At 55.3% G+C, this 54,723-nt stretch carries 59 protein-coding genes, 1 tRNA gene and 1 pseudogene (1 of these 61 cut by a window edge); 30 read left to right on the top strand and 31 right to left on the bottom strand.

The features are described from left to right. Together ACR3EP_RS10655 and ACR3EP_RS10650 are read right to left on the bottom strand one after the other, a co-directional pair. A protein-coding gene (locus ACR3EP_RS10655; RefSeq protein WP_480637707.1) for a DUF1214 domain-containing protein crosses the window boundary here: on the bottom strand, nt 1-948 show its 5' portion. It extends 537 nt beyond the left edge of the window; only the first 948 of its 1,485 coding nucleotides appear in the window; it begins with the start codon at nt 946-948; the stop codon falls past the left edge of the window. Between the two features lie 482 nt (nt 949-1,430). Beyond that, a complete protein-coding gene (locus ACR3EP_RS10650; protein WP_480637705.1) occupies nt 1,431-2,087 on the bottom strand; it encodes a GntR family transcriptional regulator in 657 nt (218 codons plus the stop codon). A 212-nt stretch (nt 2,088-2,299) separates the two neighbouring features. Between ACR3EP_RS10650 and ACR3EP_RS10645 the strand changes: the two genes are divergently transcribed. Then, complete coding sequence (locus ACR3EP_RS10645; RefSeq protein WP_437436678.1) at nt 2,300-3,700, top strand: NCS1 family nucleobase:cation symporter-1; 1,401 nt, start codon at nt 2,300-2,302, stop codon at nt 3,698-3,700. A gap of 592 nt (nt 3,701-4,292) precedes the next feature. Here the strand turns inward: ACR3EP_RS10645 and ACR3EP_RS10640 are convergent. Beyond that, the gene (locus ACR3EP_RS10640) at nt 4,293-5,189 is read right to left on the bottom strand and encodes a LysR family transcriptional regulator (RefSeq protein WP_480637703.1); all 897 of its coding nucleotides are present in this window, start codon (nt 5,187-5,189) and stop codon (nt 4,293-4,295) included. A gap of 96 nt (nt 5,190-5,285) precedes the next feature. On the opposite strand from ACR3EP_RS10640, the gene ACR3EP_RS10635 reads away from it, so the two are divergent. Together ACR3EP_RS10635 and ACR3EP_RS10630 are read left to right on the top strand one after the other, a co-directional pair. Continuing rightward, nucleotides 5,286-5,933, top strand: coding sequence for a class I SAM-dependent methyltransferase (locus tag ACR3EP_RS10635; RefSeq protein ID WP_480637701.1), 648 nt, complete (start codon nt 5,286-5,288; stop codon nt 5,931-5,933). 66 nt (nt 5,934-5,999) lie between these two features. Next, the gene (locus ACR3EP_RS10630) at nt 6,000-6,473 is read left to right on the top strand and encodes a GNAT family N-acetyltransferase (RefSeq protein WP_480639013.1); all 474 of its coding nucleotides are present in this window, start codon (nt 6,000-6,002) and stop codon (nt 6,471-6,473) included. On the opposite strand, the gene ACR3EP_RS10625 is transcribed toward ACR3EP_RS10630, so the two are convergent. Further along, a complete protein-coding gene (locus tag ACR3EP_RS10625) occupies nt 6,440-7,471 on the bottom strand; it encodes an AraC family transcriptional regulator (protein WP_480637699.1) in 1,032 nt (343 codons plus the stop codon). The genes ACR3EP_RS10630 and ACR3EP_RS10625 overlap by 34 nt on opposite strands. Nucleotides 7,472-7,584: 113 nt before the next feature. Here ACR3EP_RS10625 and ACR3EP_RS10620 point away from each other — a divergent pair, with 113 nt between their 5' ends. The 3 genes from ACR3EP_RS10620 (at nt 7,585) to ACR3EP_RS10610 (ending at nt 9,427) form a co-directional block, all read left to right on the top strand. Then, on the top strand, nt 7,585-8,412 hold the full coding sequence (locus tag ACR3EP_RS10620) for an NmrA family NAD(P)-binding protein (RefSeq protein WP_480637697.1): 828 nt from the start codon (nt 7,585-7,587) through the stop codon (nt 8,410-8,412). Nucleotides 8,413-8,440: 28 nt separating this feature from the next. Continuing rightward, nucleotides 8,441-8,845 (top strand): DUF4345 domain-containing protein, encoded by a 405-nt coding sequence (locus ACR3EP_RS10615; RefSeq protein WP_170350245.1) that lies wholly within the window; start codon nt 8,441-8,443, stop codon nt 8,843-8,845. Between the two features lie 174 nt (nt 8,846-9,019). Further along, on the top strand, nt 9,020-9,427 hold the full coding sequence (locus tag ACR3EP_RS10610) for a (R)-mandelonitrile lyase (protein ID WP_480637695.1): 408 nt from the start codon (nt 9,020-9,022) through the stop codon (nt 9,425-9,427). A 173-nt stretch (nt 9,428-9,600) separates the two neighbouring features. Here the strand turns inward: ACR3EP_RS10610 and ACR3EP_RS10605 are convergent, their stop codons facing one another. The 3 genes from ACR3EP_RS10605 to ACR3EP_RS10595 form a co-directional block, all read right to left on the bottom strand. After that, nucleotides 9,601-9,813, bottom strand: a complete 213-nt coding sequence (locus ACR3EP_RS10605; protein ID WP_480637693.1) for a hypothetical protein — start codon at nt 9,811-9,813, stop codon at nt 9,601-9,603. A 506-nt stretch (nt 9,814-10,319) separates the two neighbouring features. Further along, entirely contained in the window at nt 10,320-10,673 is a 354-nt protein-coding gene (locus ACR3EP_RS10600) for a putative quinol monooxygenase (RefSeq protein ID WP_010437910.1), read from the bottom strand. 96 nt (nt 10,674-10,769) lie between these two features. Continuing rightward, nucleotides 10,770-11,531 (bottom strand): IclR family transcriptional regulator, encoded by a 762-nt coding sequence (locus ACR3EP_RS10595; protein WP_480637691.1) that lies wholly within the window; start codon nt 11,529-11,531, stop codon nt 10,770-10,772. Between the two features lie 70 nt (nt 11,532-11,601). Between ACR3EP_RS10595 and ACR3EP_RS10590 the strand changes: the two genes are divergently transcribed. From ACR3EP_RS10590 to ACR3EP_RS10570, 5 genes and pseudogenes are all read left to right on the top strand, one after another. After that, nucleotides 11,602-12,957, top strand: a complete 1,356-nt coding sequence (locus ACR3EP_RS10590) for a selenium-binding family protein (protein WP_170377337.1) — start codon at nt 11,602-11,604, stop codon at nt 12,955-12,957. Continuing rightward, a complete protein-coding gene (locus tag ACR3EP_RS10585) occupies nt 12,954-13,319 on the top strand; it encodes a 2Fe-2S iron-sulfur cluster-binding protein (RefSeq protein ID WP_170377340.1) in 366 nt (121 codons plus the stop codon). Before ACR3EP_RS10590 ends, ACR3EP_RS10585 begins: the two co-directional genes overlap by 4 nt. A 3-nt stretch (nt 13,320-13,322) precedes the next feature. Then, entirely contained in the window at nt 13,323-13,787 is a 465-nt protein-coding gene (locus ACR3EP_RS10580; RefSeq protein ID WP_170350251.1) for a CoA-binding protein, read from the top strand. Between the two features lie 196 nt (nt 13,788-13,983). Further along, nucleotides 13,984-14,178: pseudogene (locus ACR3EP_RS10575) on the top strand (integrase); the annotation flags it as partial. After that, on the top strand, nt 14,160-14,732 hold the full coding sequence (locus ACR3EP_RS10570; RefSeq protein ID WP_480637688.1) for an adenylate/guanylate cyclase domain-containing protein: 573 nt from the start codon (nt 14,160-14,162) through the stop codon (nt 14,730-14,732). The pseudogene ACR3EP_RS10575 and the gene ACR3EP_RS10570, both read left to right, overlap by 19 nt. A 199-nt stretch (nt 14,733-14,931) precedes the next feature. Here ACR3EP_RS10570 and ACR3EP_RS10565 read toward each other — a convergent pair whose 3' ends face one another. The 3 genes from ACR3EP_RS10565 to ACR3EP_RS10555 form a co-directional block, all read right to left on the bottom strand. Beyond that, on the bottom strand, nt 14,932-15,339 hold the full coding sequence (locus ACR3EP_RS10565) for a universal stress protein (RefSeq protein ID WP_170397468.1): 408 nt from the start codon (nt 15,337-15,339) through the stop codon (nt 14,932-14,934). A gap of 60 nt (nt 15,340-15,399) precedes the next feature. Further along, the gene (locus ACR3EP_RS10560) at nt 15,400-15,849 is read right to left on the bottom strand and encodes a phasin family protein (protein ID WP_480637686.1); all 450 of its coding nucleotides are present in this window, start codon (nt 15,847-15,849) and stop codon (nt 15,400-15,402) included. 131 nt (nt 15,850-15,980) lie between these two features. Then, nucleotides 15,981-16,451: a c-type cytochrome gene (locus tag ACR3EP_RS10555; RefSeq protein WP_170359671.1), complete on the bottom strand. Its 471-nt coding sequence runs from the start codon at nt 16,449-16,451 to the stop codon at nt 15,981-15,983. Between the two features lie 263 nt (nt 16,452-16,714). Between ACR3EP_RS10555 and ACR3EP_RS10550 the strand changes: the two genes are divergently transcribed. Together ACR3EP_RS10550 and ACR3EP_RS10545 are read left to right on the top strand one after the other, a co-directional pair. After that, nucleotides 16,715-17,935 carry an APC family permease gene (locus ACR3EP_RS10550; RefSeq protein ID WP_480637684.1) on the top strand — a complete coding sequence of 407 codons (1,221 nt, stop codon included), beginning with the start codon at nt 16,715-16,717 and terminating at the stop codon, nt 17,933-17,935. A gap of 48 nt (nt 17,936-17,983) precedes the next feature. Further along, nucleotides 17,984-19,600: an MFS transporter gene (locus tag ACR3EP_RS10545; RefSeq protein ID WP_480637682.1), complete on the top strand. Its 1,617-nt coding sequence runs from the start codon at nt 17,984-17,986 to the stop codon at nt 19,598-19,600. Nucleotides 19,601-19,609: 9 nt separating this feature from the next. On the opposite strand, the gene ACR3EP_RS10540 is transcribed toward ACR3EP_RS10545, so the two are convergent. The 8 genes from ACR3EP_RS10540 to ACR3EP_RS10505 all read right to left on the bottom strand — a co-directional run bounded on the left by ACR3EP_RS10540 (nt 19,610) and on the right by ACR3EP_RS10505 (nt 29,606). Then, a complete protein-coding gene (locus tag ACR3EP_RS10540; protein WP_480637680.1) occupies nt 19,610-21,184 on the bottom strand; it encodes a trypsin-like peptidase domain-containing protein in 1,575 nt (524 codons plus the stop codon). 149 nt (nt 21,185-21,333) lie between these two features. Beyond that, nucleotides 21,334-21,837, bottom strand: coding sequence for an Hsp20/alpha crystallin family protein (locus ACR3EP_RS10535; RefSeq protein WP_480637678.1), 504 nt, complete (start codon nt 21,835-21,837; stop codon nt 21,334-21,336). 196 nt (nt 21,838-22,033) lie between these two features. Next, nucleotides 22,034-23,152 (bottom strand): ABC transporter permease, encoded by a 1,119-nt coding sequence (locus ACR3EP_RS10530; RefSeq protein WP_480637676.1) that lies wholly within the window; start codon nt 23,150-23,152, stop codon nt 22,034-22,036. Further along, nucleotides 23,153-25,849 (bottom strand): ribosome-associated ATPase/putative transporter RbbA, encoded by a 2,697-nt coding sequence (gene rbbA / locus ACR3EP_RS10525; RefSeq protein WP_480637674.1) that lies wholly within the window; start codon nt 25,847-25,849, stop codon nt 23,153-23,155. Continuing rightward, nucleotides 25,846-26,841 carry an HlyD family secretion protein gene (locus ACR3EP_RS10520; RefSeq protein WP_480637672.1) on the bottom strand — a complete coding sequence of 332 codons (996 nt, stop codon included), beginning with the start codon at nt 26,839-26,841 and terminating at the stop codon, nt 25,846-25,848. The genes rbbA and ACR3EP_RS10520 overlap by 4 nt, the downstream gene beginning before the upstream one ends. 347 nt (nt 26,842-27,188) lie before the next feature. Next, entirely contained in the window at nt 27,189-27,728 is a 540-nt protein-coding gene (locus ACR3EP_RS10515; RefSeq protein WP_480637670.1) for a SnoaL-like domain-containing protein, read from the bottom strand. Between the two features lie 296 nt (nt 27,729-28,024). Next, nucleotides 28,025-28,810 (bottom strand): formate/nitrite transporter family protein, encoded by a 786-nt coding sequence (locus tag ACR3EP_RS10510; protein ID WP_480637668.1) that lies wholly within the window; start codon nt 28,808-28,810, stop codon nt 28,025-28,027. Nucleotides 28,811-29,159: 349 nt separating this feature from the next. After that, nucleotides 29,160-29,606 carry a universal stress protein gene (locus ACR3EP_RS10505; protein ID WP_170359691.1) on the bottom strand — a complete coding sequence of 149 codons (447 nt, stop codon included), beginning with the start codon at nt 29,604-29,606 and terminating at the stop codon, nt 29,160-29,162. A gap of 375 nt (nt 29,607-29,981) precedes the next feature. On the opposite strand from ACR3EP_RS10505, the gene ACR3EP_RS10500 reads away from it, so the two are divergent. Beyond that, complete coding sequence (locus ACR3EP_RS10500) at nt 29,982-30,362, top strand: hypothetical protein (protein ID WP_480637666.1); 381 nt, start codon at nt 29,982-29,984, stop codon at nt 30,360-30,362. A 133-nt stretch (nt 30,363-30,495) separates the two neighbouring features. Continuing rightward, nucleotides 30,496-31,020, top strand: coding sequence for a flavodoxin domain-containing protein (locus ACR3EP_RS10495; RefSeq protein WP_480637664.1), 525 nt, complete (start codon nt 30,496-30,498; stop codon nt 31,018-31,020). Between the two features lie 682 nt (nt 31,021-31,702). Here the strand turns inward: ACR3EP_RS10495 and ACR3EP_RS10490 are convergent. Together ACR3EP_RS10490 and ACR3EP_RS10485 are read right to left on the bottom strand one after the other, a co-directional pair. Next, nucleotides 31,703-31,778: transfer RNA gene (locus ACR3EP_RS10490), tRNA-Ala, on the bottom strand. Between the two features lie 142 nt (nt 31,779-31,920). After that, nucleotides 31,921-32,247, bottom strand: coding sequence for a TIGR02300 family protein (locus ACR3EP_RS10485; protein ID WP_170350278.1), 327 nt, complete (start codon nt 32,245-32,247; stop codon nt 31,921-31,923). A gap of 100 nt (nt 32,248-32,347) precedes the next feature. Between ACR3EP_RS10485 and ACR3EP_RS10480 the strand changes: the two genes are divergently transcribed. The 3 genes from ACR3EP_RS10480 to ACR3EP_RS10470 all read left to right on the top strand — a co-directional run bounded on the left by ACR3EP_RS10480 (nt 32,348) and on the right by ACR3EP_RS10470 (nt 34,960). Beyond that, nucleotides 32,348-33,043: a M48 family metallopeptidase gene (locus ACR3EP_RS10480; protein ID WP_480637662.1), complete on the top strand. Its 696-nt coding sequence runs from the start codon at nt 32,348-32,350 to the stop codon at nt 33,041-33,043. Nucleotides 33,044-33,073: 30 nt separating this feature from the next. Continuing rightward, nucleotides 33,074-33,721, top strand: coding sequence for a GntR family transcriptional regulator (locus ACR3EP_RS10475; protein ID WP_170350280.1), 648 nt, complete (start codon nt 33,074-33,076; stop codon nt 33,719-33,721). Nucleotides 33,722-33,832: 111 nt separating this feature from the next. Next, complete coding sequence (locus tag ACR3EP_RS10470) at nt 33,833-34,960, top strand: lytic murein transglycosylase (protein ID WP_480637660.1); 1,128 nt, start codon at nt 33,833-33,835, stop codon at nt 34,958-34,960. Between the two features lie 4 nt (nt 34,961-34,964). Here the strand turns inward: ACR3EP_RS10470 and ACR3EP_RS10465 are convergent, their stop codons facing one another. After that, nucleotides 34,965-35,927, bottom strand: coding sequence for an acetyl-CoA carboxylase carboxyltransferase subunit alpha (locus tag ACR3EP_RS10465; RefSeq protein ID WP_170350282.1), 963 nt, complete (start codon nt 35,925-35,927; stop codon nt 34,965-34,967). Nucleotides 35,928-36,048: 121 nt separating this feature from the next. On the opposite strand from ACR3EP_RS10465, the gene ACR3EP_RS10460 reads away from it, so the two are divergent. After that, nucleotides 36,049-36,882 carry an AraC family transcriptional regulator gene (locus ACR3EP_RS10460; RefSeq protein ID WP_480637658.1) on the top strand — a complete coding sequence of 278 codons (834 nt, stop codon included), beginning with the start codon at nt 36,049-36,051 and terminating at the stop codon, nt 36,880-36,882. A gap of 1 nt (nt 36,883) precedes the next feature. Here the strand turns inward: ACR3EP_RS10460 and ACR3EP_RS10455 are convergent, their stop codons facing one another. After that, nucleotides 36,884-37,480 carry a LysE family translocator gene (locus tag ACR3EP_RS10455; RefSeq protein ID WP_480637656.1) on the bottom strand — a complete coding sequence of 199 codons (597 nt, stop codon included), beginning with the start codon at nt 37,478-37,480 and terminating at the stop codon, nt 36,884-36,886. A 73-nt stretch (nt 37,481-37,553) separates the two neighbouring features. Here ACR3EP_RS10455 and ACR3EP_RS10450 point away from each other — a divergent pair, with 73 nt between their 5' ends. Together ACR3EP_RS10450 and ACR3EP_RS10445 are read left to right on the top strand one after the other, a co-directional pair. After that, nucleotides 37,554-38,006, top strand: a complete 453-nt coding sequence (locus ACR3EP_RS10450) for an Lrp/AsnC family transcriptional regulator (RefSeq protein ID WP_480637654.1) — start codon at nt 37,554-37,556, stop codon at nt 38,004-38,006. A gap of 117 nt (nt 38,007-38,123) precedes the next feature. Then, nucleotides 38,124-38,702 carry a PA14 domain-containing protein gene (locus ACR3EP_RS10445; protein WP_480637652.1) on the top strand — a complete coding sequence of 193 codons (579 nt, stop codon included), beginning with the start codon at nt 38,124-38,126 and terminating at the stop codon, nt 38,700-38,702. Nucleotides 38,703-38,738: 36 nt separating this feature from the next. On the opposite strand, the gene ACR3EP_RS10440 is transcribed toward ACR3EP_RS10445, so the two are convergent. Continuing rightward, nucleotides 38,739-39,698 carry an L-malyl-CoA/beta-methylmalyl-CoA lyase gene (locus ACR3EP_RS10440; RefSeq protein ID WP_480637650.1) on the bottom strand — a complete coding sequence of 320 codons (960 nt, stop codon included), beginning with the start codon at nt 39,696-39,698 and terminating at the stop codon, nt 38,739-38,741. 295 nt (nt 39,699-39,993) lie between these two features. Between ACR3EP_RS10440 and dgcN the strand changes: the two genes are divergently transcribed. The 3 genes from dgcN to ACR3EP_RS10425 all read left to right on the top strand — a co-directional run bounded on the left by dgcN (nt 39,994) and on the right by ACR3EP_RS10425 (nt 42,961). Then, complete coding sequence (gene dgcN / locus ACR3EP_RS10435; protein ID WP_480637648.1) at nt 39,994-40,995, top strand: N-acetyltransferase DgcN; 1,002 nt, start codon at nt 39,994-39,996, stop codon at nt 40,993-40,995. A 63-nt stretch (nt 40,996-41,058) separates the two neighbouring features. Continuing rightward, the gene (gene dgcA / locus ACR3EP_RS10430) at nt 41,059-42,024 is read left to right on the top strand and encodes an N-acetyl-D-Glu racemase DgcA (RefSeq protein WP_480637646.1); all 966 of its coding nucleotides are present in this window, start codon (nt 41,059-41,061) and stop codon (nt 42,022-42,024) included. 76 nt (nt 42,025-42,100) lie between these two features. After that, complete coding sequence (locus ACR3EP_RS10425; protein WP_170411451.1) at nt 42,101-42,961, top strand: D-amino-acid transaminase; 861 nt, start codon at nt 42,101-42,103, stop codon at nt 42,959-42,961. Between the two features lie 44 nt (nt 42,962-43,005). Here ACR3EP_RS10425 and ACR3EP_RS10420 read toward each other — a convergent pair whose 3' ends face one another. The 3 genes from ACR3EP_RS10420 to ACR3EP_RS10410 all read right to left on the bottom strand — a co-directional run bounded on the left by ACR3EP_RS10420 (nt 43,006) and on the right by ACR3EP_RS10410 (nt 44,489). Further along, nucleotides 43,006-43,320, bottom strand: coding sequence for a DUF1244 domain-containing protein (locus tag ACR3EP_RS10420; RefSeq protein WP_170377405.1), 315 nt, complete (start codon nt 43,318-43,320; stop codon nt 43,006-43,008). Nucleotides 43,321-43,425: 105 nt separating this feature from the next. After that, nucleotides 43,426-43,665, bottom strand: coding sequence for a DUF6868 family protein (locus tag ACR3EP_RS10415; protein ID WP_480637644.1), 240 nt, complete (start codon nt 43,663-43,665; stop codon nt 43,426-43,428). Nucleotides 43,666-43,751: 86 nt separating this feature from the next. Continuing rightward, on the bottom strand, nt 43,752-44,489 hold the full coding sequence (locus ACR3EP_RS10410; RefSeq protein ID WP_480637643.1) for an N-formylglutamate amidohydrolase: 738 nt from the start codon (nt 44,487-44,489) through the stop codon (nt 43,752-43,754). Nucleotides 44,490-44,622: 133 nt separating this feature from the next. Between ACR3EP_RS10410 and pyk the strand changes: the two genes are divergently transcribed. Further along, entirely contained in the window at nt 44,623-46,068 is a 1,446-nt protein-coding gene (pyk, locus tag ACR3EP_RS10405) for a pyruvate kinase (RefSeq protein WP_480637642.1), read from the top strand. A 48-nt stretch (nt 46,069-46,116) separates the two neighbouring features. Here the strand turns inward: pyk and ACR3EP_RS10400 are convergent, their stop codons facing one another. After that, nucleotides 46,117-46,560 (bottom strand): Lrp/AsnC family transcriptional regulator, encoded by a 444-nt coding sequence (locus ACR3EP_RS10400; RefSeq protein WP_174818870.1) that lies wholly within the window; start codon nt 46,558-46,560, stop codon nt 46,117-46,119. 199 nt (nt 46,561-46,759) lie between these two features. Here ACR3EP_RS10400 and ACR3EP_RS10395 point away from each other — a divergent pair, with 199 nt between their 5' ends. From ACR3EP_RS10395 to rplT, 4 genes are all read left to right on the top strand, one after another. Then, nucleotides 46,760-47,197, top strand: coding sequence for a universal stress protein (locus ACR3EP_RS10395; protein WP_170359925.1), 438 nt, complete (start codon nt 46,760-46,762; stop codon nt 47,195-47,197). A gap of 14 nt (nt 47,198-47,211) precedes the next feature. Next, nucleotides 47,212-48,762, top strand: a complete 1,551-nt coding sequence (locus ACR3EP_RS10390; protein ID WP_170350296.1) for an alanine/glycine:cation symporter family protein — start codon at nt 47,212-47,214, stop codon at nt 48,760-48,762. Between the two features lie 182 nt (nt 48,763-48,944). Then, nucleotides 48,945-49,145 (top strand): 50S ribosomal protein L35, encoded by a 201-nt coding sequence (rpmI, locus tag ACR3EP_RS10385; protein ID WP_010443552.1) that lies wholly within the window; start codon nt 48,945-48,947, stop codon nt 49,143-49,145. 14 nt (nt 49,146-49,159) lie between these two features. Beyond that, complete coding sequence (rplT, locus tag ACR3EP_RS10380) at nt 49,160-49,525, top strand: 50S ribosomal protein L20 (RefSeq protein WP_152457001.1); 366 nt, start codon at nt 49,160-49,162, stop codon at nt 49,523-49,525. 118 nt (nt 49,526-49,643) lie between these two features. On the opposite strand, the gene ACR3EP_RS10375 is transcribed toward rplT, so the two are convergent. From ACR3EP_RS10375 to ACR3EP_RS10365, 3 genes are all read right to left on the bottom strand, one after another. Then, entirely contained in the window at nt 49,644-50,273 is a 630-nt protein-coding gene (locus ACR3EP_RS10375; RefSeq protein ID WP_480637639.1) for a C39 family peptidase, read from the bottom strand. Nucleotides 50,274-50,505: 232 nt separating this feature from the next. Further along, a complete protein-coding gene (locus tag ACR3EP_RS10370) occupies nt 50,506-50,967 on the bottom strand; it encodes a hypothetical protein (protein WP_480637637.1) in 462 nt (153 codons plus the stop codon). A 122-nt stretch (nt 50,968-51,089) separates the two neighbouring features. Then, nucleotides 51,090-52,481 (bottom strand): aminotransferase family protein, encoded by a 1,392-nt coding sequence (locus ACR3EP_RS10365; RefSeq protein WP_170398558.1) that lies wholly within the window; start codon nt 52,479-52,481, stop codon nt 51,090-51,092. A 221-nt stretch (nt 52,482-52,702) separates the two neighbouring features. Between ACR3EP_RS10365 and ACR3EP_RS10360 the strand changes: the two genes are divergently transcribed. After that, on the top strand, nt 52,703-54,331 hold the full coding sequence (locus tag ACR3EP_RS10360; RefSeq protein WP_480637636.1) for an acyl-CoA synthetase: 1,629 nt from the start codon (nt 52,703-52,705) through the stop codon (nt 54,329-54,331). Here the strand turns inward: ACR3EP_RS10360 and ACR3EP_RS10355 are convergent. Continuing rightward, complete coding sequence (locus ACR3EP_RS10355; protein WP_480637634.1) at nt 54,328-54,669, bottom strand: DOPA 4,5-dioxygenase family protein; 342 nt, start codon at nt 54,667-54,669, stop codon at nt 54,328-54,330. The genes ACR3EP_RS10360 and ACR3EP_RS10355 overlap by 4 nt on opposite strands. Between the last annotated feature and the right edge of the window lie 54 nt (nt 54,670-54,723).

The following is a 54,723-nucleotide window of genomic DNA, read 5'->3' as shown; positions in this document are numbered from 1 at the left end:
AAGCGGAACGGTCGCTAAACCAGGCTCAACGAAGTATCGCTGCATGGCGGCATAGGCCAATAGAAGCCCCTCGTTCATAGCATCGATTTGGCGTTTCGTCGGTTCGAAGGGTTTGCCTTTTTCGATCCCAAGATCCTTCAGGAAATTGACCATGATCTTGTCTTGCGGACGGATCGGGTTGTTTTGAATGTAGTCGTTCAGGTCCTGAAAGTAGGTATGATTGTAGTAGGGCAGCGAGTCATACGGAACCTCGGAGGCTTCGTGGTAGGTGTTCGGCGGCGGGTTATCCGCTTCCGATAAGTAATAGACCTTGATCGTCTGCGCATAGTCCGCAGCGTCGGCATCCGTCGCTCCGTTGTATAGCCTCGGGCGGAAAGAGAAGCCGTACTCGTATGTATCAGTTTCGAAGGGCATATAGCCCGCATCCGTCAGTTCCTGGACCGACATCTCTCCTTCGTAGCCGGGCGGGAGCATCAGGTACTTGCCCCCTTCTCCCTTGTCATGGCCGTCCGGCCCAACATCGACAATTGGCACGTCCCAGGCGTTCACAATCGTTCCGAAGTAGCTGACGTTGTCTGTTGCCGCCGGCACCTCGATCACAAGTGGACCGGGTTCAGATGTCATCGACGACCATGCATAGGCGGTCACGTCGTTCGCTGTCAAAAAGCCATGCTTAGAGTCGAAGGGTTTATTCAGGTAAACGACATCGTTGTAGTCGCCACCGAGGTCACGCCGAATGCCTTTCAGGAAGTCCACCATACCAGCCGCAGGCATTCCCCAGATTGCGGCCTGCGTCGCGCGTTGAACCATGATCGTGTATTCAATGTCCTCGATCTCGGCGGATCTCGCCAGAATATCGCCTGTGTCGTTGAAAGACTGCGAAACGGCTTGTTGACCAGACAGTAGGATTGCGGAAGCTACCGTCAAACAGGGCAGTAAAGCTTTCATATTGATACCTCGGCGTTTAATTGAAACCCCTGCAGTCTATGTACGAATTACTCAAAAGTGCAGTGGCAAACGTCGCCCAAAAAACGTAAAGATTTCTTGCGTCGGCTTCGGGCTCAGACCGGTCATCTGACGGTATCAGTAGGTCATTGAGTCGGTTCGATCGGCATCAAGGTCAGCAACGCGGACTTTGCCGACATTGATGTTTTGCTATGCCGCTGACGCAGCATTTCCTCGCACTCGCGGCAGCACCTTTTCGGTGGCGCAGCGAAATTTCACCGAACCGGACCTTCACTGGTGACAATTCTGGTAAATTCAAACCGCCTTTTCGCCGCAAGCGGGATCGACCATTGTGGAGCGGGACAAAGCGCCCTTTGCAAGTTCAGCCATAAAGGTCTGCTTTAACAATCCTGCGATCAGGTCATGGAGGATTATTCCACGATCAAACCGCTTCGCGGGGTCGAATGGCGCAACAAATACGGATGTCAGGCAACGCCCCACCACCGTAGGGTTTGCTCGCAGTGATACCGGATAGCTTGCACAGCGGCTTCAACGTCACGGCTTTCCAGGGCGTCAATGATCGAAATATGCTCTTTCATCGCAGAGACGATCCGGTCCTGAATAAACGGGCGCACATTCTGGATAATTGCGATCCGCATCCGGTTGGCGTCATAAGCGGCCGCTAGTTGAGGATTGTTCAGCCCCTCGGCCAGAAAATCGTGCAACGTCAAGTCGACTTCGACGGCTTTTGGCGAAAGATTATTTCCCGCACCGCTGCGGGCCGCGAGACGCATCTCATCGTGCTGCTTCCGCAAGGCTTTCAATTCCGAGATCGCGCCGCCAGCAATTCTCCGCCGCGCGCCTTCCTGGTCCAGTACCTTGCGAAAATCAAGACACTCCCGGATGGTTTCAGGCCGCGCTTCCATAACTTTTACACCGCGCTTTGGCAATGTGGACACCAATCCAAGTGCGCTGGCCTGTTTCACCGCTTCGCGGATGGCTGCAATCGGGCAATCAAGTATACCGACAAGTTGCGACATTGAGACGAACTGACCGTCCCGCAACTCCCCGGATCGAAGTGCGGACCAAAGGGCGCGCTGGGCTTTATCCGCTGACAATGTGCCTTCGGTAAAATGGCTCATCGATTTCCTCGTCTGCGCTATTGTCAACCAGAACAGTAAAGTGTTGGCTGAAGTATTTGATAGTCGACTACATGATATATCTTCTAAAATGTTACTTGCAAGTTCAATTTCGCGCGAAGATTCGCCGAGATTCAAATTTCCGCTCGGATCTCGGGCACAGGGAGGAAAAAATGGCTTCAATTGACAACACACCCGTCGTGCATGGCGGCACGATGGATCCGGAAGGAAACACTCTCAACCCAGTCGGTGCCGATGAAAAATCCTGGGGGCCGTTCGCGATCTTCAATATTTGGGCAAATGACGTACAGTCTCTCTTTGGGTATTCCCTTGTGGCATCGCTGTTCATTTCGTTTGGTGTCGGAGGCTGGACTGCTTTCGCGGCTTTGATCACGGCCGGGCTTTTTGTAATGTGGATGGTCAACCTGTCTGGGGCCGCAGGTGAAAAATACGGCATCCCCTATCCGGTCTTGGCCCGCGCCAGCCTAGGAACCCAGGGCGCCAAGCTTCCGGCCGTTCTACGCGCGATAGTCGCGGTGTTCTGGTACGGGGTGCAGGTCTATTTTGCCTCAACGGCTGTAGCCCTGCTGATCCGTTCGATCACGGGTGTGAGTGGCGGGGAAGAAATTCTTGGCCTGACTGGCATTGACTGGATTTCCTTCCTTATTGTCTGGGGCTTCCACATCGTTATCTTCTGGCGTGGCATGAACTGGGTTGAAACTTTCCTGAACATTGCTGGTCCCTTCGTCTATTTGGTGATGATCGGTCTTGTGATAGTGCTTTGGCAGCGTTCTGACGGTCAGCTTCTCTCGGCCACAGCGACGATCTTCGCCAATCCCGAAGGTACTGCTTGGACCGAATTCAAAGGGTTCGTCGCCATCGTCGGTACAATGGTTGCGTATTTCGCGGCCGTGATGATTAATTTCAGCGACTTCTCTCGCTATGCCAAAGACAAGCGGGCGATGAAATTGGGTAACCTTGCCGGCCTGCCTTTCAACATGATCCTGTTTTCGGCACTGGCGCTTTTGACAACTGGCGGTGCTGCAGTGGTCTATGGCGAGGCAATTATCAACCCGACCGAGATTGTCGAACGTACCGACAGCGTACTTCTGGGAATCATAGCGGCGATGACTTTTTTTGCCGCAACTGTTGGGATCAACCTAGTGGCTAACTTCATCCCGGCGGTCAACGGCATCGCCAACTTGTCGCCTGAGAAGATCAGCTTCCGTAAAGCCGGCTTGATTACATCGATCTTTGCCTTGGTGATTGGCGGGTTCTGGAACAGCTTCATCAGCCAGTTCGGGATCAGCGGTTTCGTAAACACGCTTGGCGCGGTGCTCGCTCCGATTTTTGGCATCATGATTGTTGACTACTATGCCCACCGCAAGGAACAACTTAGTGAAGCCGATCTCTACAACATGAGCGGCGGTATCTATCACTATGACAACGGCTGGAACAACGCCGCGGTCAAAGCCTTCGGTATTGCTGCGGTCTTCTCGGTTGCGACAGTCTGGGTTCCATGGTTCTCGGTCCTGTCCGGCTTCAACTGGGTGATTGGCGCGCTCCTTGGCGGTGCAGTTTACAACGCCATCGCCAAGGACCATGTGAAGGTCTGACAATGGCTTGGCCGGTGGAGCGTTGTACTTCGCTGGCCATCCATTTTTTCAGCAGGAGTTCTTCTTTTCGCTCGTTGACGCAGCAGTTATTTTGATTCACCTACTACAACAAAGCCGTCATTCGCTGCAGCGCAGGAGTCTTGCAATTAGGGCTTAAGAGACGCCGTTCTCTGCTCTTCCCGCTAAGGTCGACTGCCAGCAAAGCTGACTTTCGCCGCCAAGATTGAGTGTTGCAAAGGCAACAGGCAGTTTCACCCCGTCGCATCTGCGCAACGTGCTATCGATTGCCATGTTGAATTGTGCAAGGTCGCGATGGTTCTGGGCCAATCCAAGTCGCACTCGGATTACCCAGACGTGCTTTGGTTTCAATTGTCGCTTCTGGCCGACGCTCCGGCCGTTGTTCCAGGCCGGGCAAAGAGCGCGAATGGCAGGTAAATCTGGGTTTCCATGACTGATCCTCCGCTCCGCTATGCACGCCCACAACGACAACCCGACGATGACGAGGGACGAAAACAGGATGCTGCACCGCCTCCAAGGTCGGCTTGGAGCCCTGAGCAGACTCCAGTTCACACACCAGACCAACTCACGTTCATTAATTTGTCCGCGAGCCGAGATGGTCTGCAAGCTGATCAAAAACTAACCTAATCCTTCGCGCTGTTTGTAATTCAGAGTGTGTGGCCAACCAGATAGGAAACTTGAATGGCTCGCGTTCGGGCAGAACACGCTCCACACCGGGTGTCAGGGCCGCCACATCGTCTGACATAACACTAATGCCGAAGCCTTGGCGCACAAGCTCCCATGACACTATCCCGCTCTGCGACCCAATCCGAAAACTCTTGCGGGTTACTTCGATGCCAGCCGGGTTGAGAAATCCAATCATCGTGTCAATGTCTCCGAAGCCGACGAAATCCAACTTGGCAATTTCTTCTTCATTTCTTGGTCGTCCAACCTGTTCGAGGTACGAAGGGGCGGCGTAAAAATGTGCCGTCGCTTCTGCCACGAGCTTTGCAATCAGGTCCGGCTGTGTTGGGCGAACATGCCGAATTGCAATATCTGCCTCGCGCCGCTGTATGTCTCGTATATCATTTGCCGCAACGACGTCGATCTCAAGCCGCGGTGCCGCGAGCCTGATCTGCTTAAGAATAGGCGGCAGCTGATAGGCTGACATCACGTCGGACGCAGTGATCCTGACTTGCCCTTCAATGGCTTGTGACTGGCTTGTTGCGGTCAGAGAAATCCTATTCGCAACATTTGCCATTTCACTGACATGCACCAAAAGCTCAGCACCGGCTGTTGTCAGATTAAGCGACTTGCCAACCCTTTCAAACAAGGTGACGCCAAGCGCCTGTTCCAGCGCGGCGACCTGACGACCGACGGTTGGCTGGGTCTGCTCAAGCACGCGCGCCGCGGCGGAAAACGATCCTTCTTCTGCCGTTGCAAGAAAGGACCGAGCCTGGTTCCAATCGAAATTGATAGCCTTCCAATTCATGCATTAATGCATAACAGTTCTGCAATATCCGGCAATTTAATAAATCGGCGTTTTAAGATATTGGCTGCGGTGACACCAAAGGAATAGAGAAACGATATGGATGCATTGTCCAAAGATGCCGCATTTTGGAGCAAGATTTCGCGCAAATATGCGGCTGATCCTATCCGGAACATGGAAGGGTATCTGAACACGCTCGAACGTACAAAGTCCTACCTGCAAGCCGAAGACAGCGTGCTGGAAATCGGGTGTGGGACGGGGTCAACCGCGTTGCTACTGGCACCACATGTGGCTCAAGTCACTGCCTCCGATCTCGCACCGGGGATGATCGAAATCGCCAACGAGAAACTCGCTGAAGAAGAGCTGGAGAATGTCACGTTCAAAGTGGCCGAGGTTCTGCAGCACGATCCTGACGACGGTTCTTACGACGCTGTCCTCGCACATAATCTACTGCACCTTGTCCCCGATATGGGCCATGCACTCGAACACATAGCGACCCTTACAAAACCCGGTGGGGTATTCATTTCCAAGACCGTCTGCGCTCCAGAGAGCGGAGGGTTCAAATATGGCATAATCAGCCGAATAGCGATCCCGATTATGCAGGTGCTCGGGAAAGCTCCGTTCGTAAATTTTGTATCCGTAGCTGAACTCCAGCACGCTATTGAACGTGCGGGCTTCGATATCGTTGAGACAGCGGATCAAGCCGGGTTATTGCCGAGCCGGTACATTGTCGCGAGAAAGCTGTGAAACAGTATTCGCGCCATAATTACTGTGCATGCAAGGGACAGCTCGGGCCATCAAGTGAGTACAATGATGAAAGATGGGATTTCATTTGCACGCCTTTCGGAAATCGATCCGAATGACATTGCGGTTCATATGTCCGACCCCCGGGTAGCAGAGCATATGCCGCTTTTGACGTTCAAATGGAATGTTGAGGTCGCAAGAGAGTTTATCGCCAAGAAGGAAGGCTACTGGGCACGGGACGGGCTTGGACATTGGGCGTTTTTGTCAGGCGGTCGGTATGTTGGTTGGGGGGGCTTTCAAAAAGAAGGTAACGAGTGGGATTTTGGGTTGGTTTTGCGGCCCGACGCCTTTGGACTTGGGAAACGGATTTCCAAAATGGCAATCGACTTTGCGATCGCTGACAAACGTATCCCCTTTGTCACGTTTCTGCTGCCACCAAGTAGAAATAATCTGGGTGCACTCCGGAAGCTCGGTGCCAAACACATCGGCGAGATCGAATACGAAGATGCTCAGTTTCTCAAGTTTCGCCTGGATACGGAGTGAACTCCGTTCTTCCTGATTTTTCCCGGTGGTGCGCCAAATACCCGTTTGAAGGCTTTGTTGAAGGCAGGCTCTGACAAGTATCCGATGTCAGCGGCGATCTGCGAGATTGGTTGATCGGTGGACACCAACCTTTCGTTGGCCAGGTGCATACGCCACGTTGCAAGATACTGGATTGCTGGAACGCCTACCAACCCAGTAAACCGCGCCGCGAACGCGGATCTGGACATACCAGCAACCTCCGCGAGAGACTCGACTGTCCAAGCCGCAGCAGGCGTACGGTGAATGGCGATTATCGTGCGCCCGATCTGCGGGTCTCGCGCCGCTTTCAACCAGCCGCGGTTTGCGTCTGGTGCGCTGTTCAGCCAACGACGAATGGCCTCGATGACAACGACATCTGCCAGGCGCGTAATCACGGTTTCGCCACCCGGTCTCAATTCCCGCGCCTCTTTTGCGATGAATTGCAAAGTCGCCTGTAGCCAGCTTCCGGCATCCTCTTCCCACGGGTCGATTTTGAGCACATCCGGAAGCAAGCCCATCAACATACCACTGGCGGCGTGATCGATCCGGACGAGGCCGTACATGATGCCCGTCTCCGCTCCACCACCACCGTATTCCAGTGTTTCATAGAGCTCGGTCACCTTGCGAATGGGCAACTCTTCCAGCGTCAAAAGCGGCGTGTCTTCCGAGCTGAAAAAACCGATGGGCGCACCGTTGGTCATCAAGACCAGGTCGCCTTTTTCGACCTCAAAGGGGTCATCTTGTCCGACCTTCATGAAGCAACGCCCGTGCGTAATGACCGCAAAGCTCAGTATGTCGGGAAAGCCTGGTATGGACACGCCCCAAGGAGCGGACATGCGCGACTGGCAGTAGAATGTGCCGGTGAGCTTCAGAAGATGAAGGATTTCCCCCAGCGGATCGCCAATCGGCTGCGCCAGCGCATCGGGGTCGGGGACATGAGGGGCAAACTGGTTCATGTCATGAGATTGGACGAAATTCACCTGTTCGTCTATTCGGTTTGGACGATTGGATAAGAATATCGGATTCTGAAGAATAGAACATCTCTATTGATTGCCTAGTTTCGGGCCATCAACTGAACTCAAGGAGATGACCAATGACACAGCAATCCATTCTTGTACTTGGCGCAACAGGCAAAACCGGATCGCGGATCGCGACACGTCTGGAAGAAAAAGAGCAGACAGTCCGGCGCGGATCGCGGAACAGTGAAACGCCATTTGACTGGGAACAACCGCAGACCTGGCCCGCAATCCTGGAAGGCGTTTCGGCTGCCTATATTTCTTACTTTCCTGACATCGCTTTTCCTGGCGCGGTTGAGCAAGTCGAAGCCTTCACAGCATTGGCTCGTGAAAAGGGATTACAGCGTCTTGTTCTGCTAACCGGGCGTGGCGAGTTTCATGCGGAACGAGCGGAAGCAGTCGTACGCAATTCCGGAGTTCCGTTCACTATCGTTCGTGCAGCATGGTTTGCACAAAACTTCTCTGAAGGGGCATTGCTTGGTCCGGTCATGGCAGGTGTCTTGCCGATGCCCGCCGGCGATGTGCGCGAACCGATCATCGACGTGGACGACATCGCCGATGTTGCCGTAGCTGCTTTGACAGAAGAAGGACACGACGGCGAACTGTACGAGGTCACAGGACCACGTCTCATGACGTTTGCCGACATGGCCGCAGAGCTTTCGCGCGCCATGGGCAGGACTGTGCAATACCTGCCAATTTCATTCGAAGACTTCCACGCGGAAATCGCGCATGCGAATGGCGAGATGATTGCTGATGTGATTACGGACATCGCGCGTGAAACGCTGGACGGGCGCAATGCGAACCTCGCGGACGGGGTCCAGCGTGCGCTTGGACGCGCGCCACGCGACTTCGCCGACTTCGCAAACAAAGCTGAAATGTCTGGCGCGTGGACCAAAGCCGCTTGAGCCAGGCCAAAGGACATTGGAGACAAACATGAAACTTGAACTTAGAGGCAGGCTTATCTTGGGCATGTCCGGATTAACTGCATTCGCCATCGGTCTGGCCATCACTCTGGACCCACAGTCTTTCTACGCCAACTACGGCATCGTACTCTCGCCGCAGCCAAACCTGATGAGTGAGTTGCGTGCACCTGCTGCCAATCTCGCGGTACTTGGCCTGATCATTTTGTGCGGAGCCTTTTACCAAAAGTTGGTCCAGGCCTCAGCCTTGCTTGGGGCCACGGTTTTCTCAGCTTTCGCCGTGGGCAGGACAATCAGTTTCGTCCTCGATGGTTGGCCATCCGAAAACATTCTTGCCGCATTTGCGATAGAGGTTTTGCTTGCGGTGTTGTGTTTGTGGGTTGTCGGTGGAAAAGCGAAATCTGCAGCGCCAGCCTGAGACGGCTTTGTCTGCAACTCGGCCGTAGGTCCTGTTCAAACCGATGACCGGTTCCAGTCGCATTCTGGGCATTCGACAATGGCGCTCTGATGGCCGCGTCGACCCGGCGCACCTCTGGGTTTGAAATCGGAACTCTGCTAAGTCGCCAAGAGCAGCGCATCGAAGGAGCACATCATGGAGATTCACCGCGCCGGGGACCGGCCCTCTCAATTTCCCGGCAATGATTATTTCACCGGTACGGTCCGCTTTGATCCCGTTGTAACGGGGAATGATCCCTCGCCGGTCAAGATCCTTACGGTGACTTTTGAGCCCGGCGCACGGACAGCTTGGCACACGCACCCTGCCGGTCAAACGCTGCATGTTTTGTCGGGCTTGGGCCTGGCTGGGTCTGAGGGGCAGCCAGTGCAGGTGTTGCGCCCTGGCGATACTGTGTGGTTCGCCCCAGGAGAGCGGCATTGGCACGGCGCGTCGCCTGACTGTGCGATGACCCATCTGGCTGTGCAGACCTCTGTCGAGGGCAAGACTGCGGATTGGATGGAGCATGTCTCAGACGAGGATTACAGCGCAGCCCGCACAGAATGAAGCGTTTGAGTCCTACCGAGCAAGTTGCAGCAGAGTAACCCCTTCTACGCCCATTCAAAGAGGGGTTAACGGATTTTTTCATCTCGTGACAGGCGCGGCCCTCGTTTCGTCCCTGAGAGGCCCGCACAGCGCGTTTTCACTTTTCTGGATTTCTGGCCCCCTCAGCCACCCATTTACCCTGCAAGATCCCATCGCTGCAGAACGTCTCTCGCCCGTGCCATTTTCTGCGCGTTGGCCACAACCTCATGCGATCCGTCGCGCACCGCCTCATCGAACAGAAAAGGCTCCTCGTACCCACATGCATTGCAGGCAGCCTTCTCACCCGTAACCACCGTATCCAGCGATCCGCATTCCGGGCATCGTGCCTGGACGTCATCGTTGAACATATCGTGACCTCTCCTTCCTTTACCGATTGCCAGAACCGGGTCCCCCCGCCAGCATCGCTGATTGGCGCATCCGCTTGAACTCGTCTGGGGTGACGGTTCCGCTGCTGACATCGATACCTTTTGGGATCCGAGCTCTCTTGTGTCCGATCGCGCGAACGCTGCCTCTTGTAATCTCCAGACAGGTCGACCCGTAGCATGTCAGCCCGCTTGTGTTGATTTGGATGGCAGTCTGACCGTTCGCGTCAGTGACCAATGGAGCCTGTGTAGGTGGGCTGCACGCTGAAACCAGCAACGTGAACCCAAAATAAATCCATCTGTTCATACGAAATTTCCTTTTTCTCTGAAATAGGCTGGCAGCTGTTCAGTCAAATCTGTCGGGTGTCAGCTTCGAGCGCATCGAAGACGCTCTCGAAATATCATCGCATAATCGCATCGAGTCCAAAGCGGACCAGCACCAAAACCCGTAATGTTCTCGCACGGACGAAAATTTCAAACGTTGGTCAATTTTACCATAGTAGCAGGCTTGCTTTTTGCGCCTCGAAACCTTTTGGCGTCGGAAAAAGCGAGCGCATCCTGGCAACAAGTTCGATCTCACCATCCAGCATCTTTCGGACAGTGTTCAACCAGTTATTGAAGGTTTCAGATTCCCAATGATCTTGGACCGCGGCTTCGTTCCTGAACACTTCGTAGAAATAGAAACGATTTGGGTTTGTTTCATCCACCATAATATGAAACTGGAAAACTTCGGGTTCTTCACTGACAACATTTTGCGCTTGGAAGATGCTGGCGTCCAAAAAGGGCTGCCGATACTCAGGTTTTACGTTGATCACGAAGAACCCACCAAACATTGCATCGTCCATATTTGTCTCCTTCATTGACCTAAAAGCGGCGAAGGTCGCAAAACACACCAATCCTGCTGGATGGCGTTAACCTACAGCACTGCGATACCCATGAACCTAAGCGGGTATCCTTTCTTTATCTGCTTCACCCCATCCTAGCGCGCGTGCAAGTTCGTGTGACATTGTGGTAAGTGTATGGCCAATCTTTTCTCGCTTCGAAGGTGTAAACACCCGAAGAGACGCGGTAGCGCCGATTGAAAGCGTCGCACCAACACCTGTTTTGGTCAGCGTTGTTGCGACAGAACTGATCCCGCGCTCGAGCTCTTCAACACATACGGCATACCCTTTGGCTCGAATGACATCGAGTTCCGCGGCCAGATCCTTAGGGTCTGTAATCGTGCGATCTGTGTACCGCTTAAGCTGCCCATCCAATCGGTCTTGAGACAGCAGCTCAGGCGACACGGCGGCGATTGCCTTGGCGCAAGAGCACGCGTGCATTGGTCGTTTGCCCATACCTGGATGAAGAAAAGACACGCCTGTCTGCGGTGTCTCCACATGAATAATCTCAACCCAATGGCCCCGTAGCCGAGACAAGAAGAACGCAGCGCCATAGTCATTCGCGGCGCTAGAGAGGACAGGCGCAATCACCTGCAAAAGAGCGGGATCAGAGTGATCGCTTAACGTGATACGCTTTAGCCTAATTCCAATCGCGAACTCACCGCGGGTTGGTGATTCAAGTAAGCCGGACAAAACAAGGTCTTGAACCAGCCTGTAGGCCGTCGGTTTAGGTATACCGGACTGGGCACAGATATCCGCTACGGACGCACGTCCTTTTTGACCCACGATTTCCAAAATCAGCGCTAATCGTTCGAGATGCATTTTTCTCACTTTATGATAACTAAGTTTTCGATATACGATACAATTTAGGGAATCAAGGGAGGAGCACACGATGGATGGACAATGCTGTGGACCGGGCTTCAAGAGTCCGCAAGAAGCCATCAAAGCCCCCCGAGAAAAGCTACTCTACACGATCGCCATCTACACCGGGACAGGGATCCAGAAACCTGATTACCTTGCTACTGTGGATGTCGACCCTGACAGCCCGACCTATTCTCAGGTAATCAATAGGCTGGAAATGCCGGGGATTGGGGACGAGCTTCACCATATGGGGTGGAACGCCTGTTCGTCCTGTCACGACGACGGCTCGATGTCCCGCAAATACCTGATCCTGCCAGGCGTACGCTCTAACAACCTTCACATCGTTGATACAGCCACTGACCCGCGTGCGCCGCGGTTGCATAAGGTCATCGACGGGGCCGAGATTAAGGCCAAGGCAGATTTATCGGGCCCGCATACGGTGCATTGTTTGGGCTCGGAAATCATCATTTCCTTCCTTGGAAATGCCAAGGGTGAAGCTCCTGGAGGCTATCTGCATCTCGACAAAGAGTTCAACATCGTCGGTCGCTGGGAAACCTCGATGGGCGATATCAAGTTTGGCTACGATTTCTGGTACCAACCGCGCCACAACGTGATGGTCAGTTCCGAATGGGCTGCGCCCAATACCTTCATGCCGGGCTTCGATCTGGAAGAAGTGGGCCATCTGAAATATGGGCGGGAGCTGCATTTTTGGGATTTCGAAAAGCGCGAACCGGTCGAAAGCTTCTATTTGGGTGAAGACGGGCTGTTGCCACTGGAAGTCAAGTTCCACCATGACCCCGACAGCACGCATGGGTTCTGTGGCGCAGCTCTTTCGACCAATGTGATCCATTGGTGGCAAGACGATGCTAAAAAGTGGCGGTGGGAAAAGATCATCGACGTGGAAAACGAGATGCACCCCGAATGGCCGATCCCGTTGCCGGGGGTTATGTCGGCGATCCTGATCTCGATGGACGACAAATACTTGTACCTGAACAATTGGCTGCATGGAGATATGCGCCAGTATGACATCACCGACCCGCATAATCCCAAGCTGACCGGCCAAGTGTTTATGGGGGGGCTTTTGGGTAAAGCTCCGATCGTTAACGGGGTCGAGGTCGCGGGTGGTCCGCAAATGTTCCAGCTCTCTCTCGACGGACGAAGGCTTTATGTCACGACCTCGCTGTTTTCGACTTGGGATAACCAGTTCTATCCCGAGATCCGCGAAAAGGGCGGGGTTATGGTGATGATCGATTGCGACCCTGAAAACGGTGGCATGAAGATCAACGAGGATTTCATTGTGGACTTTGGCAAAGAACCGAATGGTCCATCGCGCTGTCACGAGAGCCGGTATCCGGGCGGTGATTGCACAAGCGACATCTGGCTATGACTATGTATACCGTGACGATCGCGAACAGAGATGGCGCGCAATACTGTGTGGATGCGCGGCGTCCACTTTTGGAAACGCTGAGAGAACAGGGCGTCGACTTGCCTTTTGGGTGCAAGTATGGCGGCTGCATTACCTGCGCGGCAAAACTAAAGACTGGTGCGATCGATCAACGCCGACAGGTTGCGCTGAATAATCGGCAAATCGCGAACGGCTATGTGATCCTTTGCGTGGCACGTCCAACATCCGACATCACGCTTGAGATAGGGGTCGAGAGCCATGACAAGCTGTACCGCAATCCGTTTCTCGACCCACTCAAACCCCACGAACTCAAGGCTGACATTGCGACGCCGAAGGAAGGTTAACCGATGCCCGAAGCAGATATTGATCGCATCTACGATTACGACCCCAAGTACCTAGCCGACATCCTGCAGTCGGTCAAAACCATTGCAATGGTTGGGGCTAGTGCGGACAAAACAAAATTCAGTTATGGCGTTCTGCGACAGCTCAGTGAAATCGGCTATGATATTGTACCGGTGAATCCTAACCCGAATGTTTCGGAAATTAGAGGACTCAAGGTCTACCACTCGCTAGAAGAGATCGACAAACATGTTGATATGGTTGACGTCTTCCGCCCAAAGGAAGAGTTGTATGGCTTTGCCGAGAAGGCTATCGCTATCGGGGCAAAAGTTCTTTGGGGTCAAATCGGTGTGTACGACGACCAAGCAGCGCAACTCGCTGAAGCGGCGGGCCTTAAAGTCGTGATGAACCGATGCCCCAAGATTGAACTCTTCCGCCCTTTTTGGAAGCCGCGCCTGGACCTAAAGATATGATTGAAATTCGATTGGTAGCGGCCTCCTCAGCATCCAATGAGGGTGCCAATTGAGATATTGTGCTTACGGAAGAAAAGACAAGTAATCCTGTCACTCTACACAACCGCCTAGTCTAAAACCAAAAATGTCCGATTAGTTTGGAGAACCAAAGGCCGCTTTGTCCGCAGTGCGGTTTGGAGGGTTCAACATGCCATGAATTCAACTTCCCGCTGTCACCCCTAAACGAAGAGCCTGGAACAAGGGCCGGTTCATTGGTCAGAAACGACCGCTGTTGCCGAAACAGGTCTGGGCGATCCGAGCGCGGCTCGAATTGGCGGGCAACCTGCGCGATCTTACATTGTTCAACGTGGCGATTGATAGCAAGCTTCGCGGATGCGAATTGGTGAAACTGGGTTTACCACCATGTGCGAGAGCGACGCCCCTGGCGATGTCGTTGATTTCTTGCGCGGGTATCATGACAGGTTGGGCAAGGCAGTTTTCGAGAACGGAGGCACACTGGACAAATATCTGGGCGACGGGCTGATGGCGACCTTCGGGACACCAGAGCCCAGTGAGAACGACGTCAGTAACGCACTTCGATGCGCCTTTGACATGCTTGAGGCATTGAGCATCTGGAACCGTGACAGGAATGCTGAAGGGCTTCCTCCGGTACGCATTGGGATTGGCATCCACTTCGGTCCCGTAATTTCAATTTCTGGTGACATCGGAAACCGGCGCCGTCTTGAATACAGTGTCATCGGCGATACCGTGAACGTCGCAAGCAGGCTGGAGCAGTTGTCGCGGAACCTAAAATCTTCTTTGGTGGTTAGCGATTTGTTGATCGAGGCAATAAGTCCGGCGGACAAGGCTGGGCAATCCTTAGTTAAGAGGTTGGTGTCCGCCGGAGTGCAAGATTTGAGGGGACGACGCGGAAAGATCGGCGTTTGGATCTACCCGCTGAAATAGTAAGTGTTTGCACATGGCTTTGCCATTCCCCCGAATTCAACTTTCGCAATCCATTCAGTCGGACCCGCTCATTGAGCCGGTCAACGCCATCCATTTCCATATGGTCCTGCAGCGTGTGACGATCGTAAAACAACTCGGGTCTGGAAAATCGACTCATCCACAGCGCTTAATCGACGTGCGGCACTTACCAGAAACCGGTTCAGCGGATCACGTGGACAGAACAATTGGCGTGGTGAACGACCCGGTTTGCAGTTGACCCAATAAAAATGTTCTCGATCCCCGGCTTGTGTGAGGCCAGCACTATGCAATCGATGTCATTTTCATTTGCGAAGTCAACGATCGCGCGGCCAGCACTCCCCGAGACAAGGCGCGGTTTCGCACCCGATAGCTCCGCAGCATTCCGATGTAAGCTTTCCTGAAGTTCTTTTCGCGTATTTGCCAGAACTTCCTCGGGTATCTGAGATGCCACATATGCAGGGATCGGTTCCTGCACATGAAGCACTGTGAATTCCGCATCGGCATTCGCCAGCAAACGAGCAGCTTCAAATGAGGCCTGTGTATCGTGATCTTTGTCCAGTGCGACTGGTACCAGAATGTTTTTATACATATGAGCTACCTTCCATTGCTCCTACTGCGATCGTTCCGACCTCTGCGGTGATACGGCTCTCTATACCGGATCGGATTTCGGAGATTTACCCGCCTTCTTAGCTGTGCTTGCAACATCATCCATTGTCTTTTCTACAGCTTCGACTTCTGTTTCCGCTGCATATGCTGCACATCGGGCAACTGTTTCGAACCATTCCTGAGCGTCAGCCACAAGGCGTTCGGCTGAGTGCTTCTGCCACTCTGCTATGGATTGCAGTGCTTTCGCCGGATCAGTTGGGTCTGCAGCAGATGCCGAGCGCGCAGCCTCCAGCGCGGTTCGAACAGCCTCGTGACGCCTCTCAAACCAATGCTGAGCAAAGGCCTCTGCCTCTTTCAGCGATTTTTCCTGCATGTCCCAGAATTGCTCAAGCTGAGCGCCCAGAAACGGATTGGCTGTAGTAGTCGGCTGCATCTGCTTGAAGATATCGACAAGTGGGTTGGAGAAACTTGATTTTGGCTTCTCTTCAGGCATCGGAGATTCCTCCTCATCTCTAAATGCTGAATATTAACTGAGATCTTGGAAACTTGCCTTAATGTAAATCAACCACCGCCGGCAAACGTGGTAGTGGTGTCCTGCAATCCAAGGGTGGACTTTGTGCCAACCTATTCAGCCTGTATAGCCTCAAGATACGCAATCACATTCGCCAGTGGCACACCTGCGAACATCGGTTGGCCGTCAGGCATGGTCAGCGCAACTTTTTGATCCGAATCCAATGCTGGTCCAAAAATGGGCATTTCTCCACCATGCGCGAGCAATGGTGCGCGACCATCAATTTGACGCGCCACCGCCTCAATCGGAAAAACACCGTCGTTTTGGGCCGCGAGCCTCGTCAGATCAGGTGTCCTTATTGCCAGCATCTCCGCCATTGGACCATCTCCTGTGGCCTCGAAACCATGGCATTGCCAACAATAAGTTCTATAGAGATCGTGCCCATTTTGAAGGTCAATATCCTGCGCTAGTGCAGTACTTGCAGCAAATATTGACAAAAGAAGTCCGCGACAAACTAGCATCTGTTCCTCCTCCGAGATCAGCATTTCGAGTTGAAAATACGCGGTATCGAATGAATGCTTCATTGATCTCGCTCATATTCAACCTTTGAGTACCAGCTGGGAAAAACCATCACGAAACGACGGTCGCAGCATTCGGATCCGCCTCTCTGATCAGTCTTAGCGCCTGATGATATAGATCAATGCCAAATAAAGAATTACATTTCAAAGTATGAATGTTTCAGAAGAAGCTCGGCATGAGCGGTGATGAGCCCTTGGTTTATCATCGGGGTGCTTGTTTGCGGCACAGCTTCGGTAACCCGGCAATTGCCCATCAAGGAGTGAGGTGAATGCATACAGTTGATCCACCGTCCCCTAAACTCCGACGTTCTCTCACCACCCCGTTGCTTACATTATATGGGCTCGGTGTTACCGTCGGTGCGGGAATTTATGTGCTCGTCGGCGCAACCGCCGAGGCCGCGGGCCCTTATGCTGCAGTTTCGTTTCTTGTTGCAGCGCTCGTCGTTTCGCTGACGGCTTTGTCGTACGCCGAACTCGCGACACGCTATCCCGTAAGCGCGGGTGAAGCGGCATACGTTGAAGCGGGATTTCAAAGGGGCTGGATGGCGGTTCTAATCGGTCTTGCCGTTGCTGCGTCTGGGATTATTTCAGCCTCCGCTGTTGCGATTGGGGCGGCCTCATACCTTCACACCCTGACGGGGCTTGGCACCGCATTGCTTACGATCGGCGTTGTGTCAGTCATGGGGCTGATTGCACTCTGGGGCATTACACAATCGGTTTTTGTGGCAGCCGTGATCACGGTCATCGAGATCGCGGGGCTTCTTTTTGTGATTGGCTGGGGCATGTCTGCGCAGGAACCGCAAGGCCATGAAATTAGTGAGATGATTCCGGGGCTCGAGCTCAGTACCTGGCGCGGTATTATGGCGGCATCTCTGCTGGCTTTTTTTGCCTTTGTCGGCTTTGAGGACATGGCAAACGTCGCCGAAGAGGTGAAAGACCCAACCCACACAATTCCAAAGGCTATCCTTTTGACGCTCGTTCTGGCGACGGGTTTGTATCTAGCGACCTCGATCACGGTCCTGCTCGTTGTTCCTATCGATACCTTGTCGACCTCGGCCGCCCCACTCACGCTGGTTTTCTTCGACGCACCCGAAGTAATCAAACAAGGGTTCGCCGCAGTCGCAGTCGTTGCAACAGTCAATGGCGTCTTGATCCAGATGATTATGGCGTCGCGGGTGATCTATGGTCTTGCCGACCGGGATCATCTTCCGAAAATACTGGCGACTGTCCCGCAGGTTACCCAAACACCGGTCGTCGCAACCCTGTTGGTAGTTGCGATAATTCTTCTGCTGACGCAAACTTTGCCAATCGGCATACTAGCGGAACGCACATCCCAGATCGTTTTGGGAGTGTTTGTTTTGGTCAACATCTCGCTGATATTGCTGAAGTCCCGGCCAGGGTCAACTCGGGAACATTTCCGCGTACCTCTTGTTGTACCAATCCTTGGGGTGCTGACCAGCGCTCTGCTTTTTGGTGCCGGATTTCTCTGAGAGGAAAACCGACAGCACAGGGTCACCAGAACGGGGTCCGACTGACGCATGAACACTGACCGATCAACATTTGGAAGGCGGATTTCAGGCTGGTGGCACCGGACTTTCGTCGATCTGATCGCGCAATTGCAATGGTCTTACCTGCCACCATTGATGGTTTACTTTGCGGCCGGGGTTTCGGGGCTAACATCCGTCGTCGGTGCGTTTTTTCTTAAGGACTATCTGAATCTATCCGCCGCTTTTGTTGCGGGATTGGCATTCTGGGCCGGGTTGCCGTGGATTCTAAAAATGCCGCTGGGTCATCTAGTTGATCTGTTCTGGCGCTGGAAATCCCTGCTGATTGTTGTTGGCGCATCCTTTATTACGGCGTCATTGCTCATCATGTACAGGCTTGTGGCTGCGCCTGACCAAATGGCCGGCATTATGCCACTTGAGGATTGGTACGTCGTTGCCTTGATGTTGGCTCCTTCAGGTTATGCCATTCAGGATGTCGTTGCTGACGCCATGACAGTCGAAGCAGTGCCGCAATCGGACCGAGACGGACGCGCGTTTATTCAGGACGAAGTTCGTGCCCGGCACACCACCATGCAGACCCTCGGCAGGATTGCGATCATATCCGGGTTTGCAGGGGTCGCCGCGGTTAACATCTGGATTTTTTCGGGGGCGGAAAATCTGGAGCAAGCCGATCGTTTGGTTCTCTACGGGCGGGTCTATCTCATTGCCCTGGCTATCCCACTGTTGTCTGTCAGTGGAGTGGTTCTTCACGCTCTGATACAGCGTCGCCTCGTTCGTCGAGGACACCTTCTGCACAGACCAGATCAAACCACCGAAGTCAGGTGGCCGATACTGCTGGGCGGACTTGCGTTTGTTGTTCTCAGTATAGTGTTGGGAACCGCAAATTTTGCCTTCGCGCAAGAGACCGTTTTTGCGGTGTCGCTCACGGTCATTCTCTACCTCATGTCGCGTTTGCTGAGAGAGCTGGAGTCGAAACAGGCCAAAGTTCTGATCGGGACAGCAACTATCATTTTCGTTTTTCGAGCAGTTCCCTTGCCAGGACCGGGCCTGACCTGGTTCGAGATCGACGAGCTTGGGTTTGACGAACAGTTCCTGGCCATTCTAGCGCTTCTGACCTCACTACTTGCTCTGCTTGGCCTGATTATCCTCAGGCCGTTTATGGCAAGTCGTTCGATTGCGCAGGTTGTAGTGTTACTCACGATTGCCGCCGGAGTGCTGTCCCTGCCAAACCTTGCCTTGTACTACGGGGTGCATGAATGGACGGCCGCGCGCACAGGTGGGGTCGTGGATGCAAGGTTTATCGCCATTCTTGACACAGCCGTTGAGTCACCGCTGGGTCAGATCGCGATGGTCCCAATGTTGGCTTGGATCGCGCGCAACGCCCCAACACATCTGAAGGCTACCTTTTTTGCGGTCATGGCTTCGTTCACCAACATGGCATTGTCAGCAAGCAGTCTCGGTACAAAATACCTGAACCAGATCTTTACCGTTACCCGCGTGGTTACCGATCCCAGAACGGGTTCCGTTGCCTCCGTCGCTGACTATAGCCATTTGGGGAACTTGCTGATTACCGTGGGCTTGATCTCTGTCATCATCCCACTGGCTGTGGTTTTTCTTGTGCAAAACTCGCCTTATCAGACGCGCGATTGAATATGCGGATCAATCGCTTTCATCGAGAAGTATCTTGAGGTGTGACACCGGAACGCCAATATTCGAGCCGCCAAATTCGGGTAAGATCGCGGCATTGATAGCAACCACCTCGCCGTTTCGGTTCAGGGCAGGTCCGCCGCTTCCGCCGGTTGTGGTTTCAGCATCATAAACGACTGCACCGGGACTGGTCTGGGCGACGATCCCCCGGCTGGCCAGAGGCCTGATCTTGTTCTGCTCTGAAAGGTGTTTTGCAATAGTCCAGAAATCGACGGCGCCGTCTCTCTCAAGCGTTTTCAGAAAATCCGGCCCAGCCTGCACAATCAAGGCCTTAAGGCCAGTCGGAAATCCAAGCAAGAAAACTTCTTCACCTGCTCGCGTCGGGTGAGGTGCCAGTGAGAGTCCAAGCCCTTGAACACGGTTCGCATCAACGGACAGAAGCGCCAGATCGGCCGTTTTGCTTGCCCTAAGCAATACCGCTTCCATTGGCTTGGATTGTTCTGGAAGATAAGCCAGCAGGCTAAGTATCTCGGCTTCAAGCCCTGCTGCCTTCAGGGCCTGCGCCCGATCCCCGGTCGTCCAGGGCAAGGCGACATGACGGTTGGTCACCAAAAGAGAGGTGTCCTGCAATAGAAACCCGGTTCCGGTGAACTGAAATTCTGCCGGCGCGCCTTCCGCATCTGGCTCAATCCATGGTTTTCCGAATGGAGTTTTTAGTTTCTCCCCGTCCGGGCCAAGCACATGCCGCAGCAATTTGCCGCTTTCGGTCTGTCGCAATCCGTAAGCACCCTGGATAAAGGCAATAGATCGCGTCGAGGCTGTGATAACTCGCCTTGACGCACCAGCGCGTTCTTCCAAAGTGCCAAGGCGCTGCTCGGTGGAAATCACCTGGTTGTCAAACGCTTCTCTGAGCGCGACCAGATCATCCGCCGTCAGTGCATCTTCTCGCGTCTGCGTAAGCATGACAGCAACCGCCTCGATCTTGAGAGACTCCTGTTTAAGGCTGTCCGCCAGCTTCCGATCGTTCTGAAAAAGCAAATAGCCAAAGGCAAAGATCAGAAGAAGCACACCGATAATGGTAACCCTGAACAAAACCGTGGTTTGTGATGTCAACCGACGCCCGCCTTCGCGCAGCGCACCGGACATTTTTCTGGCGAAGGGTCGTCGGCTGGAGCGCGCATACACATAAGCGTCACTTATTATGTCTTCGACCGTGTGATGTGCAGGGAATGAGTGGTCACACACCCTGTAGCGCGACATGGGCCCCTCTTCACCGAACTCAATCATGTCGCCATGCCCAAGAACTGTCGAAGCAGTTTTTTGACCATTGACCCAAATATCCCGGCCAGGCAACGCGTTTAGCGCGTAACCGCCTTGCGACCACTGAATGGTCGCCACGTCTTCATCATGCGGGGGCAAATCCTCTTTCCGCCTGAACTTCAGGATACGATCAGGACCCACCGAAGCAGCCAAAGCGTTGCCGACAAGCCAGGTAACGGTTCCGCGGGACGGCCCCGTCAAGCTCTCCAGAAATGCACGGACATCGCCCGTTTCACTTTCCACATCGCTTTTGTCCGGCGTCCGCATTGTCCATCTCAGTTCTCTAGCCCTATTGGCACATTATCATGCGCAGCAGTGAAACCGCTATGGTGGGCAATAATGTGCTCGTTTTAAGAACACCAAGGGTCCGCGCATGCTGCCCGGACCATGAAGGTTGCGCGTGCGCCTCATTGCGCCTATTTCGATGAGACCTTGATCTTCCGGCTGGGATCCTGAGGTTCGGTTTTCGGCATCTTGACGTGCAGGACACCTTTGTCGAACGCAGCGGAAATCTCCTCGATATCGACTGCATCAGGCAGCGTCATTGTCCGAGTGAAACTGCCATAGCTTCTCTCGCTAACGCGCAGATCACCTGTGTCATCATGCGTAACATTCTTCTGGCCCCGCAGCGTCAATCTACGGTCTTTGATTTCGACTTCGACGTCGTCTTCTTCGAGGCCCGGCAATTCAGCCGTGAGAACGATCGCTGTATCCGTTTCGTGGATGTCAATCGCCGGCGAAATCGCACCCGTCATGTCCAACGACGGGAAGCCCGTGCGTTGCGCGGCTGTTTCCAGCGGCAGGAATGGCGCTGCGCCCCCGAAAAAGCGCGACATCATGGTTTCCATTTCGCGTCGAAAATTATCAGAGAGCGGATGTGTTCCAGCAAACAGTTGCGGGGTATATCTATCTTCAAGCATTTTCTGATCCTCCTCCTTTGGTGCGATTGGGGGGAGGCGGTATTATTGCAAAAAACGCGTCTAATTACCTTGATCTTGCGCAACCAAGCGTCCTCGGTATCGCGCCAAAAGGACAACCCGGCCGTATCATTGTTCCGAATGAAACAAGGCGCATTTCCAATCATACGTCCAGGCCAAGGGGTAAACTGATCTGACTCTATTGCGCCACCGAGCGTCTGAAAAGCATCAGGCTGGACGCCAGAAGGATTGCGCCGAGTAACGCCATCCATAAGAACTCTGGCCAGACCGTCTCAAACCTCGCCCCCTTGAAGATGATGGATTGGCTGGCGGACATGTAATGGCGGGACGGAAGGATCGATGTTCCGACCTGAAGCCAGTCGGGCTGCCCCTCGATCGGTGTCTCACCTCCCGACAGCATCAGCATCGGAAGGACTGTCAGCATTACCAAAAGTGCGAATTGCGCCATTGAGCGTGCAATCGTTGCAAGAAATACCCCAAGTGCGGTTGCTGTGAAAAGAAACAGCGCGGTGCCAAAAAGAAACAACACCTTCGACCCCGCGATGTTGATCCCCAAGGTTCCTTGCATAACAAAGGTCAGCGATAAGGCGGCCGCGACTAAAACCACCGCTGCGTTTGCCCAAATCTTGGCCATCGCAATGTCAAACGGGGTAAGCGGCATCGCAAGCAGATGTTCGATTGTGCCATGTTCACGCTCGCGGATCATCGCGGCACCGGTGAGGATCGTGGTCAGCCACATGATCTGGCCGATGAGCGCCACGATGCCGGCAAAACGAACAGTATCACGGTTGGGATTGAACGCACTGCGCATGATGATATCGACGGGCAATGACTCAGCCAGGTCCGCACCAATGGCAAAGCGACGGATCTCGGCGCTGAGGATATTGATGATGTAGTTTGCGCCAATCCCGGCCTGTTCCATCGCCGTCGCATCAATCAAAACCTGAATTTCCGGCGTGCGCCCGGCGCGAACATCTTTCTCGAACCCCGGTGGCACTGCGACCACAAACAGGAACAGCCCGGCATCCATCTTTTCAGCTCCGGTGCCCGGTTCGATCTGGGCAACGGGCTGGAATTCAGGAGGGAAGAATGCTGTGGCAAGGGACCGTGAAAGGGGGGATTCATCTTCATCGGCAAATGCAATGGAGGCGTTGTTGACCGAGTTCGAAACCCCCGTCGCCTCCATCACGGGTGCCAGCGTGAATGACCAGACCAGCAGCGCCATCATCACCCAATCACGCCGAAGGCTCATCATTTCTTTCAAGCCAAGCCAGAAGATGCAGGACAACCGTTGCATTTATTTCTCCTGCGCTCGAAGTAAAAGGGCAGCGATCAGTGTCAGCACCGGCCCGAAACAGGCCAGGGCGAGAAGATCGGGGGCAAGCGCATCCCAGCCCAGCCCTTTGGTGAAGGCACCGACATTCAGGTGCAGGAAATAGGATGACGGCCAGAGCGATCCGATTGTCTGCGCACCGCCTTCAAGCGTTGAAACCGGTTGTAACAACCCGGAGAACTGAATCGTAGGTACGACCGAGGCGATCGCGGTGGCGAAGGTAGCGGCCACCTGGCTTGAAGTCATGGTCGCAATGAGTAGCCCATAAGATGTGGTCGCCCAGACATACAGCAACGCGCCGATTGCCAGGGGAGCCGGGTTGCCTTTGAGCGGTACATCAAAAACAAGGACCGTCATTCCGGCCAAGAGCAGGAAATTGGCGAACGCGATTGCGATATAAGGGATTTGCTTGCCAACCAGAAACTCAAGCCGCGTCGTTGGCGTCGCATAGAAATTGGTGATTGTTCCCAACTCTTTTTCACGTGCGACGCTGACCGCCATCAGAACTGCCGGTAACATTATCAAAAGGATCGCAGGCATGGCCGGGGCCATTGCGGCAATACTCTCGAAACTCTGATTGTACCTGAAGCGTGGCTCGATACGGGCGATCTCGACCGGATGCACACCGTTTTGGCGGGCCATTGCCGCCAAAAAGGTATTGTGGAGCCCCGCCACATAGCCTTCTACAGTCTCGCCTTTGAACGGAATTGCGCCGTCCACAATTGCGAGCACGTCCGTTGCTTCAACAGAGCGGATCTTGCGCCCAAAGTCAGGTGGGAGTTCGACAACCAGCGAGGCATCTCCTCGGGCCAGCCGTTCACGGCCCTCATCGATACTCGTCAGTGGCTGCGTTGGATTGAAGTAGCGCGATCCTGAAATCTCAGCAATGTAGGCGCGGCTTTCTGGCCCCTGTGACAAATCCAGTACCGCGAAATCCAGTTCTTCGATGTCCAGCGTAATCCCATAGCAAAAGACCAGCATCAGGATCACCGAGCCCAGGAACGCAAACGCCAAACGCACGCGGTCGCGCAAAATCTCGATGGTTTCACGCCTCGTATATGCCAGTGTGCGCCTGATACCCCCGCCAGCGCTGTCATCAAGGGCATGAACCGATACCTCAGGAGCATTCACCGGTGCCGGAGGGTCAGCTGCCTTCAATACCGTGACAAATGCTTCTTCCAGACTGTCTACCTGTGCCCCGGCGATCAACTCATCCGGTGTTCCCTCAGCCAGAACACGGCCCGCGTGCATGAACGACACCCGATCACAGCGCTCTGCTTCGGCCATGAAATGGGTCGAGACGAAAATCGTCACTTCTTCATCTCTCGAAAGCTCAATCAGCAACGCCCAAAACGAGTCGCGCGCCTCAGGGTCCACCCCCGAAGTTGGTTCATCCAGGATCAGTACGCGAGGTCGGTGGATCACAGCGACCGCCAGGGAGAGACGCTGCTTGATGCCAAGTGGCAGCGCCGTGGCCAGCATGTCCATATGTGCAATCAGGCCAAAGCGTTCTGCCAGTTCATCGATACGCCTATCGCGGTCCGTGATCGCAAAGATGCGGGCATGTAGCTGGAGGTTCTGCCGAACGGTCAACTCGCCATAAAGCGAGAATGCCTGACTCATATAGCCAATCTCGCGACGCATCCTCAGATCGCGTGCATCAACCGGTCTTCCGAACAGTAGCGCCTCACCGTCACTTGCGGGCAGAAGACCTGTCAGCATTTTCATGGTGGTCGACTTGCCGCAGCCGTTCGACCCGAGGAAGCCGAAAATCTCACCACGGTTGATCGAGAATTCGACGTTATTGACTGCCGTGAAATCGCCAAAGCGCCGCGTCAATCCGCGTGCCGTGATCACTGGGTCTGCCTCACGGTGATGTGTGGGCGCTTTCCTTGGTGCGATCAGGGGATCTCCGTGCGCCTGCAACCGCCGGTAGGACGTTTCAAGATCGCTGGCTTTCCCCTTCAATTCTGCCGGAGAACCATGGAAAAGCACGCGCCCGGCATCCATCGCGACGATAAAGTCGAATTGTTCGGCTTCTTCCATATAGGCTGTCGAAACCAGTATGGAGAGGTCGGGTGTAGCCTCTCGGACCGCGTCGATCAGCGCCCAGAATTGACGCCGCGACAGTGGGTCGATGCCGGTGGTCGGCTCATCCAGAACCAAAAGCTTAGGATCATGGATCAGTGCACAACACAGCCCAAGCTTCTGCTTCATGCCGCCCGAGAGTTTTCCCATCAGACGATCAGAGAATGGCGCAAGCCCGGTTGCCGACAGCAATGCTGCGATCCGGATGTCACGCTCCTGCTGCCCTTGTCCGAAGAGACGCGAAAAGAACTCAAGGTTTTCGCGCACCGACAATTCTGCATAGAGGTTCCGGCCCAACCCCTGCGGCATAAATGCGATCGCTGGGCAGATTTTGTGACGATGGGCACGGTCGTCGATTGGGCCTCCGAGAACCTTGATCGTGCCGGATTGAAGCTTCTTCGCGCCGGTGATCAAACCCAAAAGCGTTGATTTGCCAACCCCGTCAGGCCCGATCAGCCCAATAAGCTGACCAACCGGCAGATCAAGCGACAGGTTATCGAGTGCAATGCGCTGGCGATACTTATGCGTGACACCACTGACGCAGAAATCAGATGTGCCCGCCTGGGAATTCATTCGAACAATTCGGGTGGAATCCGCCTTTCCAGATATTCCGGCCATACACTGTCAGAAGAAAGCCTGATCACAGCGATACCGCGAAGGCCGGTTTTCACATGTTCGATCCGTTCTGCGATCAGATTCTCAGGAATGCGAACCCGAACGCGAAAGACCAACTGTTCACGCTCGCTTAATGTCTCGACCTGCTTCGGAGTGAACTGGGCTTCGGGGGATACAAAAGTGATGGTTGCAGGAATGGCAAAATCCGGCAAGGCATCAAGTACGATGCGTGCCTCAGCCCCGATGGGCAGCAACCCCGCTTCGCGTGCGGGCAGGTACACGTCCATATAGACGTTCTCTAAGCTGAGAAGCGTAAGGATCGGCTCACCCGCGCCAACAACTTCACCGGGCTCAGCCAGTCTGTAAAGAATGCGCCCTGGCATAGGGGCAACAAGCGAAGCATCCTCGATCTGGGCGGCGATCCGGCGCACTTCGGCTTCGGCAGCCGCGATCTGGCTGTCCGAGGTTGCAACCCGGGCCTTGGCGGCACCCAGAACGGCGTCGGCAACCTGAAATGCGGTTTCGCGATCTTCAAAGACTGTCATCGAAATGTTTTGACCGGCCAACAGTGCCTTTGCCCGTTCCAGTTCCTGCGCCGCGCGGCGCTGTTGGCTTTCTCGTTGGACAACAACAGCCTCGGCTTCGGCCTTGGCTTGACGCGCCAATGCTACTTCGGCTTTGGCGCGATCAAGCGCTGCAGACAGTTCATCGGTGTCCATCTCGACCAACAGTTCACCCACAACAACCAAGTTGCCTTCTGCCGCCAAAACCTGTGCAACCCGCCCTGCGAAGGTGGGGGCAATTTCCACTTGTTCGGCCTCTATCCGTCCATTGCCCTGTACAAATCCAACTGGCAATTCACTGCTGTCTTCTGAAACGAATATGTACAACGCCGCACCTGCGAGAAGGAGCATTACGACGATCAGTATTGCGCGCACATTCTTTTTCATGATCTGGCGTACCGCGGTTAAAGCTACTAGGTGACGTTATCTCAAACCCCGCAAAACGCTTTGTTTTGGATCAAACAGAGCCCTTTAGAGGGTTGTTCAGGCCAAACTCGGGTAGAAAACCGGCGCAGCAGTCTGATTGTTAACCCGCATCAATGGCTCAATGCGGATTTCACGGCGTGACTTTAGATTTCGGTTGCGCCGAACTGACGGAATTGTTGCGCATGGGCAAGCATCACGCGGTCGAAACAAATGCCCAATTGTCCATCCATCGTGTCAAAGCACTTACAAGTCACACTTCCAGCGTGCGGATGAAACCAACACTGCGTCAGTATTGCGGGTTGCCGCTGCTACTTCGGCAACATGAAGAACTCTTCCAGTACAATCTTTCCGTCTGCTACTGAATAAACTGCAATCTCACTCAAGGTGATACGTTGCCCAGTTTCCTTCTGCTTTACGTCAGCCTTATATCGCACACTGAAGCGGTTTGGGGGATGAACATAGGGGCCATCGACATCAAATTCGATGATTTCATGAGCTGCCAGCCAATCCTCTCTTTTCCCTTTGATAGCATCACGGCCTTTGGTGATGCGAAACTGTCGAACCGGAGGCACAACCGCTTCTATGGATTGAGCGTTCTCGGCATACATTTCATCAACATTTGCAAGGCCCCTGCGATCACGCATCGCCTGAACAAATGTTCTTCCAATATCGACTAATTCTTCCATGATAGCCCTCATTTTAGGCATCAACTGTATCACATCTTGCCTTTTCCAATCTTGACGAGGATCAATGAATTTAGATGTTGGCGAAGAATCCAGTTCGTGAACGAGAGGGCAATTAGTGCAGTAGTAATGAAGGGCCCAATTCCCGGCACCGTCATCAGCCAATGCGCCATCTCCTTACCTCGGGGTCGGTGAGTCACCTCCGCATCCAACTCTCATATCTGACTGATCAACCGACTCGCATCCCGATCAGCGGACTTAGGCAAGCCTGTGCCGCTTCCCCTTGTGTTGCACCATCATGCGACAACCGATATCGACCACGAAGACAACCATGCTCCTGGCATCTAGACTATTGAGTGCAGGAAAAGCTTGTTTTGGGCTGCACAATTAGACAACGCCTTCAAAACCAACTTAAACCGATCGTTTTGTTCTGGCGGGCGCAGTGATCGAAGAAGTGGGTCTTACCCTTTAGTAGCGCCAAGGTAAGCAAACCAGTAGGCCAAGGCGACTCCTCCCGCCCCGCCGACAATATTGCCCAGAGTAACCCACAATAGATTGGTCGCCGCTGAGAAAACCGGCACAGTTGCCCCCGCCGCCCAACCCTGCGGGAAGAAAAACATGTTCGCAATCGAATGCTCGAGTCCCAGCAACACAAAAGCAGTGACGGGCCACAAAACGGCCAGAACCTTGCCGGCGACGCTGCGGGCGGCAAAGGACAGCCAAACAGCAAGGCATACCAACCCGTTGCACAGTGCGCCACGGGCGAAGGCCTCCATCGGTTCCAACCCCGCTTTGGCATCGGCTATCACCACGGCGGTATTGCCCATCGGCCCCTCGAGCAGGCCGGTCAGAGAGAAGGCCAATGCAAGCCCGAGGGCGCCCACGAAGTTTCCGGCGTAGACGATGCCCCAGCTTCGAAACAGCAGTCGCAGTGGTATCTTGCGGTCGACCGCTGCGATCACCATCAAAACATTGCCGGTGAATAATTCTGCACCACCTGCGATCACCAGGATAAGGCCCAGGGAAAACACCGCGCCACCCAGAACGCGGATCGGCCCCGCAGCGCTGTCTGCGCCAGTAACCGCCATCGTATAGGCCGCTGCGCCAAACCCTATGAATGCCCCGGCCAGCATCGCAAGAACGAACATGGGTGCCAATGGCAACTTTGCCTTTGTGACCCCAGCAGTCTCAACTAATGTCGCAATTTCAGAGGGTTTATGAGCGTCGAACAGGCGCGGAGTGTTCATGTCGGGCTCCAAAGTTAGCACGGATTTACGTATCAGGGATTGTACAGTCTATCTTCTGACCTTGAACCAATGCACAAATAAGAAGGGGAAGTTCATCTGTTCCGCCACAGTTCGGGTAGTTTCGCCTAACACAGTTTGGTCTCCGGTCATCGCCACAGGCACCCATGACCTCTGTTTCAGCCTCCGTTTTCGTGCCACCGTCATGAAGCAGTGGATATCTGACTCCATTTTCACAGTCGGGAGTTCAGCGTCACGGGGTAGCCATCGAAACTTAATTCTGCCACGAGACTTCAATGCAAAGCTTATTGATCGTCATCGTTTTTGTGCCGATTGGGACCAAGTTTGAATTTTAGGCAACGGTCAAAACCGCACAAGTGGCATTCCGACTGATGCCTTGAGAGGTGCTCCCTTGAATCAGGCTACCAATGCTTCCCAATCCGCGGCGGCCCGTCACAATCAGGTCAGCATTGCATTGCTCGGCGCATGCTATGATCTCGTCGACCGGATCACCGCGTTGGGTATGCGTTTGCGAAACCGTCTGATTGTATTCTTTGGCAATCTCTTTGCCCGCGGAAATGATCTTGTCTGCTGCCTGCTGAACCTCTTCGTCTGAAGGCATTGTCGTGACGGCGTGATAGCCAGCAACAGCGCCCATTGCGAAGGCCACGGTTTGCGGCTGAGGTGTATGGACAAGGTGAATTTGGGAGCCATATTTGCTTGAGATATCACAGGCAACGCGTAGAGCTGCTTCTGACGCCTCTGATCCATCCAAGCCAACCACAATTATTTTGAACATGTCGCACTCCCTCCTTTGTGAGGGGTCAGTATGGGTGAACTTGCAACAACTAGCATTGACTCAAATCAACACTTTTCGCTGCAAATTCGAGCGTAGCCGTCCTTCCATTTCCAGAAGATTCACGGTAACCGAACAAATTTAATGACCGTTGGAGCTGCAAGCTAGTCTCGCCAAAGGGGCGACAGCGTATTTTTACTGCAAAAAGCCTCCCGCAGGCACTGCTTTGTTCAAAGGGTGTCAATTTGAGCCCAATGATAAAGATCAAGAGTAATGGCGAGAAAAATTGCTATTATGGACGTGCTTTTCAGTCCCTTTGGCGAGGTTGGCAGCTTTCCTACGACACGAAATTCAATCTAATTCCTGAGGATAACGACTATGCAGCCCTCTCCGCCTTGGATTCGCCCAACTGCAATAGCCGCGGCATTCTTCGGTCTCCTGACAATATTCTCCGGCGGAACGGCCCTGTTTGGGGGTGCCGCCGCTAAAGCAGCAGTTGGAGATGCAGTTCCACTCGTGCTTTGGTTCAATTTTCTGGCTGGATTTGTCTATTTTCTTGGTGCAATCGCGCTCTTTAAATCAACAACCTGGGCAACTCGAATTGCCTGGGTGATAGGCTTATCAACATTAATTGTGTTCGCTGTTCTGATATTAGTGGCACTGTTTGGAACGCCGTTTGAATGGCGAACCGTCGGTGCAATGACCATACGCACTGGATTTTGGCTGGCGATAGCTGTCGCGCTTTCCAGAACCGAATGAGCCGACCAAACGACGCCGCACCCGCGTCCAAATAAATTGGCAAGACAGTCACTTTTGATTGAGATCAAGGGCTGAAGCGAACGGTTTCGGCATAGTTGGCGCGCTTTTCGGACAGATTCACGGGAGGATCGAAATGACAGTGCTGATTGCCTACGGCACCGTTGAAGGTCAGACTGCCAAGATTGCTCGTTTTATCAACGATGTCACAAGAAAAGCCGGCTACGATACAATACTGATCAACACCGGAGACCAGATACGACACGTGTCCCTGACAGGTGTGGACAGGGTCATTCTTGCGGCTCCTGTCCATGAACGCCGGCACCCAAAGCTATTCGAAGCGTTTGTTGAAACGCATAGAGACGCGCTTGCGTCCCGGAAGTCGCTAGTGCTTTCGGTAGGCCTAAAGGCGGCTTTTGCAAGAGGCCAGGAAGACGCCTGGGACTATCTTACCGAAATGCTGATGCGTACGCATTTTGAACCTGACCTAACGGCTTTGGTTGCGGGCGCTGTGCAGCCTGACAACTATGGGTATTTTGAAGAAGAGATCGTTCAGCATGTTGTCTTAAAGGATCAAAAGATCGATCCAAGGGACGGTGCTCGGGAGTTCACCGATTGGAACGCTTTAAGGGAAACCGTGGTAACATTCTTGGACAAATGATCCATCCCGTGGCTTAACTGCTGCCTTTCTTCAGTTGTCTTACCTGTAGATGTCGCCGCCACATTGCGCCTACGCCAGTTTTAACAGGCGTTTAAATTCACTGAATTCCATTCGCATGCCGCCACCAGCCAGGCTATAAGATGCACGATATGACATTGAACAAGATGGCTATGATTGGGGCCTGATATATTAAATTAGTGATGCGTGTCATTGGATCTAACTTCTTCGACTATCGTGTCTTGAGGTTATTCTCGAACCGGCCCTTCGAGAAACCGCAGTGCATGCTCGCCTTGTCCGCTCCTCAATGGTCGGTTTTGGTTACAGCGAAAAAGGCAGTTTGGAGTTCGAAAAAATTGGCCTTCGTAAATGACTGTTTCGGAGAGCTGTGTTGCATCGCAAGGATAGGCGTGCCGCAGGAGTGAAGACCTTCTGCTTGAGCAATAGCCGCGGCTGCGAAAGGCCGGTTTGTCCGTAGCCCTGCCATCTGTTAATCGCCAGGGAACGTCCGGAATGCGCGGTTTTTGACGTACCGCATGTGCGAAAGGCGCAGATGAGACTAAGGGCAGCTCCGGGCTCATTCCGGCCATTTGCTGCACGGAATATTTAAGGCCGCTTCGGTCCCAAAGGAAAATGCTGCTGCCAAAAAGGAAGAACTATGCGTGGCGGATCATTTGTTAGGTTTTGGTGGAGCCTAGGGGAGTCGAACCCCTGACCTCTTGCATGCCATGCAAGCGCTCTCCCAACTGAGCTAAGGCCCCATCAAGGTACTGCCGAAGCAGTGGACGGACGTTTATGAGACGGCGACGACGAGCGCAAGACCAAAAATGGAATTTGCCAAAAAGTTTCGGACCCGCGTCCGGGGGGGGGCATGAGGCGACGCGGGGCCGCCTCTGACCGGTTTTAGTTTTCGTCTTCCGATGACATGTCGGTGATATCGTCCAACGAGACGTTATCGTTGTCGTCGTCATCATCGTCCAGCAGATCGTCGTCCAGTTCGACGTCGACATTGTCGTCATCATCCAGAACGATATCTTCATCCGACGCGTTCTCACGCGCTTTGGCCGAGGCGGCATCCTCCGCATCTGCGGCGATCATCCGGCTTTTGCCGGTCTCAAGCTCCACGATCTCGCCGGTATAGGGGCTGACGATCGGGTCCTTGTTCAGGTCATAAAACCGCTTACCGGTTGTCGGGCAAACGCGCTTTACGCCCCATTCTTCCTTGGGCATGTGAAATCCCCTTGATATCAGGTGAGTCGTATCAACGATTCAGGTCACGTGCCACATGCAGCGGGCACTGTCAAAGCCTTTGCGCAGGAGAAACAGGTATATGGGAGATCACGCACTGCCCGGGACGCCACCGGTGCCACTGACGTTGCGCAAATCGGCGCGAGCGCGGCGGATCAGTTTGCGGATTTCCCAATTGGATGGCCGGGTTACGCTGACCTATCCACAAGGCGTGCCAGAAGCCGAAGCCTTGAGTTTTGCGCGCACCAAAGAAGAGTGGATACGTCAGCACCTGCTGGACCGTCCTGACCCTGCCGTGGTTCAGTTCGGGCAAACCATCCCGATCGAAGGCACAGAGCGGCGAATCGTGCCTGCCAGCGGGCGGCGCGTTCTGTTACAGGGCGATGAGATTGCAGTACCCGAGGGTGCCGAGGCACGGCGTCTGGCGCGATTTCTCAAAGAATTGGCGCGTGATCGCCTGACCGGCGCCTGCGATGACTACGCGGCGATGCTGGGACGGTCCTATTCCAGCCTGACCATGCGCGATACACGGTCGCGTTGGGGGTCGTGCAGTTCCGCTGGCGGTCTGATGTTTTCCTGGCGGTTGATCCTAGCGCCGCCTGAGATCCTGCATTATGTCGCCGCGCATGAGGTGGCGCATCTGGTAGAGATGAACCATTCGGCTGATTTTTGGGCGCAGGTCGAGCAGATTTTCGGCGACTATCGCGATCAGCGGCGTTGGCTGCGCGACAACGGGGCGCAACTGCATCAATACAGATTTGATACCAAGGCGAGTTGACCCCGGGTTCATTTGTGATCACATGGGGGTATGTTATCCGCACGCCCCACTGAATCCCATACTGCCACCCATGATCGGGTCTATCGTGTTCTTCGCGCACGCATTATGCACGGTGAAATGGCACCGGGGCAGGCGCTGACCCTACGCGGGATCGGTAAGGAATTTGGCGTCTCGATGACCCCCGCGCGCGAGGCCGTGCGCCGCTTGGCAGCCGAGGGAGCGCTGTTTCTATCCACATCGGGCCGGGTTTCGACGCCTGAGCTGACTAATGACAGGATCGAAGAGTTGGCTGCGCTTCGTGCGCTGCTTGAGGTTGAACTTGCCAGCCGCGCCCTGCCGCGTGCACATATGGCGCTGATTGACCGGCTGCAAAGCATCAACATGAACGTGGCCGAGATGGTCACCAAACGTGATGCCGTTGGCTATATTCGCTCAAACCTAGAATTTCACCGCACTCTGTATCTGCGGGCGCAGGCTCCGGCAATGCTCGCGATTGCAGAAACAGTCTGGCTGCAACTTGGTCCCACCATGCGTGCGCTGTACGGCCGACTGCGGCGGACCGACCCGCCGCATAACCACAAACTGATCATCGCCGCTTTGCAGGCCGGTGACGAGCCTGGATTGCGCTTGGCCGTCCGCTCGGATGTGACCCAGGGCCTGAGGTTGCTGGTCAGCTGAGCGGCTTGTTGCCGAAGCCCAGAATTTGCATCTGATTGGCATCGTCGTTCTGGTTTGGGGATTGGGTCTGGGTTAGTCTGGACCAAATCACAACAAGAGCAGTTTTCAGTTATGATCAATCGACGGATATTTTCTTTGGGGCTCGGGTCAGCCCTGTTGTCGGCCTGTTCCACAGGCACCCCCACCAGCACCCCGGCATCCCGGATGCGGCCTGTGCCCAACGCCGGGTGGGATGCGTGGGTTACCGGTTTCAAGGGCCGCGCGGCGTCGCAGGGGATATCGCAGACAACCCTAAACCTGGCTTTTCAGGGGGCGGGGTACCTGCCCGATGTGATCGAGCGGGACCGCAATCAGGTCGAATTCAAACGTTCACTCGAGGATTACCTGGCCATTGCGGCCTCAGATGAGCGGATCGCAACCGGCAAGCAGATGCTGGTGCGCCATGCAGGCACCCTGTCGCAGATCGAGGCGAAATATGGCGTCGACAAAGAAGTGATCGTGGCCGTCTGGGGCTTGGAAAGCCGCTACGGCGCGCGGCGCGGGGATGTGCCGGTGGTGTCAGCAGTGTCGACTTTGGCTTATGACGGGCGGCGCGGTGCGTTCTTTGAAAAGCAACTGATCGCAGCTTTGCGGATCATTCAAGAGGGCGACACAAGCCCCGCCAACATGACCGGCAGCTGGGCCGGAGCAATGGGACACACGCAATTCATTCCGACATCTTATCTGGCCTATGCGGTGGATTTCACCGGCGACGGACGGCGGGATATCTGGTCCGAGGATCCCACGGATTCGCTGGCCTCGACCGCGGCCTATCTGGCGCGCGCGGGCTGGGTACGCGGGCAGCCCTGGGGCGGTGAGGCTGGCACTGTATCCGGCACGCCGGTTACAGTTTTGCAGCCGCAGACACCTGGCCCCCGCATTGCGGTGTTCCGCAATTTTCAGGTCATCAAGCGCTATAACAACTCGGACAGCTACGCGATTGGCGTCGGACATTTGTCTGACCGGATTGCGGGCGGTGCGCCGTTTCAGGCCTCATTCGGGCCAGACGCAACGGGTTTGACGCTGGAAGATCGCAAGGAGCTCCAGCGCCGACTGACATCGGCCGGCTATGATACTCAGGGCGCGGACGGGGTGATCGGCAACAACACAAAATCCGCCATCAGCGCCTATCAGCGCGCCAGCGGCATGCCGGTTACCGGAGAGCCATCGGTTGCGTTGCTGCGCAGCCTGGGCGGCTGACGGTTTACGCCGCCAGCCCTTTCGATCCGATATCAAGGAATTTCTGACGGCGGTCCTGAATCAGGGCCGCCGCATCTTTGCCGTCCAACTCTTTCAGCATCAGTGTGATAGCATCCCTAACGGATTCGACGGTGGCAGGACGGTCGCGATGGGCACCGCCTTTGGGTTCCTGAATGATAAGATCGCAGACGCCCAGTTTGTGCAGGTCCTGCGCGGTCAGGCGCAGCGCCTCGGCGGCCTCCCGCATCTTTTCGGCATCTTTCCACAGGATCGAGGCGCAGCCTTCCGGCGAGATCACCGAATAGACCGAATGTTCCAGCATCGCGACGCGGTTCGCCGTCGCAAAGGCCACAGCCCCGCCGGACCCGCCTTCGCCGATGATCACCGACACCAGCGGCACGCCGATCTTCAGGCACATCTCGGTCGACCGGGCAATGGCCTCGGACTGACCGCGTTCCTCGGCCCCTTTGCCGGGATAGGCGCCTGCCGTGTCGATCAGAGTGATCACGGGCAGGCCAAAGCGACCGGCCATTTCCATCAGGCGCACGGCCTTGCGATACCCTTCGGGGCGGGCCATGCCGAAATTCCGTTCGATCCGCGATTTGGTGTCCGAACCCTTTTCATGACCAATCACCATCACCGGCTGATCGTTGAATCGGGCCAGACCACCGATAACTGCCAGATCGTCGGCAAAGTTGCGATCGCCCGCCAGCGGGGTGAATTCGGTAAACAGCGCCTCGACATAATCCTTGCAATGGGGGCGGTCTGGGTGGCGCGCCACCTGGCATTTTCGCCAGGGAGTTAGATCGCCATAAAGCTCTTCCAGCAGCTTTGCGGCCTTTGCGTCCAGCGCTGCGGCTTCTTCGGCCACGTCCATCTCTTCGTTGGCGCGGGCCAGCGCACGCAATTCCTCGGCCTTGCCTTCGATCTCGGCTAGGGGTTTTTCGAAATCCAGATACTGGGTCATGACGCCTCTCAACGCGGAAGTTCTTTGCTATATGACCTGAGGTTGCGCGGGATGCAACTCAGCAAGATTTGTGGATGCGGAATATGCGACCACGGATAAGCAAAGAGAAGGAAGGTTGCCGATGGCAAACAGCTACGAAGATCGCATTCTGCGCGTCTTGACTTACATCCACGATCACCCCGCCGGGGATCTGTCTTTGGATGCCCTGTCTGATGTGGCTGCGATGTCCCGGTTTCACTGGCATCGTGTGTTTCGCGCGATTACCGGCGAAACCTGTGCGCAAGCTGTCCGCCGGATCCGGTTGCACCGTGCCGCGTGTTGGCTGGTGCAAACCGACCGGTCCGTGGCAGAGATCGCGTCGGCGGTGGGTTATCCTAATCTGAATTCCTTTGTGCGGGCCTTTTCGCAGGCCTACAGCGCCAGCCCGGCGGCCTTTAGAAAATCCGGGCGTTGGCTGGTGCTTAATCGAAAATTGAGAATCGGAGAATATCCAATGCATCCCGTTACAACCCGTACAGAACCCGCCCGCCGCGTAATTGCCTTGGCTCATAAAGGGGATTACGCAGAGATCGGCAATAAGTTTGAGGCATTTGGTGCCTTGTGTGAATCCCGCAACCTGTGGTCTCAACTTGGTCCAGTCATCGGAGTCTATCTGGACAGCCCCGATGATGTGTCACAAGACCAACTGCGCAGCTATGCAGGCGCCGAATTCAAAGGTGGTGACACACCAGAGGGTATGGAAGACGTGCAGATTCCAGGCGGCAAAACAGCTATTCTGACCTACAAGGGCCCATACTCCGGTTTGCACGCGGCGTATCACACGCTGTTCGGAAACTGGCTGCCTGAGTCAGGCGAGGAACCCGCGGACCAGCCGTGCTACGAGGTCTACCTGAACGATCCGCGCAACACCGCACCCGAAGAGCTGCTGACCGAAATTTGCCTACCACTGAAATAGGTCAGTTTGGCCACAGGACCGGGTAGAGCGAGGCGACCAGCAGCATCGCCATGGTCCAGTTGAACACCACCAACCGGCGCGGGTTCGTCAGAATCCGCGCCATCTGCTGCCCCAGCACCGTCCAGGTGCTGACCGACGGCAGGTTCACCGCTCCGAATATCAGAGCAACGATGACGATGGCTTGCAGCGTGTGATCTGGCGTGTAGGCCGTGGTGGCCGTCAGGGCCATGGCCCAAGCCTTTGGGTTGACCCATTGAAAAGCGGCGGCTTGCAGAAAGGTCATTGGATCACCCTCGGCCATCTTGCCATTGGCCGGGGCCGCATGCGCGATCTTCCACGCCAGATACAGTAGATAGACGACCGAGGCGAGTTTCAGCACCGTGTAGCTGACCGGGTATCGGTCAAATACCTGCACCAAACCGGCACCGACCAGCAGGACCATGACAGTAAACCCCAACCCGATCCCCAACATATGCGGGATGGTTCGGCGAAACCCGAAATTGGCCCCCGAGGCCATCAGCATCAGGTTGTTCGGCCCAGGCGTGATGGACGAGACAAAAGCAAAGGCGATCAGGGCCAGAAGGACGTCATAGGTCATGGCGGGGATAATCACTGACAAAACAGCAAATGAAATTGCGTTTTTGTGCGTGTTTGGGGTAATTACACAATTAATGGCGAAGATTGATCACATAAATCAACAAATATTGCGCGCGCTGACAGGTGACGGCCGTATCAGCAACCTGGAACTGGCGGACCACGTTGGCCTGTCGCCCTCGGCCTGCTTGCGTCGCGTGCAAGAACTTGAGCGCGCTGGCGTGATCACCGGCTACCGCGCGGTATTAAGCCCGAAAGAACTGGGCGTGGGGTTCGTGGGTTACATCGGCGTTGGATTGGGAGAGCATACCAAAGCCGCGCAGGAAGGTTTTGAACGGGCCGTGCAGCATGCGCCCGAAGTGATCGAATGCCACAATATCACCGGCACCATCGAATACTTGCTGCGTGTGGAATGCGCTGATCTTGCCGAGTACAAAACCTTTCACACAGAGGTGCTGGGAACCCTGCCGCATGTGACGTCGATCACCTCCTACGTGGTGATGGATTCACCCAAGGATTTGCGCGCCTGACAGGGAAATTGTGAATTTTAACTGTCTTGCGGGGAAAATCCTCACATCCTAGTGTCACAGCAATGGGAAAACCAAAATGGGGGCAAACCCCTCTTATGCCGTCACAGGGAGACGATCATGAAACTTATCAAAGCCGGTGCGCTTGCCGCAGCTATGGCATTGATTGCCGGAGCGGTAGCGTCAGCGCCGCTTAAGCTGCAACCTGCAAGCCCACAACCCAGCCCGCAGGCCGGGTTGAATGTGAAATACTATGGTACAGGCAATCAACACAAGAAGATCCGAGATCTGAGCCAGGCGAAAAGCCTGCTGTCTCAAGCGCAACCCGGAACACCGTTGCGGGGGTTGGATTACAGGGACACCAGCAAGGGTGAGGACGTCATGACATTCGACGGCGCTTACAACGTTGTTGCCGAAGTTACTGGCTACATGCGGTTCGACTCGCCGGGGATTTACGAGTTGGAAACGTGGTCAAATGACGGGATTGAGGCTTCGGTTGGTGGTCAACAGATTGGCCGCGTAACCGGTATTCAAGGCTGTGAAGCCAATCAACGTACCGAAGTTGAAGTGCCCCAGGCGGGCTGGTATCCGTTGAAGATCATCTATTTCCAAAAATTGGGATCCTCTTGCCTGATGATGAAGTCGGGCAAACAAGGCGAAAAGCTCACCTGGGTGCCCAACGACATCTTCGGGCGGTAACAAGAAGGCGCCCCGCAGGGCGCCTTTTTTTGGCCATTAGCCAGCGGCGATCAGTTCCGCCTGCGCCACAATCACTTCGGCCTGTTTGATCGAGGCGATATCGACCAGACGCCCTTTGTAGACGGTCGCGCCTTCGCCATTGGCCTTGGCCTGTTCCATTGCCGCCAGGATTTCGCGCGCTTCCGAAACAGCCTCGTCCGAGGGGGTAAAGACCTGATTAGCCAGTGCGATCTGCTTGGGATGGATCGCCCATTTGCCGACCATACCCAGCGTGGCTGAGCGTTTGGCCTGTGCGATGTATCCCTCATCATCCGAGAAGTCACCAAACGGCCCGTCCACCGGCAGCACGCCATGGGTTCGGCAAGCGGCGACGATGGCCGCTTGTGCCCAATGCCAAGGATCGGACCAGTGCTTTTCGCCTTCGCGCAGCATGTAATAGTTTTCCTGTGTTCCGCCGATGCCGGTGGTCTGCATGCCCATCGATGCCGCGAAATCCGCCGCACCCAGACTCATCGCCTGCATTCGTGGTGACGAGGCCGCGATTTCCTCGACATGGGCAATGCCTGCGGCAGATTCGATGATCACTTCGAAGGATACCGGCTTGGTGCGGCCCTTGGCGCGTTCGATGGCGGTAACCAGCGCGTCCACGGCATAGACATCTTCGGCGCAGCCGACCTTGGGGATCATGATCTGGTCCAGACGGTCGCCAGCCTGTTCCAGCAGATCCACAACGTCGCGATACCAATAGGGTGTGTCCAGTCCGTTAATGCGCACGGACATGTACTTGTTGCCCCAATCCACGGTGTTCAGCGCCTCGATCACATTGGCGCGGGCCGCGTCCTTGTCCGACGGCGCCACCGAGTCCTCAAGATCAAGGTTGATCACGTCTGCCGCTGACGCTGCCATTTTCGGAAACAGCTTGGTGTTCGATCCAGGCCCGAACAGCTGGCAACGGTTGGGGCGGGCGGGGGCGGCGGGTTGAAGGCGAAAGCTCATCTGGACCTCGTGAGAGAAATGAAATTACAATTTTCCTGCTCATTGAGGTATTAAATTGCGTGCTTATGCGCAAGCATCTTTATGCAGGTGCGGCATTGCGTTCGCAGCATTTGCCGCGGAAAGCGATCAAACTGGTGATTAAAGTTTAATCACTGTGAAAACTTGAAAGAATATTCCAGTATATGAAGAACTCGCGCGAAAATTTCCCACCAATGGCAACTATGTCAGGCGAAAACGCAAAGCACTCGTCAGGCGCGTCCCATAGGCTGCGCCGGAATCAAAGGAGTGAACCGCAATGATCGAGACACCGTACCTGCTGTTTTTGGGCGATGCGCCCGACCAATTGGCGGCCAAAGTGGCAGTTGGCATCAAAGACTGGCGCCCGGAAAACGCTGTGGGCCAATATCGGATGGACGGCTGCAAGGCCGATCTGGGCCTGACGGACATGACCCTGACCGAAGCAAAAGAGGCGGGCGCTAAGACTCTGGTCATCGGTGTGGCCAACCGTGGCGGCGTGATCAGCCAGGAATGGAAAAAGGTTCTGGTGATGGCGCTGGAGGAAGGCTTTGATCTGGCGTCTGGCCTGCACAACCTGCTGCGCGACGAGCCCGATCTGGTTGCCGTTGCCGAGGCCACGGGCCGCAAGCTGCACGATGTGCGCGTTCCCGAGGTCGAGTACCCGATCGCAAACGGCATCAAACGCAAGGGCAAGCGGTGTCTGGCAGTTGGCACGGATTGCTCGGTCGGCAAGATGTACACGGCGATGGCAATGGATGCCGAAATGCGCAAGCGTGGCATGAAATCCACCTTCCGTGCCACCGGCCAGACCGGTATTCTGATCACCGGTGACGGTGTGCCGCTGGACGCCGTGATCGCTGACTTCATGGCCGGATCGGTCGAATGGCTGACACCCGACAATGACGACGACCACTGGGACTTGATCGAAGGGCAGGGATCGCTGTTCCACGTGTCCTACTCCGGTGTGACCATGGCGCTAATCCACGGCGGCCAGCCGGACGCACTGATCCTGAGCCACGAACCCACCCGTGAGCATATGCGCGGTCTGCCGACCTATACTTTGCCGACGCTTGAAAACCTGCGCGACACCGCGCTGGCACTTGCCAAGGTTGCAAACCCTGATTGTCAGGTCGTGGGTGTCTCGGTCAACACACAGCACATGAGCGAAGAGGACGCCATCGCCTATCTGGCGACGGTCGAGGCCGATATGGGGCTGCCCGCCACTGATCCGTTCCGCTTTGGTCCGGGCAAACTGGTCGACGCGCTGACTGCGTTGTGATCAATAGACCCCGCCAGAAGACTCTCTGGCGGGGAAATCTTGAATGAATAAAGGAGTGGGCGCGTGCAGATTGACGTCTCTCGTGATGTATTCCGGTTGGCTCAGGTCTTTACGATCTCGCGCGGGTCTAGGACCGAAGCGAATGTGCTGACTGTACGTGTATCGGACGGCGCGCATCAGGGGTGGGGCGAATGTGTACCCTACGCGCGGTATAATGAGACGCTGGAGTCGGTCGAGGCCGAAATTGCCGGTTTGCCCCGGACGTTTGATCGAGCGCAGTTGATGGATCTGTTGCCCGCTGGTGCCGCCCGCAATGCGGTAGACTGTGCGCTGTGGGATCTTGAGGCGAAGCGCGCCGGAAAACGTGCATGGGAACTGGCCGGACTGCCCGCGCCCGGCCCAGAGATCACCGCCTACACCTTGTCGCTGGACACGCCGGAAAAGATGCAGGCACAGGCGGCTGAGAACGCGTATCGTCCGCTGTTGAAGATCAAGTTGGGCACGCCAGACGACATGCCTCGTCTGGAAGCCGTACGCGCAGGTGCCCCTAAAGCCAAGATCATCGTCGACGCCAATGAGGGCTGGTCGGCCGATGTCTATGCCGATCTGGCACCGCATCTGGTGCGGCTGGGAGTTGCGCTGGTCGAACAGCCTCTGCCAGCCGGGGAAGATGACGCCCTGATCGGGATGGATCGCCCGGTGCCGGTGTGTGCCGATGAATCGTGCCATGACCGCAGTAGCCTGCCCGCGATGAAGGGCAAGTATGACGTGGTAAACATCAAGCTCGACAAGACCGGCGGTTTGACCGAGGCGTTGGCCCTGCGTGAACAGGCGCTGGCCGAGAGTTACAAAGTTATGGTCGGATGCATGGTCGGCAGTTCGCTGGCAATGGCGCCCGCGACACTGCTGGCGCAGGGTGCGATGGTAACAGACCTTGACGGCCCGCTTCTGTTGGCCGAAGACCGCGACAACCCGCTGAATTTTGATGACGCCGGAGTGCATCCGCCTTTGGCGGCGCTCTGGGGGTGACGAACGCCCGGAAAATGATCCGGTGGATCATTTTCAATAAGGAACGGGCGAAGCCCTGAGACGAAAAGGATATGACATGACCCGCACCGTTTACGTGAATGGCGAATACCTGCCTGAAACCGAAGCCAAGGTTTCCATTTTTGACCGTGGTTTCCTGTTCGCGGATGCCGTTTACGAAGTCACCAGCGTTCTGGATGGAAAGCTGATCGATTTTGAAGGCCATGCCGTGCGCCTCAAGCGGTCTCTGGACGAGTTGGAGATGGCCGAACCTTGCACCAAGGATGAGCTGCTCGAGATTCACCGCAAGCTGGTTGAGCTGAACGGCATCGAAGAAGGGCTTGTGTACCTGCAGGTCAGCCGTGGATCGGATGGCGACCGGGATTTCGTGTTCCCGTCGGCGGACACCAAGCCCAGTCTGGTTCTGTTCACGCAGAACAAGCCGGGTCTGGCCGACAGCCCAGCGGCGAAAAAAGGTGCAAAGATCATCTCGATCGAGGATATCCGCTGGGGTCGCCGCGATATCAAGACCGTTCAGCTGCTGTACCCGTCGATGGGTAAGATGATGGCCAAGAAAGCGGGCTGCGACGATGCATGGCTGATCGAAGACGGCTATGTCACCGAAGGCACCAGCAACAACGCCTACTACGTGAAAGACGGCAAGATCGTCACCCGCCCGCTGTCGACCGACATTCTGCACGGGATCACCCGTAAGGCCGTGCTGCGCATGGCGGCTGAGGCGCAGATGGAAGTCGAAGAACGCCTGTTCACCATCGACGAAGCGAAAGAGGCGGACGAAGCCTTTACCACCTCGGCCAGTGCGTTCGTCATGCCGGTAGTTGAAATTGACGGTGTAACGCTGGGGGATGGCACACCGGGCCCGATCGCCAAACGGCTGCGTGAGATTTATTTGGACGAAAGCCGCAAGGCAGCGATCTAAAGAAAAGGCCCGCCGGATTGGCGGGCCTTTTTCGTTTTAGGGGATTAGTCTTTTTTCCCAACATTTTCTTCAAACGCGACCTTGAAGGCGGCCTGTTTTTCAGGGCTGGCGTCGGTCTGATAGTTCGCCTTCCACTCATCCATGGTCATGCCGTAGAAAATCTGACGGGCTTCGTCCTTGCCCATCTCGATGCCCTTTTCATTGGCCGCTTCCTGATACCAGCGCGACAGGCAGTTGCGGCAGAACCCGGCCAGATTCATCATGTCGATGTTCTGAACGTCCGTGCGGTCTTCCATCAGGTGCTTTTGCAACCGGCGGAACGCGGCGGCCTGAAGTTCGATTTCGGTTTGCTTGTCCATTGTCGGGCTCCCAATGCGTGTCGTTTGCCTGACCTAACAATCCGAAGGCGTCGTTACAATAAACAGGAAGGGCCAGCAGGCCCTTCCCAGCGATCGATTTCGGTTTTAAGCCAGCTTCAGGGCTAGCCACGGCATCAGGCAGAATACGATGGTCAGTATCTTGTAGTTGGCCAGATACCGGAAATAGGCCCTTTTCGCATCGCCAGGCTCCATCTGGAACATCCGGCCGTGTATCTTGGCAGCCCAGTCCTGTGAAACAACAATCAACAGAGTAGTGAACACCAGAAGGGCGAGGTTAAGGACCGTCATCCAGCCGAAGACGGTCGTCAGGAATTCCTGAGTCATGGTCGTCTCCTTTCCCTTAATATATGGGGGCTCGGGATACCCTCACAATAACGTGAGACCCGGAATCGACCTTATTTGACCTGACGTCAAAGACCGCTTTCGCCCAAAGCGTCCTGCAGGATTACGGCCAAGCGCTCCGCCCATTCACGCTGTCCGGCATTGTCCGCGATCAGATCATTACGCAGCTCGATCAAGGCGTTAGGGCGGCCATGCGCTGTGCAGTGCCGATCAATTGCGTCACCGGGCAGCACGCCAGTATAGGGCTCGTTGACGCCAACACACAGGTCTGCTTCGGCCTCAAGACGGTCGATCAACGGGCGCGAGAACCGTTCATCCGGAGTGTGCAGTACTCCGACATGCCATGGGCGTGGGTCGCGGCCACGCAGTTGGCGGGTGAAGGAATGCATCGACACGATCACCGCATGCGGCAGACCCGCCATACGTTCCAGCGCCTCGTGATAGGGGCGGTAGCACATGTTCAGACGCCGTTCACGCTCAGACGTGTCTGCGTGGCGGTTGCCGGGGATGATCGAACCGTCATACAGCTTCATCAGCAGGGTGGGGTCATCCTCACCCCGGTTGGGATCAATCACCAGACGTGAGAAATTAGCGGCAATAATTGGCGCGTTCAGGATCTCTCCCAAATGCTTTGACACCTCATACGCGCCCACGTCATAGGCGATGTGACGCTCCATATCCTCGCGCGGCAGGCCGAGGTCTCCGCCGTTGATTTCGGGAGGCACCGTGTTGGTTGCGTGGTCACATGTGATCAGCCAGCGCGAGGGGCGATCAGCGCCGTGGATAAAAAACGGGGAATACGTCATAAGCCTGTCATCTAGTTTGCCGCAGGTGTAGGGCAGTTGCTTCGGAAAGGGAATTGCGCAATAAGCAGCCTGATGCAATGTTTGCGGTAACATTTGTGCGATTCAGACAGAAGACGTGAGGAGAGAAATACCAATGCGACGCCTGAGAAATGTAAAAATCGTGGCGACGCTGGGACCGGCGTCTAATGATTATGACACCATCCGTGCGCTGCACGAGGCCGGGGCAGATGTGTTTCGTCTGAACATGAGCCACGGCAGCCATGATGAGATTCGCGAACGTCACCGGATCATCCGACAGGTGGAAAAGGATCTGGAAAGCCCGATTGCGATTCTGGCTGACCTGCAAGGGCCCAAACTGCGCGTGGGTGAGTTCGCCAATGACGCCGAAGAACTGGAAGAGGGCGCAGCCTTCCGTCTGGACCTTGACGTTGCGCCCGGGGACAGAGGCCGCGTTTGTCTGCCGCATCCCGAGATTTTTGCCGCACTTGAACCGGGCGCGCGGTTGTTGGTCAATGACGGCAAAATCCGCCTGATCGTTCAGGATTGTGGCAAGGAATTCGCCAATTGCACGGTGGAGGTCGGAGGCACGATATCGAACCGGAAAGGTGTGAACGTCCCCGATGTGGTTCTTCCGTTGGCCGCGCTGTCTGAAAAAGATCGCGATGATCTGGAGTTTGTCTGTAAATTGGGCGTTGACTGGCTGGGGTTGAGCTTTGTTCAGCGCGCCAAGGACGTCTTTGAGGCCCGCGCACTGGCTGATGGCCGGGCCTCAATCCTGTCCAAGATCGAAAAACCTGCGGCAGTTGAGGCATTTGATGAAATACTCGATGCCTCGGACGGGATCATGGTGGCGCGTGGTGACCTGGGGGTTGAATTGCCGATCTCTGCGGTGCCTCCGATCCAGAAACGTCTGGTCAGGCGGTGCCGCGCGGCAGCCAAGCCGGTGATCGTGGCCACTCAAATGTTGGAGAGTATGATCGAAAGCCCGATGCCAACGCGAGCCGAGGTTTCGGACGTCGCGACAGCGATTTATGAAGGCACTGATGCCATCATGCTCAGCGCTGAATCAGCGGCGGGGTCGTATCCGATAGAGGCCGTGCAAACCATGAACAAGGTCGCTATCGAGGTCGAGGCCGATCCGACCTACACCCAGATCATCGCCGCCTCGCGCACCGCAAAGGGCACCACAATTGCTGACGGGATCGTGGCAGCTGCGCGTGAGATTGCTGAAAAGACAGACATCAAGGCCATTTGTTGCTTTACCCAAAGCGGCACAACGGCGCTGTTGACCGCGCGGGAACGTCCCGGTGTGCCGATCATCGCCATGACGCCCGCCACCGGAACCGCACGGCGCCTGTGCCTGAGCTGGGGCTGCCATTGTGTGATGACGCCCGAGCTTGAGCGCTTTAAGGGTGCTGTTGTCAATGCCGCCCGCACTGCCCGCGCCAGTGGGTTTGCGACCGAGACCGATCAGATTGTGGTCACCGCTGGGGTGCCGTTCAACGTACCCGGAACCACTAATATCCTGCGTATTGCGCCCTGTGACGAACGTTTGATTTACAACACAGATCCGGGCTGATGAACTTGCGTCAACGTGCATGCTGCCTCATGGCAGACAGGTCACTTGTCAAGCGACAGGGCTTTTTACGATCTCCATTACAGTAAATGAGCTGGTCTGGTGAATTCCAGGCAGCTTATTTATTTTCTCACCGAGGATATCGCGGAAGTGCGTGATATCCCGCGTGCGGACTGTCAGGAGATAGTCAAACGATCCCGCCACCATTAAGCAGCTTTCAATTTCTGGAATATTGCGGACAGCGTCATTGAACCTACCAAGAGATTGCTCAGCCGTCGCGGCCAGTGAAACCTGCACAACGGTGACCAAAGCTAGCCCCATTCGCTCTTTATCGACGATGGCACAATAGCCTTTGATGTACCCGTTTTTTTCTAAGCGCTTGACCCGCTCGGAACAGGGAGTATTGGTCAGGTTGACACGTGCCGCAAGATCGACGATCGACAACCTTCCGTTGATTTCCAGCTCTTGCAGTATGCGTTGGTCTATTTTGTCCAATTCTCTATCGATCAGTAAAAATCCCTGAAATTTTAGCGCAAGACGACATTTTTCACTGAATATAGACTAAAATAATCCCCAATTCCTAGTGATTATTCCTGATACTTATCTGAAGACAGCTGCGTCAATGTGTTCCAAGTTTGGCTGTCTTGTCGAGGGCACGGGCCTCGACCCAACGAAAAAAAATTGGAGAACCGACATGACAACAAAAATTGTCATTGGACTGGACGGGACAGAGACCGGGGAGCGCGCGATCGCTTTTGCCAAGGATTTGGCAGGGCGCATCGGTTCATGCGAGTTGCTTGTGGTTTATGTGATCGAATGGTCCCCATTTACTTTTCAAACACCTGAAGAAAATGCCCTGCGCCATAAGCGGCGCGAGGAAGAGGTCGAATTGGCCTCGACACGGATCGTCACCCCTGCGGTGGAAGCTTTGAACGCGGCCGGTTTTACGGCCCATGGCATTGTACGCCATGGTGACGTGGCTGAAACTCTGAACGCGATCACAGTCGAAAACGGTGGTACCCAGATCGTCGTCGGGCGCGCCTCGGCGGATGGGTTCAAGAAACGGCTCTTTGGCAGCTCGACCCAGAATCTGGTCATGCATGCCGATGTACCGGTCACCGTTGTGAACTGAGCGGAGGGACGAGAATGAATATGCTTAAAAAACTGGGCTTTGCCACAGCGGCTGCCCTGTTCGCCAGCCCCGCTTTAGCGCAAGAGGCGCCGGGTCTGGACGACAAGATCAACCAAGCCTTTGCTGATTTCACCGGGCCGTTCGTTAGCTTTATCTTTGCCCCGTTTCCGGGCACTAGCTTCCCTTGGATCGTGGGCTGGCTGGTCGTCGCGGCCACTGTGTTCACGCTGTATTTTGCCTTTGTGCAGCTGCGGTTCTTTAGTCACGCGATCAGCCTTGTGAAAGGCGACTATTCCGATCCCAACGATGCGGGTGAGGTCAGCCACTTTCAGGCGTTGGCCACGGCGCTTTCAGGAACGGTCGGTTTGGGCAACATCGCTGGTGTGGCGGTGGCCGTCGGGATCGGCGGGCCGGGCGCCACGTTCTGGATGATCGTCGCGGGCCTGCTGGGCATGGCGTCGAAATTCACTGAGTGTACGCTGGGCGTGAAATACCGCAACGAATACGACGACGGCACCGTTTCCGGTGGCCCGATGTATTACATGTCCAAAGGGTTCAGTGAGCTGGGCTTGCCGGGCGGTAAGATACTGGCTGTTCTGTTTTCGATCTTCTGTATTCTTGGCGCGCTGGGCGGGGGCAACATGTTCCAGGCCAATCAGGCGCACCAACAGATTGCAGGCATTGTCGGGGATTATCCGGGCTGGATTACAGGCCTGGTCTTTGCCGGTATCGTGTTTGCAGTGATCGTGGGCGGCCTGAAATCCATCGCGCGCGTCACCGAAAAGGTCGTGCCGTTCATGGGTGTTATGTACGTGGCGGCAGCACTAGTGATCATCATCATGCACGCAGACCAGATCGGCTGGGCTTTCGGCCAGATCTTTGCGGGTGCCTTCACTGGCCTCGGCATCGCAGGCGGTATGGTTGGGGCGCTGATCCAGGGCTTCCGCCGTGCGGCGTTCTCGAACGAGGCGGGCGTTGGTTCTGCGGCGATTGCCCACTCGGCCGTGCGGACCAAAGAGCCCATCACCGAGGGCTTCGTGTCGCTGCTTGAGCCGTTCATTGATACGGTCGTGATCTGTACAATGACTGCATTGGTGATCATCATCACTCAGCAGCTGATCATCGACCCGGAAACCGGCCTTTACATGCTGACCGAAGATGGTTCGGCTATTGCCACCGTTGACGGTAATTCGGGTGTCAGCCTGACGTCTGCGGCGTTTGGCAGTGCGTTCAGCTGGTTCCCCTATGTTCTGGCGATCGCGGTGGTTCTGTTTGCCTTCTCGACCATGATCAGTTGGTCCTATTATGGCCTCAAGGCCTGGACTTATCTGTTCGGCGAAGGACACACCAAAGAGCTGGTGTTCAAGGTCATCTTCTGCATCTTCGTTGTCATCGGTGCGGCGGCCAACCTTGGTCCGGTCATCGACTTCTCGGATGCGGCGATCTTTGCAATGGCGGTTGTGAACGTCTTTGCGCTCTACTTCCTGATGAAAGTGGTGCGCGAAGAGCTGGCCAGCTATGCAGCCCGCCTGAAAAGCGGCGAAATCCGCAAATTCGAGCACTAAATCACTCCACCGGGGCGGCAATTGTCGCCCCGGTGCCTGACCACCCTGCGAAAAGCGTAGATTCTGGTCAAAACCCCCTTGCCAGTATGGAAGAACTTGCGTAAACGGCGCTTCTGATCGCGTGACCGGCCGAGATGGCATGCCGAGTCGCGTTTGAAACCGAACCCCGAAAGGAGACGGAAATGCCTAAGATGAAGACAAAGTCGAGCGCCAAAAAGCGCTTTAAGGTGACTGCGACCGGTAAGGTCCTTGCTGGCCAGGCCGGCAAACGTCACGGCATGATCAAGCGGACCAAGAAATTCATCCGCGACGCCCGTGGCAACACCACCCTGTCCGCCCCCGACGCCAAGATCGTCAAGGGCTACATGCCCTACGACCGCTAAGAGGAGATTAAGAGATGTCCCGCGTTAAAGGTGGAACCGTAACTCACGCCCGTCACAAGAAGGTTATCAAGGCTGCCAAAGGTTACTATGGCCGCCGCAAGAGCACCTTCAAGGTTGCCCGTCAGGCCGTCGACAAGGCCAACCAGTACGCAACCCGCGACCGTAAGAACCGCAAGCGCAACTTCCGCGCGCTGTGGATCCAGCGGATCAACGCTGCTGTGCGCTCGCATGACGAAGCACTGACATATTCCCGCTTCATCAACGGCCTGAACCTGGCCGGTATCGAAGTGGACCGCAAAGTTCTGGCCGACCTGGCCGTGCACGAACCGGAAGCGTTCGGCGCGATCGTCGCCAAAGCTCAGGCCGCTCTGACTGCCTGATCCTCTTTTAGAGAGACAGTGAATGAAGGGCCGTCCCTTTGGGGCGGCCTTTTTGCAAGCCCGCACAAGTGCGATACTTAATTGGAACACAAAACGCGCTGCTTTGAAGTTCTCCGCGCTATTTCTTTGGATAGGCAAAAAATGCGCTGCGTGAATGTCCAAATCGGTGATTGTGCCAGTTTTCGCGCAACGAAGCGTAGCTTATAATGCGAGATTGGTTTCCCGGAAGATTGGGGTCTCGAACAAAGACGACCTGTTTCGCGTCGTCAAAGCCTATCAAAACAAAGGTATGACCCGCGTCTTGATGAACATCTATCAATACTGGCAATCCCTTCTCCAAGTTTCGTTTAATCTGCTTAAGCCCAGACGCAAAACCCGAGTTAGTTTTGGGATAATCGCGTATTTTCCAATTATACCCGAGCCTTTGAAGCGCATGGTTCATGTCACGCCAATAGGTAAAGTCCGCATTTCTTCGACTTTCTGGCTTGTAACCCTCAGCTAAAGCTTTGAGTTCTCTTGGGTCAGCGGCGTTGCCAAAGTAACTCATAACCATAGCGGCAGAAGTCGGCACACAAAGATTGTGCCCCTGACGGATATGGGGAACATCCAAACGCACAAGGGACTTCGAAATCTGTGGCGGAGGAAGTTTATTGTGAGAAACCGCCCCATACTTCCAACTTATTTCCGCGCTGAGGCACGAAGCACAAAATAGATAAGCAAAAGCAATTAACAACGACGTTCTTTTCATAGCCATCTCGATTAACCATTTGTCAAAATACAACGGAGGCTAGTCTAAAAGCCGTCAATTTGGCAAATGCTGCAATGAAAGAGTCGAGGCTGTTGGGTATCGCGCAAGTGGCCGCTTTGTCTCGTATGGCACGCAATTTGGGTTTGAGCCCCAGAAGGCCAGGGCGTTCAACGATGGACCCAGATATTTGTGTTACATGGCGATATGCGGGGCAATCGCAAATAAGCATCACCTAATTGTTGCTATCCTTCTTCACCAACTGTGCCGCAAAGGCCACGCCGGTCCCCGGTCCAGCATAAGTGACCATGATCACATCATCCAGATAGACGCCATTGAAAATCCCAGCCGAGACATCGTCCCCGGAAATCCCGGCCTCGGCCAGAACAAAGCGGGTCGGATCGTCCAGGCTGAAGGTGCCCATCGCCTCTTCGACGATCCATTCCTTGTCCCCAATGCGCCGCCAGCGGTTGGTGGCGGTGATAAGGTTGCCGTCCAATTTGGTGACTTCCAACTCCATCTCGGTCTGCAGCAGGCCTTTCTCGTGGTTGGGGTTCGATTTGGCGAAGGCCACCAGATAGGTGCCATGCCATGTGCCGACGATCTGAGGGAAGCCGCTGCCGTCTTCGGCGCTGGCAGGGGCTGCAAGGGCTAGCACAAGGGCGGCGGCAATGCTGCGGAAAAGGTTGAGTATCATGGGGCGATCTCCTGCAAAGGGTGCCATCAGGCTACCCGAGTTCTGGAAATTGGCAAACCATGGTTTAGAAACAAAAAAACCGGCGCCGAAAGCGCCGGTTTTCATAAGCTTTGTGCAGCGACTTAGCCGAACACACGACCCAGCGCGCCGTCGACGGCGTCGGTGATCTGGTCGATGTCATCTGCCGTTGCGATCAGCGCGGGCGAGAAGCACAGCGTGTTGTTGCGGCTTGGGATCGAGCGGTTGGTGGCACCGATGATGACACCCTGCGCCATACAATCGGCCACAACCGCCTGAACCTTTTTCTCGTCCATCGGCTCTTTGGTCGAACGGTCCGCGACCAGTTCAGCGCCCAGGAACAGGCCTTTGCCACGGACGTCGCCGATGACTTTGTGCTTTTCCATCAGCGCCTGCAGGTTGCCCATCATGCGGTCACCCATATCGGTGCAGTTTTGCAGCAGGTTCTCGTCCTGAATGATGCGCATGTTTTCAACCGCAGCTGCCGGGCCGGCGGTGCAGCCACCAAAGGTCGAGATGTCGCGGAAATAGCTCATCGGATCAGCGGCATCGTCCTTGAACATGTCAAAGACTTCCTCGGTGGTGACCATGCAGGCAATCGCCGCATAGCCCGAGGCAACGCCTTTGGCCATGGTCACGAAGTCCGGCTTGATGCCGTATTGCTGATAGCCGAACCAAGTGCCCGTACGACCGACGCCGCAGACCACTTCGTCGATATGCAGCAGCACGTCGTACTTCTTGCAGATTTCCTGCACGCGCTGCCAATAGCCTTCGGGCGCTTCGATCACGCCGCCGCCTGCGGTTACCGGCTCAAGACACAGTGCGCCAACGGTGTCGGGACCTTCGCGCAGGATGACCTCTTCGATCTGATCTGCGGCCCAGACGCCAAAGTTTTCTTCGGGCGCGCCGTCCAGCTCGTGCTTGCGGTACTCCATGCAGTGGGGCACGCGCACGAAATCGGGCGCGAAGGGGCCGTACTGGGCGTTGCGCTCGTCCTGACCGCCTGCCGACATGGTCGCCAGGGTCGAGCCGTGATAGTCACGGTCGCGGTACAGGATTTTGGTCTTTTTGCCGCCATAGCGCTTATGCGCGATCTGACGGACCATCTTGAAGGCCTTCTCGTTCGCCTCAGAGCCCGAGTTGGTGTAGTACACCCGGCTCATGCCCGGCATTTTGTCGATCAGCATTTCGGCAAAAATCGAACCGGGGATCGAACCTGCGGTATTGGCGAAATAGCACAGCTTCATCAGCTGTTCGTAGACCGCCTTACAGATTGATTCGCGGCCATAGCCAACGTTGACGGTCCAAACACCACCGGACACGGCGTCCAGATGCTCTTTGCCCTTTTGATCCCAAACGCGCATGCCCTTGCCTTCGACAATGATGCGTGGGTCATTGGTTTCAAAGGGTTTATGCTGGATCAGGTGATGCCAGATGTGGGCGCGGTCGGCTTCGACTACGCGGGAAAGATCGTTTTCGTTGAACGTGCCGTCCATGACATGTCCTTTCAATAAAGCTCGTTGCACGGATTGCAGGTGCTATCCCGAACCGGCAGATGTTTTCGATGGCTCAGATCACCTTGAATGGCCTGTCGGAGATAGGGCCAGATTGCACCATCCCGTATTGCCAGTCCATTCCTGAGACGTATTTTTACGGGTTTGTCAGGGGCTCAACTTTGTGCTCAATTCGCGCAAATCGCGATTGGGAGGATCAGCGGATGGGAGCCACACAAATTTACGAGCGTCATCTGGACAAATGCCGAGCCAACTACGTGCCGTTGTCCCCGTTGAGCTTTCTCGAGCGCACAGCGCAGGTTTACCCTGATTACCCCTCGGTTGTGTATGGTGACCGCCGGTATAGCTGGGCCGAGACCTATGCCCGATGCCGCCGTCTGGCGGGCGCATTGGTCTCACGTGGAATAGGGCAAGGCGACACTGTGTCGATCATCGCCGCCAATATCCCTGAAATGTACGAGGCACATTTTGGCGTGCCCATGGCCGGTGCCGTATTGAACGCGATCAACACGCGGTTGGATGTGGCGATCATTGCCTTCATCCTGAACCACGCAGAAGCCAAGGTGCTGCTGGTCGATCCCGAATTTTCGGGTGTGGTGAAAGAGGCGCTGAAACAGGTCGACCACGACCTGCTGGTCATTGATATCGAAGACGCCAGTTTTGAGGGCGGGGAAAAGTTGGGCGAACTGACTTATGACGCCTTGCTGGCCGAAGGTGATCCGGAGTTTGACTGGTCTTTGCCCAAGGATGAATGGGACGCTATCACGCTGAATTACACGTCCGGGACAACGGGCAATCCAAAAGGCGTGGTTTATCACCATCGGGGCGCGGCGCTGAACGCACAGTCGGACTTGTTGGATTGGGATATGCCGAAACACGCGGTCTATCTGTGGACCTTGCCGATGTTCCATTGCAATGGCTGGTGTTTTCCATGGGCGATGGCGGCCAATGCGGGCGTTTCGGTCTGTCTGCGCGCGGTGCGTGCCGAACCGATCTATGTAGCCTTCAGAGATGAGAAGGTCACACATTTCTGCGGCGCGCCAATTGTGCTGAATATGCTGGCCCATGCACCGGATGAGTTGAAGGACTTTGATCATCAGATCAAGGTGATGACAGCGGGCGCCCCGCCACCCGCCGCTGTGATCGAGGCGATGGAGGCCATGGGGGTCGAGGTGACCCATGTATATGGTCTGACCGAGACCTATGGCCCGTCGGTGGTCTGCGCCTGGAAAGACGAATGGAACACCAAGGATGCACAGGAACGCGCGGCGCTGAAGGTGCGGCAAGGGGTGCGCTATTCGGCCCTGTCGGGCCTGATGGTGGCCGACCCTGAAACGCTAGAACCTGTACCTGCCGATGGCGAAACCATGGGTGAGATTTTCATGCAGGGCAACGTGGTGATGAAGGGCTATCTGAAAAATCCCGAGGCAACGGACAAAGCCTTTAACGGCGGTTGGTTTGCTTCGGGCGATCTGGGGGTGATGTATCCCGACGGCTATATCGCGCTTAAGGATCGGTCCAAGGACATCATCATTTCAGGGGGCGAGAATATCTCGTCGGTCGAGGTCGAAGGCATCCTGTACAAACACCCAGCAGTGATGGAGGCCGCAGTTGTGGCGCGACCGGACGAAAAATGGGGTGAAACCCCATGTGCCTTTGTCGAGCTAAAGCCTGACGCCACCGCGACCGAGGCGGAGTTGATCGCATTCTGCCGGGATAACATGGCCCATTTCAAAGCGCCTAAGACAGTGGTGTTCGGAACCTTGCCCAAAACCTCAACTGGGAAGGTTCAGAAGTTTGTGCTGAGGGATCAGGCGCGTAAGCTGACCTAAGCGCCCATCTTGTCAAAGATCGAAAGGTTCAGCTCAAGCATCTCACCCATCCAGATGGCCCGGTCCCGATGATCCTCAAGGTGCTGTCCGGTTTCGGGGTGGATGAAGATGGTCAGGCCCTGCCGGTTCAGCATCAGCCAGGGAATGACCTGATCGAACGCGTCCGGTGCAAAGGCCAACTGGCAGCTCCAGCGTGGGTGAGGGCCGACATTGCGTTCATGCACGCGACCCATATCAATAGAAAACAGCCGTGCCGCTTCTTCGCAAGCCCGTCGTGCGACATCCACTGTGTCCGCGTCAAAATAGACATGTGCGTGATAGCCGGTGATCTCGGGCATGGTGACCTCATCCATCTGTTTCACAGAAAACCTAGGCCGAACTTGCAGTCATTC

Source organism: Ruegeria sp. BB10 (assembly GCF_056535725.1).
The sequence above is the reverse complement of the archived record's forward strand: the minus strand, read 5'-3'. Positions and strand labels throughout refer to the sequence as shown.

Bases quoted from the DNA above. Each gene is read 5' to 3' on its own strand.
- ACR3EP_RS10595 (WP_480637691.1), bottom strand. From the start codon at position 11,531: ATGCATCTCGAACGATTAGCGCTGATTTTGGAAATCGTGGGTCAAAAA.
- ACR3EP_RS10620 (WP_480637697.1), top strand. From the start codon at position 7,585: ATGACACAGCAATCCATTCTTGTACTTGGCGCAACAGGCAAAACCGGA.
- ACR3EP_RS10610 (WP_480637695.1), top strand. From the start codon at position 9,020: ATGGAGATTCACCGCGCCGGGGACCGGCCCTCTCAATTTCCCGGCAAT.
- ACR3EP_RS10630 (WP_480639013.1), top strand. From the start codon at position 6,000: ATGAAAGATGGGATTTCATTTGCACGCCTTTCGGAAATCGATCCGAAT.
- rpmI (WP_010443552.1), top strand. From the start codon at position 48,945: ATGCCTAAGATGAAGACAAAGTCGAGCGCCAAAAAGCGCTTTAAGGTG.
- ACR3EP_RS10355 (WP_480637634.1), bottom strand. From the start codon at position 54,669: ATGCCCGAGATCACCGGCTATCACGCACATGTCTATTTTGACGCGGAC.
- rplT (WP_152457001.1), top strand. From the start codon at position 49,160: ATGTCCCGCGTTAAAGGTGGAACCGTAACTCACGCCCGTCACAAGAAG.
- ACR3EP_RS10605 (WP_480637693.1), bottom strand. From the start codon at position 9,813: ATGTTCAACGATGACGTCCAGGCACGATGCCCGGAATGCGGATCGCTG.
- ACR3EP_RS10465 (WP_170350282.1), bottom strand. From the start codon at position 35,927: ATGACCCAGTATCTGGATTTCGAAAAACCCCTAGCCGAGATCGAAGGC.
- ACR3EP_RS10590 (WP_170377337.1), top strand. From the start codon at position 11,602: ATGGATGGACAATGCTGTGGACCGGGCTTCAAGAGTCCGCAAGAAGCC.
- ACR3EP_RS10530 (WP_480637676.1), bottom strand. From the start codon at position 23,152: ATGCAACGGTTGTCCTGCATCTTCTGGCTTGGCTTGAAAGAAATGATG.
- ACR3EP_RS10540 (WP_480637680.1), bottom strand. From the start codon at position 21,184: ATGCGGACGCCGGACAAAAGCGATGTGGAAAGTGAAACGGGCGATGTC.
- ACR3EP_RS10425 (WP_170411451.1), top strand. From the start codon at position 42,101: ATGACCCGCACCGTTTACGTGAATGGCGAATACCTGCCTGAAACCGAA.
- ACR3EP_RS10485 (WP_170350278.1), bottom strand. From the start codon at position 32,247: ATGCCCAAGGAAGAATGGGGCGTAAAGCGCGTTTGCCCGACAACCGGT.
- ACR3EP_RS10440 (WP_480637650.1), bottom strand. From the start codon at position 39,698: ATGAGCTTTCGCCTTCAACCCGCCGCCCCCGCCCGCCCCAACCGTTGC.
- ACR3EP_RS10585 (WP_170377340.1), top strand. From the start codon at position 12,954: ATGACTATGTATACCGTGACGATCGCGAACAGAGATGGCGCGCAATAC.
- ACR3EP_RS10560 (WP_480637686.1), bottom strand. From the start codon at position 15,849: ATGCCTGAAGAGAAGCCAAAATCAAGTTTCTCCAACCCACTTGTCGAT.
- ACR3EP_RS10415 (WP_480637644.1), bottom strand. From the start codon at position 43,665: ATGACTCAGGAATTCCTGACGACCGTCTTCGGCTGGATGACGGTCCTT.
- ACR3EP_RS10420 (WP_170377405.1), bottom strand. From the start codon at position 43,320: ATGGACAAGCAAACCGAAATCGAACTTCAGGCCGCCGCGTTCCGCCGG.
- rbbA (WP_480637674.1), bottom strand. From the start codon at position 25,849: ATGAATTCCCAGGCGGGCACATCTGATTTCTGCGTCAGTGGTGTCACG.
- ACR3EP_RS10520 (WP_480637672.1), bottom strand. From the start codon at position 26,841: ATGAAAAAGAATGTGCGCGCAATACTGATCGTCGTAATGCTCCTTCTC.
- ACR3EP_RS10555 (WP_170359671.1), bottom strand. From the start codon at position 16,451: ATGAAGCATTCATTCGATACCGCGTATTTTCAACTCGAAATGCTGATC.
- ACR3EP_RS10510 (WP_480637668.1), bottom strand. From the start codon at position 28,810: ATGAACACTCCGCGCCTGTTCGACGCTCATAAACCCTCTGAAATTGCG.
- ACR3EP_RS10395 (WP_170359925.1), top strand. From the start codon at position 46,760: ATGACAACAAAAATTGTCATTGGACTGGACGGGACAGAGACCGGGGAG.
- ACR3EP_RS10535 (WP_480637678.1), bottom strand. From the start codon at position 21,837: ATGCTTGAAGATAGATATACCCCGCAACTGTTTGCTGGAACACATCCG.
- ACR3EP_RS10500 (WP_480637666.1), top strand. From the start codon at position 29,982: ATGCAGCCCTCTCCGCCTTGGATTCGCCCAACTGCAATAGCCGCGGCA.
- ACR3EP_RS10580 (WP_170350251.1), top strand. From the start codon at position 13,323: ATGCCCGAAGCAGATATTGATCGCATCTACGATTACGACCCCAAGTAC.
- ACR3EP_RS10635 (WP_480637701.1), top strand. From the start codon at position 5,286: ATGGATGCATTGTCCAAAGATGCCGCATTTTGGAGCAAGATTTCGCGC.
- ACR3EP_RS10360 (WP_480637636.1), top strand. From the start codon at position 52,703: ATGGGAGCCACACAAATTTACGAGCGTCATCTGGACAAATGCCGAGCC.
- ACR3EP_RS10550 (WP_480637684.1), top strand. From the start codon at position 16,715: ATGCATACAGTTGATCCACCGTCCCCTAAACTCCGACGTTCTCTCACC.
- ACR3EP_RS10375 (WP_480637639.1), bottom strand. From the start codon at position 50,273: ATGAAAAGAACGTCGTTGTTAATTGCTTTTGCTTATCTATTTTGTGCT.
- ACR3EP_RS10470 (WP_480637660.1), top strand. From the start codon at position 33,833: ATGATCAATCGACGGATATTTTCTTTGGGGCTCGGGTCAGCCCTGTTG.
- ACR3EP_RS10505 (WP_170359691.1), bottom strand. From the start codon at position 29,606: ATGTTCAAAATAATTGTGGTTGGCTTGGATGGATCAGAGGCGTCAGAA.
- ACR3EP_RS10475 (WP_170350280.1), top strand. From the start codon at position 33,074: ATGTTATCCGCACGCCCCACTGAATCCCATACTGCCACCCATGATCGG.
- ACR3EP_RS10450 (WP_480637654.1), top strand. From the start codon at position 37,554: ATGGCGAAGATTGATCACATAAATCAACAAATATTGCGCGCGCTGACA.
- ACR3EP_RS10640 (WP_480637703.1), bottom strand. From the start codon at position 5,189: ATGAATTGGAAGGCTATCAATTTCGATTGGAACCAGGCTCGGTCCTTT.
- ACR3EP_RS10565 (WP_170397468.1), bottom strand. From the start codon at position 15,339: ATGTATAAAAACATTCTGGTACCAGTCGCACTGGACAAAGATCACGAT.
- ACR3EP_RS10445 (WP_480637652.1), top strand. From the start codon at position 38,124: ATGAAACTTATCAAAGCCGGTGCGCTTGCCGCAGCTATGGCATTGATT.
- ACR3EP_RS10495 (WP_480637664.1), top strand. From the start codon at position 30,496: ATGACAGTGCTGATTGCCTACGGCACCGTTGAAGGTCAGACTGCCAAG.
- dgcN (WP_480637648.1), top strand. From the start codon at position 39,994: ATGATCGAGACACCGTACCTGCTGTTTTTGGGCGATGCGCCCGACCAA.
- ACR3EP_RS10650 (WP_480637705.1), bottom strand. From the start codon at position 2,087: ATGAGCCATTTTACCGAAGGCACATTGTCAGCGGATAAAGCCCAGCGC.
- pyk (WP_480637642.1), top strand. From the start codon at position 44,623: ATGCGACGCCTGAGAAATGTAAAAATCGTGGCGACGCTGGGACCGGCG.
- ACR3EP_RS10480 (WP_480637662.1), top strand. From the start codon at position 32,348: ATGGGAGATCACGCACTGCCCGGGACGCCACCGGTGCCACTGACGTTG.
- ACR3EP_RS10455 (WP_480637656.1), bottom strand. From the start codon at position 37,480: ATGACCTATGACGTCCTTCTGGCCCTGATCGCCTTTGCTTTTGTCTCG.
- ACR3EP_RS10570 (WP_480637688.1), top strand. From the start codon at position 14,160: ATGCGAATTGGTGAAACTGGGTTTACCACCATGTGCGAGAGCGACGCC.
- ACR3EP_RS10600 (WP_010437910.1), bottom strand. From the start codon at position 10,673: ATGGACGATGCAATGTTTGGTGGGTTCTTCGTGATCAACGTAAAACCT.
- ACR3EP_RS10390 (WP_170350296.1), top strand. From the start codon at position 47,212: ATGAATATGCTTAAAAAACTGGGCTTTGCCACAGCGGCTGCCCTGTTC.
- ACR3EP_RS10370 (WP_480637637.1), bottom strand. From the start codon at position 50,967: ATGATACTCAACCTTTTCCGCAGCATTGCCGCCGCCCTTGTGCTAGCC.
- ACR3EP_RS10645 (WP_437436678.1), top strand. From the start codon at position 2,300: ATGGATCCGGAAGGAAACACTCTCAACCCAGTCGGTGCCGATGAAAAA.
- ACR3EP_RS10410 (WP_480637643.1), bottom strand. From the start codon at position 44,489: ATGACGTATTCCCCGTTTTTTATCCACGGCGCTGATCGCCCCTCGCGC.
- ACR3EP_RS10615 (WP_170350245.1), top strand. From the start codon at position 8,441: ATGAAACTTGAACTTAGAGGCAGGCTTATCTTGGGCATGTCCGGATTA.
- ACR3EP_RS10365 (WP_170398558.1), bottom strand. From the start codon at position 52,481: ATGGACGGCACGTTCAACGAAAACGATCTTTCCCGCGTAGTCGAAGCC.
- ACR3EP_RS10545 (WP_480637682.1), top strand. From the start codon at position 17,984: ATGAACACTGACCGATCAACATTTGGAAGGCGGATTTCAGGCTGGTGG.
- ACR3EP_RS10460 (WP_480637658.1), top strand. From the start codon at position 36,049: ATGGCAAACAGCTACGAAGATCGCATTCTGCGCGTCTTGACTTACATC.